The organism is Actinomadura sp. 6K520, assembly GCF_004349245.1.
In the GTDB taxonomy this organism is placed as follows: domain Bacteria; phylum Actinomycetota; class Actinomycetes; order Streptosporangiales; family Streptosporangiaceae; genus Spirillospora.
Map to the genome: position 1 here is coordinate 1 of NZ_SMLC01000003.1, position 56,617 is coordinate 56,617.

At 73.5% G+C, this 56,617-nt stretch carries 51 protein-coding genes and 1 pseudogene (1 of these 52 cut by a window edge); 26 read left to right on the forward strand and 26 right to left on the reverse strand.

The genetic code is table 11. The features are described from left to right. The first annotated feature begins 140 nt into the window (after positions 1-140). The 7 genes from E1289_RS01420 to E1289_RS01450 all read left to right on the forward strand — a co-directional run bounded on the left by E1289_RS01420 (position 141) and on the right by E1289_RS01450 (position 11,177). Entirely contained in the window at positions 141-2,189 is a 2,049-nt protein-coding gene (locus tag E1289_RS01420) for an AAA family ATPase (protein ID WP_243712540.1), read from the forward strand. 66 nt (positions 2,190-2,255) lie between these two features. Beyond that, positions 2,256-3,614, forward strand: a complete 1,359-nt coding sequence (locus E1289_RS01425; RefSeq protein ID WP_131974404.1) for an FAD-dependent monooxygenase — start codon at positions 2,256-2,258, stop codon at positions 3,612-3,614. Positions 3,615-3,678: 64 nt separating this feature from the next. Next, a complete protein-coding gene (locus E1289_RS01430; protein WP_131974406.1) occupies positions 3,679-4,050 on the forward strand; it encodes a DUF3054 domain-containing protein in 372 nt (123 codons plus the stop codon). Positions 4,051-4,180: 130 nt separating this feature from the next. Further along, a complete protein-coding gene (locus E1289_RS01435) occupies positions 4,181-5,830 on the forward strand; it encodes an AMP-binding protein (protein ID WP_131974408.1) in 1,650 nt (549 codons plus the stop codon). 57 nt (positions 5,831-5,887) lie between these two features. Next, complete coding sequence (locus E1289_RS01440; RefSeq protein ID WP_131974410.1) at positions 5,888-8,842, forward strand: AMP-binding protein; 2,955 nt, start codon at positions 5,888-5,890, stop codon at positions 8,840-8,842. Positions 8,843-8,949: 107 nt separating this feature from the next. Next, positions 8,950-10,356: a cytochrome P450 gene (locus tag E1289_RS01445; protein WP_131974412.1), complete on the forward strand. Its 1,407-nt coding sequence runs from the start codon at positions 8,950-8,952 to the stop codon at positions 10,354-10,356. Next, on the forward strand, positions 10,353-11,177 hold the full coding sequence (locus E1289_RS01450) for an SDR family oxidoreductase (RefSeq protein WP_131974414.1): 825 nt from the start codon (positions 10,353-10,355) through the stop codon (positions 11,175-11,177). The genes E1289_RS01445 and E1289_RS01450 overlap by 4 nt, the downstream gene beginning before the upstream one ends. A 4-nt stretch (positions 11,178-11,181) precedes the next feature. On the opposite strand, the gene E1289_RS01455 is transcribed toward E1289_RS01450, so the two are convergent. Next, entirely contained in the window at positions 11,182-12,033 is an 852-nt protein-coding gene (locus E1289_RS01455) for an oxygenase MpaB family protein (protein ID WP_131974416.1), read from the reverse strand. A 104-nt stretch (positions 12,034-12,137) separates the two neighbouring features. Between E1289_RS01455 and E1289_RS01460 the strand changes: the two genes are divergently transcribed. Beyond that, on the forward strand, positions 12,138-12,770 hold the full coding sequence (locus tag E1289_RS01460) for a TetR/AcrR family transcriptional regulator (RefSeq protein WP_131974418.1): 633 nt from the start codon (positions 12,138-12,140) through the stop codon (positions 12,768-12,770). 53 nt (positions 12,771-12,823) lie between these two features. After that, positions 12,824-14,347, forward strand: a complete 1,524-nt coding sequence (locus E1289_RS01465) for a carboxylesterase family protein (protein ID WP_131974420.1) — start codon at positions 12,824-12,826, stop codon at positions 14,345-14,347. A gap of 33 nt (positions 14,348-14,380) precedes the next feature. Here the strand turns inward: E1289_RS01465 and E1289_RS01470 are convergent, their stop codons facing one another. Together E1289_RS01470 and hisN are read right to left on the reverse strand one after the other, a co-directional pair. Continuing rightward, positions 14,381-14,572: a hypothetical protein gene (locus E1289_RS01470; protein WP_131974422.1), complete on the reverse strand. Its 192-nt coding sequence runs from the start codon at positions 14,570-14,572 to the stop codon at positions 14,381-14,383. Between the two features lie 158 nt (positions 14,573-14,730). After that, a complete protein-coding gene (gene hisN, locus E1289_RS01475; protein WP_131974424.1) occupies positions 14,731-15,534 on the reverse strand; it encodes a histidinol-phosphatase in 804 nt (267 codons plus the stop codon). Positions 15,535-15,670: 136 nt separating this feature from the next. Here hisN and E1289_RS01480 point away from each other — a divergent pair, with 136 nt between their 5' ends. Next, positions 15,671-16,522 (forward strand): hypothetical protein, encoded by an 852-nt coding sequence (locus E1289_RS01480; protein ID WP_131974426.1) that lies wholly within the window; start codon positions 15,671-15,673, stop codon positions 16,520-16,522. A 21-nt stretch (positions 16,523-16,543) separates the two neighbouring features. Here E1289_RS01480 and E1289_RS01485 read toward each other — a convergent pair whose 3' ends face one another. The 7 genes from E1289_RS01485 to E1289_RS01515 all read right to left on the reverse strand — a co-directional run bounded on the left by E1289_RS01485 (position 16,544) and on the right by E1289_RS01515 (position 24,339). After that, entirely contained in the window at positions 16,544-18,031 is a 1,488-nt protein-coding gene (locus E1289_RS01485; RefSeq protein WP_131974429.1) for an FAD-binding protein, read from the reverse strand. A gap of 17 nt (positions 18,032-18,048) precedes the next feature. Further along, complete coding sequence (locus E1289_RS38800; protein WP_207928714.1) at positions 18,049-19,590, reverse strand: serine/threonine-protein kinase; 1,542 nt, start codon at positions 19,588-19,590, stop codon at positions 18,049-18,051. A 40-nt stretch (positions 19,591-19,630) separates the two neighbouring features. After that, positions 19,631-20,614 carry a ribosome small subunit-dependent GTPase A gene (gene rsgA, locus E1289_RS01495; protein WP_243712541.1) on the reverse strand — a complete coding sequence of 328 codons (984 nt, stop codon included), beginning with the start codon at positions 20,612-20,614 and terminating at the stop codon, positions 19,631-19,633. Between the two features lie 58 nt (positions 20,615-20,672). After that, positions 20,673-21,944 (reverse strand): 3-phosphoshikimate 1-carboxyvinyltransferase, encoded by a 1,272-nt coding sequence (aroA, locus tag E1289_RS01500; RefSeq protein ID WP_131974433.1) that lies wholly within the window; start codon positions 21,942-21,944, stop codon positions 20,673-20,675. Between the two features lie 50 nt (positions 21,945-21,994). Then, the gene (locus E1289_RS01505) at positions 21,995-22,708 is read right to left on the reverse strand and encodes a zf-HC2 domain-containing protein (RefSeq protein ID WP_131974435.1); all 714 of its coding nucleotides are present in this window, start codon (positions 22,706-22,708) and stop codon (positions 21,995-21,997) included. Further along, positions 22,705-23,310, reverse strand: a complete 606-nt coding sequence (locus tag E1289_RS01510) for a sigma-70 family RNA polymerase sigma factor (RefSeq protein WP_131974437.1) — start codon at positions 23,308-23,310, stop codon at positions 22,705-22,707. The genes E1289_RS01505 and E1289_RS01510 overlap by 4 nt, the downstream gene beginning before the upstream one ends. Before the next feature lie 144 nt (positions 23,311-23,454). Then, a complete protein-coding gene (locus E1289_RS01515; RefSeq protein ID WP_131974439.1) occupies positions 23,455-24,339 on the reverse strand; it encodes a DoxX family membrane protein in 885 nt (294 codons plus the stop codon). Between the two features lie 52 nt (positions 24,340-24,391). Between E1289_RS01515 and E1289_RS01520 the strand changes: the two genes are divergently transcribed. Continuing rightward, entirely contained in the window at positions 24,392-25,231 is an 840-nt protein-coding gene (locus E1289_RS01520; protein WP_165970290.1) for an SOS response-associated peptidase, read from the forward strand. Positions 25,232-25,310: 79 nt separating this feature from the next. Next, positions 25,311-25,640 carry a TraR/DksA C4-type zinc finger protein gene (locus tag E1289_RS01525; protein WP_207928715.1) on the forward strand — a complete coding sequence of 110 codons (330 nt, stop codon included), beginning with the start codon at positions 25,311-25,313 and terminating at the stop codon, positions 25,638-25,640. Between the two features lie 12 nt (positions 25,641-25,652). On the opposite strand, the gene E1289_RS01530 is transcribed toward E1289_RS01525, so the two are convergent. Continuing rightward, on the reverse strand, positions 25,653-26,447 hold the full coding sequence (locus tag E1289_RS01530; RefSeq protein WP_347813558.1) for a methyltransferase domain-containing protein: 795 nt from the start codon (positions 26,445-26,447) through the stop codon (positions 25,653-25,655). Between the two features lie 173 nt (positions 26,448-26,620). On the opposite strand from E1289_RS01530, the gene E1289_RS01535 reads away from it, so the two are divergent. The 5 genes from E1289_RS01535 (at position 26,621) to E1289_RS39355 (ending at position 31,966) form a co-directional block, all read left to right on the forward strand. Further along, positions 26,621-27,388 (forward strand): sigma-70 family RNA polymerase sigma factor, encoded by a 768-nt coding sequence (locus E1289_RS01535; RefSeq protein ID WP_243712542.1) that lies wholly within the window; start codon positions 26,621-26,623, stop codon positions 27,386-27,388. Between the two features lie 89 nt (positions 27,389-27,477). Continuing rightward, entirely contained in the window at positions 27,478-27,774 is a 297-nt protein-coding gene (gene rsrA, locus E1289_RS01540) for a mycothiol system anti-sigma-R factor (RefSeq protein WP_131974445.1), read from the forward strand. Between the two features lie 18 nt (positions 27,775-27,792). Beyond that, the gene (locus E1289_RS01545; RefSeq protein ID WP_131974447.1) at positions 27,793-28,716 is read left to right on the forward strand and encodes an NAD-dependent epimerase/dehydratase family protein; all 924 of its coding nucleotides are present in this window, start codon (positions 27,793-27,795) and stop codon (positions 28,714-28,716) included. Between the two features lie 573 nt (positions 28,717-29,289). After that, entirely contained in the window at positions 29,290-30,636 is a 1,347-nt protein-coding gene (locus E1289_RS01550) for an HD-GYP domain-containing protein (RefSeq protein WP_131974449.1), read from the forward strand. A gap of 10 nt (positions 30,637-30,646) precedes the next feature. Next, positions 30,647-31,966: an HD domain-containing phosphohydrolase gene (locus E1289_RS39355; RefSeq protein ID WP_131974451.1), complete on the forward strand. Its 1,320-nt coding sequence runs from the start codon at positions 30,647-30,649 to the stop codon at positions 31,964-31,966. Between the two features lie 14 nt (positions 31,967-31,980). Here the strand turns inward: E1289_RS39355 and E1289_RS01560 are convergent. Further along, positions 31,981-33,702 (reverse strand): annotated as a pseudogene (locus E1289_RS01560) (cytochrome c oxidase assembly protein); the annotation flags it as partial. Positions 33,703-33,826: 124 nt separating this feature from the next. Between E1289_RS01560 and E1289_RS01565 the strand changes: the two are divergent. Next, entirely contained in the window at positions 33,827-35,254 is a 1,428-nt protein-coding gene (locus E1289_RS01565) for an SPFH domain-containing protein (protein ID WP_131974455.1), read from the forward strand. Positions 35,255-35,264: 10 nt separating this feature from the next. On the opposite strand, the gene E1289_RS01570 is transcribed toward E1289_RS01565, so the two are convergent. The 5 genes from E1289_RS01570 to E1289_RS01590 are packed head-to-tail and all read right to left on the reverse strand — an operon-like array spanning position 35,265 to position 39,237. Continuing rightward, positions 35,265-36,491: a cytochrome P450 gene (locus tag E1289_RS01570; RefSeq protein WP_131974457.1), complete on the reverse strand. Its 1,227-nt coding sequence runs from the start codon at positions 36,489-36,491 to the stop codon at positions 35,265-35,267. Beyond that, on the reverse strand, positions 36,488-37,084 hold the full coding sequence (locus tag E1289_RS01575; protein ID WP_131974459.1) for an ATP/GTP-binding protein: 597 nt from the start codon (positions 37,082-37,084) through the stop codon (positions 36,488-36,490). The genes E1289_RS01570 and E1289_RS01575 overlap by 4 nt, the downstream gene beginning before the upstream one ends. Beyond that, on the reverse strand, positions 37,062-37,466 hold the full coding sequence (locus E1289_RS01580; protein ID WP_131974461.1) for a DUF742 domain-containing protein: 405 nt from the start codon (positions 37,464-37,466) through the stop codon (positions 37,062-37,064). The genes E1289_RS01575 and E1289_RS01580 overlap by 23 nt, the downstream gene beginning before the upstream one ends. Continuing rightward, positions 37,463-37,897: a roadblock/LC7 domain-containing protein gene (locus tag E1289_RS01585; protein ID WP_243712543.1), complete on the reverse strand. Its 435-nt coding sequence runs from the start codon at positions 37,895-37,897 to the stop codon at positions 37,463-37,465. Before E1289_RS01585 ends, E1289_RS01580 begins: the two co-directional genes overlap by 4 nt. Next, the gene (locus tag E1289_RS01590) at positions 37,894-39,237 is read right to left on the reverse strand and encodes a sensor histidine kinase (RefSeq protein ID WP_207928716.1); all 1,344 of its coding nucleotides are present in this window, start codon (positions 39,235-39,237) and stop codon (positions 37,894-37,896) included. Before E1289_RS01590 ends, E1289_RS01585 begins: the two co-directional genes overlap by 4 nt. 335 nt (positions 39,238-39,572) lie before the next feature. On the opposite strand from E1289_RS01590, the gene E1289_RS01595 reads away from it, so the two are divergent. Beyond that, entirely contained in the window at positions 39,573-40,385 is an 813-nt protein-coding gene (locus E1289_RS01595; protein ID WP_131974463.1) for an AraC family transcriptional regulator, read from the forward strand. Between the two features lie 28 nt (positions 40,386-40,413). Here the strand turns inward: E1289_RS01595 and E1289_RS01600 are convergent, their stop codons facing one another. After that, positions 40,414-41,640, reverse strand: a complete 1,227-nt coding sequence (locus E1289_RS01600; protein WP_131974465.1) for a HAMP domain-containing sensor histidine kinase — start codon at positions 41,638-41,640, stop codon at positions 40,414-40,416. Further along, complete coding sequence (locus tag E1289_RS01605) at positions 41,637-42,293, reverse strand: response regulator transcription factor (RefSeq protein WP_131974467.1); 657 nt, start codon at positions 42,291-42,293, stop codon at positions 41,637-41,639. Before E1289_RS01605 ends, E1289_RS01600 begins: the two co-directional genes overlap by 4 nt. A gap of 164 nt (positions 42,294-42,457) precedes the next feature. Between E1289_RS01605 and E1289_RS01610 the strand changes: the two genes are divergently transcribed. From E1289_RS01610 to E1289_RS01625, 4 genes are read left to right on the forward strand one after another with little or no spacing between them, the layout of a single operon-like run. After that, positions 42,458-42,973 (forward strand): hypothetical protein, encoded by a 516-nt coding sequence (locus E1289_RS01610; RefSeq protein WP_131974469.1) that lies wholly within the window; start codon positions 42,458-42,460, stop codon positions 42,971-42,973. Positions 42,974-42,987: 14 nt separating this feature from the next. After that, positions 42,988-44,100: a peptidoglycan-binding domain-containing protein gene (locus tag E1289_RS01615; RefSeq protein WP_243712544.1), complete on the forward strand. Its 1,113-nt coding sequence runs from the start codon at positions 42,988-42,990 to the stop codon at positions 44,098-44,100. Then, on the forward strand, positions 44,097-44,795 hold the full coding sequence (locus E1289_RS01620; protein ID WP_131974473.1) for an ABC transporter ATP-binding protein: 699 nt from the start codon (positions 44,097-44,099) through the stop codon (positions 44,793-44,795). Before E1289_RS01615 ends, E1289_RS01620 begins: the two co-directional genes overlap by 4 nt. Further along, positions 44,792-46,021 (forward strand): ABC transporter permease, encoded by a 1,230-nt coding sequence (locus tag E1289_RS01625; protein WP_131974475.1) that lies wholly within the window; start codon positions 44,792-44,794, stop codon positions 46,019-46,021. The genes E1289_RS01620 and E1289_RS01625 overlap by 4 nt, the downstream gene beginning before the upstream one ends. Positions 46,022-46,068: 47 nt before the next feature. On the opposite strand, the gene E1289_RS01630 is transcribed toward E1289_RS01625, so the two are convergent. Genes E1289_RS01630 through E1289_RS01640 form a run of 3 tightly spaced genes read right to left on the reverse strand, consistent with a single transcriptional unit; the run spans position 46,069 to position 49,573 of the window. Further along, on the reverse strand, positions 46,069-47,868 hold the full coding sequence (locus tag E1289_RS01630; protein ID WP_207928717.1) for a choline/carnitine O-acyltransferase: 1,800 nt from the start codon (positions 47,866-47,868) through the stop codon (positions 46,069-46,071). Between the two features lie 23 nt (positions 47,869-47,891). After that, positions 47,892-48,701 carry a class I SAM-dependent methyltransferase gene (locus tag E1289_RS01635; RefSeq protein WP_131974477.1) on the reverse strand — a complete coding sequence of 270 codons (810 nt, stop codon included), beginning with the start codon at positions 48,699-48,701 and terminating at the stop codon, positions 47,892-47,894. A gap of 8 nt (positions 48,702-48,709) precedes the next feature. Next, on the reverse strand, positions 48,710-49,573 hold the full coding sequence (locus tag E1289_RS01640; protein ID WP_131974479.1) for an arpA protein: 864 nt from the start codon (positions 49,571-49,573) through the stop codon (positions 48,710-48,712). 307 nt (positions 49,574-49,880) lie between these two features. Between E1289_RS01640 and E1289_RS01645 the strand changes: the two genes are divergently transcribed. From E1289_RS01645 to E1289_RS01655, 3 genes are all read left to right on the forward strand, one after another. After that, on the forward strand, positions 49,881-51,704 hold the full coding sequence (locus E1289_RS01645; RefSeq protein WP_131974645.1) for a serine/threonine-protein kinase: 1,824 nt from the start codon (positions 49,881-49,883) through the stop codon (positions 51,702-51,704). A gap of 68 nt (positions 51,705-51,772) precedes the next feature. Then, positions 51,773-52,261, forward strand: a complete 489-nt coding sequence (locus E1289_RS01650; protein ID WP_131974481.1) for an MSMEG_6728 family protein — start codon at positions 51,773-51,775, stop codon at positions 52,259-52,261. Between the two features lie 74 nt (positions 52,262-52,335). Further along, positions 52,336-53,556, forward strand: coding sequence for a PP2C family protein-serine/threonine phosphatase (locus E1289_RS01655; RefSeq protein WP_131974483.1), 1,221 nt, complete (start codon positions 52,336-52,338; stop codon positions 53,554-53,556). Between the two features lie 21 nt (positions 53,557-53,577). Here E1289_RS01655 and E1289_RS01660 read toward each other — a convergent pair whose 3' ends face one another. From E1289_RS01660 to E1289_RS01675, 4 genes are all read right to left on the reverse strand, one after another. After that, positions 53,578-54,558 carry an alpha/beta hydrolase family protein gene (locus E1289_RS01660; protein WP_131974485.1) on the reverse strand — a complete coding sequence of 327 codons (981 nt, stop codon included), beginning with the start codon at positions 54,556-54,558 and terminating at the stop codon, positions 53,578-53,580. Positions 54,559-54,876: 318 nt separating this feature from the next. Beyond that, positions 54,877-56,223 (reverse strand): hypothetical protein, encoded by a 1,347-nt coding sequence (locus E1289_RS01665; protein ID WP_243712545.1) that lies wholly within the window; start codon positions 56,221-56,223, stop codon positions 54,877-54,879. Then, entirely contained in the window at positions 56,223-56,477 is a 255-nt protein-coding gene (locus E1289_RS01670) for a hypothetical protein (protein WP_131974487.1), read from the reverse strand. Before E1289_RS01670 ends, E1289_RS01665 begins: the two co-directional genes overlap by 1 nt. 102 nt (positions 56,478-56,579) lie before the next feature. After that, positions 56,580-56,617, reverse strand: partial view of a hypothetical protein gene (locus tag E1289_RS01675; protein WP_131974489.1) — the final stretch only. Its footprint extends 241 nt past the window's final position; the window shows 38 of its 279 coding nt (coding positions 242-279); its start codon lies off the right edge, out of view; it ends in the stop codon at positions 56,580-56,582.

Sequence of the window (56,617 nt, forward strand, 5' to 3'; positions counted from 1 at the left end):
GGGTACTGGCGGCTCACCGGGCTCGGGCAGCTGTCCGCCACCGGGCTGCGGCCCGGCGACGCCGAGACCGTGCTCGCCATGACCCGCGAGCAGATCGGCTGGGTCTGGACCTGGGTCGGTGGGGCTGCTACTAACGTCCCTTGGGGCTTGGGCTGGAGGAGGGTTTGGGCGACTCGGGGACGGTCGGGGATCGGCTCCGGCGGGCTCGGCGGCGGCGGTTCGTCGGGCGTGGCGGGGAGATCGAGCTGTTTCGCGGGGCGCTCTCGGACGGGGCGTTCGCCGTCCTCTTCCTGCACGGGCCCGGTGGGGTCGGCAAGAGCGCGCTGTTAGGGGAGATGGCGGAGGCCGCGCGGCAGAGCGGGGTCACTCCCGTGCTCGTGGACGCGCGGACGGTGCCGCCCGAGGCGTCGGCCTTTCTGCGGGCCGCGGAGGTGCCCGGGGCGGGGCGGTACGCGGTGCTGATCGACACCTACGAGATGCTCGCCCCGCTCGACGACTGGGTCCGGGAGCAGTTCGTTCCGGGGCTGCCCGCCGACACCGTCGTCGTGCTCGCGGGACGGGACGCGCCCTCGCCCCGGTGGGTCGCCGACGCGGGGTGGCACGAGCTGCTGCGCGTGGTGTCCCTGCGCAACCTCAGCCCCTCGGAGACCAGGGAATATCTCTCGGTCGAGGGCGTCCCGGGAGAGCTGCGCGAGCGGATGCTGGAGCTGGCGCACGGGCATCCGCTCACCCTCGCGCTGCTCGTGGACATGGTGCACCGGCGGGAGGAGGTGCCCGGGGCTCTGCGCGCCGCGCCCGACATCGTGCGGGCGCTGCTGACGCGGCTCGTCGACCAGGTGCCCGGTCCGCGGCACGCGGAGGCGCTCCAGGTCTCTGCGCACGCGCGGTTCACGACCGAGGAACTGCTCCGGGCCATGCTCGGTGACGACGCCGGGACGCTGTTCCACTGGCTGAGAACCCTGTCGTTCGTCGAGGAACGCGAGTTCGGGCTGTTCCCGCACGATGTGGTGCGGGACATCCTGGACGCCGACCTGCGCTGGCGCGACCCGGACGGGTACGCGGGACTGCACCGGCGGCTGCGGGCCCACTTCGTCGAGCGGGCGCGGCGGGCCGCCGAGGACGAGCGCGTCCGGCACCAGACCGTCGCGGACATCATGTTCCTCAGCCGGGACCACCCGATCGTCAAGGGGTACTGGCGGCTCACCGGGCTCGGGCAGCTGTCCGCCACCGGGCTGCGGCCCGGCGACGCCGAGACCGTGCTCGCCATGACCCGCGAGCAGCAGGGCGCGGAGCAGGCCGCCTACGCGGCGCAGTGGATCGAGCGGCAGCCCGCGGCGTTCGGGGTGTTCCGGGACGGGGCGGGCGAACCGTTCGGGTTCGCGGCGTACCTGGAGCTGAGCGAGACCGGCATCGGGGACGATCCGGGGGCGCGGGCGATGTGGGAGCACGTGCTGCGGCACGGGCCCCCGCGGCCCGGGGAGAGCGTCATGGCCTGGCGGTTCTTCGTGGACACCGAGCCGGGCGCGCGGCCCACCCGGTCGGAGACCATGATCCGGCTCTGGCACGGGCAGGAGATCATCACCGGGGCGCGCAAGGCGTGGGACCTCGTCGCCGTCCCGTCGGAGCGCGACTACTGGGACCCGCTGCTGTCCTTCTTCGACTTCCACCACGCCGCCGAAGCGGCGTTCCGGATCGGCGGGCGGCGCTACGACGTGTACGCCCACGACTGGCGGGACCGCGGCGTCGACGAGTGGCTCGCGCTGACGGCCGAACGCGAACTCGGCGCCCCCGTCACCGCGGCGAGCCCTCCCGAACTGGTGCTGTCCCAGCCGGAGTTCGCCGACGCCGTCCGCGCCGCCCTGCGCGACCTGCACCGCGCCGACCGGCTCGCAGGCAACCCCCTGCTGCGGTCCCGGCTCGTCCGCGGGGCGGACGACCCCGCCGGGGAACTGCGCGGGCTCGTCGCGGAGGCCGCCGCGACGCTGCGGGACGACCCCCGCGAGGAATCGCTGTACCGGGTCGTCGACCGGACGTTCCTGCGCCCGGCCCCGACACAGGAACGCGCCGCCGAGATGCTCGGGCTGCCGTTCAGCACCTACCGGCGGCACCGCAACCGGGCCGTCGAGCGGATCGCCGGATGGCTCTGGGAACGCGAACTCTACGGAAACGGCCACCAAGTGGACGGCTAGTGGCCTGGCGGGTGGACAGCGGCCCACCGCATCGTCGCCTCATCGACCGACAACGGGAGGCACGAGATGCGAGTCATCGGAGAGCACGCGGTGGTCCTGGGCGCGGGCATGGCGGGGCTGCTCGCCGCGCGGGTTCTGGCAGAGGCGTACGAGCGGGTCACGATCGTGGAGCGTGACGGCACGTTGACGAGGGAGGCGCGCAAAGGCGTCCCGCAGGGCAGGCACGCCCACGTCCTGCTGCCGCGGGGGCAGCGAATCCTGGAGGAGCTCTTTCCCGGCCTGGACCGGGAGTTGGTCGACGGCGGCGCCGTCGTCGCCGACCCCGGGGCCGACCACCGGTTCGTCATGGGCGGCCGCACGCTCCTGCGGCGGGCCGGTGCGGAGCGGGCGATCCAGGCGAGCCGCCCCTTCCTGGAGCGGGCCGTCCGCGAGCGGGTGGCGGCGCTGCCCGGGGTGCGGTTCACCTGCGGGCGCGACGTCGTCGGGCTGCTCGGCGGCGGGCCGGGCCGGATCACCGGCGTGCAGGTCATGCCGAGGAGTGTCGGCGGCGCCGCCGAGGAGATCCGCGCCGACCTCGTCGTCGACGCGATGGGACGCGGCGGCCGCACCCGGCACTGGCTGGAGCGGCTCGGGTACGGGCCCGTGCCCCGGGAGGAGATCAACATCGGCGTCGGCTACGCCTCGCGCCCGATCCGCCCGGCGCTGGCCGCGCGGATCGGCAGGGCCGTCGTCGTGGGACCGCGGCCGGGGCGGTCGGCGGGCATGGCGATGGTCGCCGTCGAAGGCGACCGGTACCTGCTGACCGTCGCCGGGCTGGACCGCCGCCCGCCGGCGGACGACGACGGTTTCCTCGCGTTCGCGCGGGAACTCGCGCCGCCGGACGTGTTCGAGGCGATCCGCGCGGCCGAACCGCTCGGCGGCGTCGCCACGCACAGGTACTCGTCGGACCTGCGCGTCCGCTACGAGCGGGTCCGGAACCTGCCCGAAGGGCTCGTCGTCACCGGGGACGCGCTGTGCAGCTTCAACCCGATCTACGCGCAGGGCATGACGGTGGCCGGGCTTGAGGCCGAGGTACTGCGCCGTTCCCTGCGGGAGGGGCCGCGCGGCCTGGCCCGGCGGTACTTCCGGGCGGTGGCGAGGACGCTCGACGACCCCTGGCGGATGGCGGTCGCGGCCGACCTGTCCCTGCCGGAGGTCGCGGGGCGCCGCGGCCCCGCCGTCAAGATCATGAATGCCTACGTGGACCGCGTGCAGGCGGCCGCGGCCCGCGACGCGGCGGTCGGCGAGCAGTTCTTCCGCGTCATCGGCCTCCTCGACCCACCGGCGGCACTGCTGCGGCCCGCGGTGCTGGCCCGCGCCCTGCTGCCCGGGAGTCGTGACCGGGTCGCGGGCCCCGCCGTAAGGGAGGAGCACGCCACCGCATGAGACTCCCGCCGCGCGTAACGGGGGTTCCAGGGGGTCGCCCCCCTGGGCTAGCTACCCTGGGGGTATGCGGACCGGTGTGGCGGGGCTTCTGGATGTTTGCTGCGTCCTCGTGTTCGTCGCCATCGGGCGTGCCACGCATGAGGAGGCCGCGTCCCTTACCGGTTATTTCGGGACCGTCTGGCCCTTTCTCGCCGCCCTTGGTGGTGGATGGCTGCTCGGGCGGGTCTGGCGGCGGCCTGAGGCGCTGGTGCCGGCGGGGGTCGTCGTGTGGGTGACGACCCTCGTGGGCGGGATGGGGCTGCGGGCCCTGTCCGGGGACGGGACCGCTCTCCCGTTCGTCATCGTGGCCACGGGTTTCCTGGCGCTCACGCTGCTCGGGTGGCGTGCGGGTGTTCGTGTGGCGGGCGTGCGGAAGGGCCTGTCCCGGCAGGGCTGAACGCCTTGTGGGACGTCTCCAAATGACCGCCTGGTCTCTTTGCTGATCGACTCGGTTGACTGCGACGCGCCATCCTGATGAAGTTACCGGCGAGTCACGTGGGTGACCGAGGGCATGCGAAAGGGACACGATGGCATCTGCGCTGCGCGACTGGCTGGAGAAGCCGAACAGCGGACGTGGCGTTCATCTGGCGGCCGACGACGGCGGCTGGGAGTTCCGCGACTACGGCGAGCTGGCCTCCGGCGCGCGGCGCACCGCCGCCGCGCTGATCGAGGAGGGCGTACGGCCGGGGGACGTCGTCTGCCTGATCCTGCCCACGGACTTCACGTGCATCGAGACCTACTACGCGGTGTGGGCGGCGGGGGCGACCGTGTGCCTCATCACGCCGCCGCTGTTCCAGGACGGGGACGACTACGTCGCGCACGTCGCGGCCATTCTGCGGCAGGCGTCGCCCGCGCTGGTCGTCGCGTCCAAGGACCTCACCGAGTACGCGGGACGCGCCATGGCCGAGGCGGGCATGAGCGGCGAGCCGTGGCGGCCCCGGCAGTCCGTGGACGAGGCGGACGTGCAGCCGGCCGGAGAGCTGGCCCTGCTGCAGTTCACGTCCGGGTCCAGCGGTGCGCCGCGCGGTGTGATGGTCACCTGGGCGAACCTGGAGGCCAACTCCGACCTGATCGTCCGGGAGTCCGGGTACGAGGACGGGGACGTGGTCGCCACGTGGCTGCCGCTCTACCACGACATGGGGCTCATCGGCACCTTCATCACGCCCATCGCGCGGCAGGGGATTCTGCGGCTGATGCGGCCCGACCACTTCATCCGCGACCCCGCGCGGTGGATCCGCCTTTTCGGCGAGGCCGCGCACACGGCCGCGCCGCCGTTCGCGTACTCGTACTGCGCGCGGCGGATCAAGCCCGAGCAGCTGGCGGGCCTCGACCTGTCGGGGTGGAAGATGGCGCTGATCGGCGCCGAGCCCATCGACCCGCACACCCTGGAGGGGTTCGCGCAGCTCGTCGAGCCGTTCGGGTTCTCGCGGACGATGTTCAAACCCGCCTACGGCATGGCGGAGACGACGCTGCTGGTCACCATGGACAGCGAGCAGCGGCCCCCGCTCGCCGTCCGGCCCGACCCCGAGTCGCTGTCGTTCGGGGAGCCCGTCCGGATCCTCGACCAGCACCGGCTGGGGCCGGATTCGCTCGGCGCGAAGGCCGGGTGGGTCGTCGGGTGCGGCACGCCGGAGAGCGATGTGCCGGTCACGATCGTCGATGACGCCGGGGCCGAGCTGGCGGACGGGCTGCTCGGGGAGATCGTCGTCGGCGGCGCGTCGGCCTGCCCGGGGTACTACGCGGGTGCGGAGGCCAAGTCGACGCGGTTCATCGACGGGAGGGTCTTCACCGGGGACGCCGGGTTCTTCCACGAGGGGCAGCTCTTCGTCCTCGGGCGGATGGGCGACAGCATCAAGGTGCGCGGGCGCTCCGTCTACGTCGAGGACCTCGAAGCGAAGATCGCCGACGTGAGCCGGCTCGGGAAGGGCCGCATCGCCGCCGTCGCCGTGCCGGACGCCGGACGCAAGGGCCTCGCCCTGTTCGCCGAGACGCAGGACGAGTCGTGGACGGCCGCCGTCCGCGAGATGCTGCGCCGCCGGCTCGGCGACGACGTCGAGCTGACGATCGTCATCGGCACCGGGCTGATCCAGCGGACCTCCAGCGGCAAGCCGCGCCGCCGCTACATGTGGGAGCGGCTGAAGTCCGGGAAGATGGAGGGTGCGCGCATCGTCCCGTGATTGCGGAAGCCGGTGGCGGCGCGACACGATGGCGCTGACGCCTGTGAAAGGTGCCCGATGCCGGCTGTTGCCAGAACGCTCCTGCGCCTGGGCTCCCGCCTGGGCTCCACCGCCCAGAACGCCCTGGAGGTCGCCCGCTTCGGCGGGTTCGACACCGACGAGGACGCGGCGCCCTGCGAGGTCGTGACCGAGCAGCGGGTGTACCGGCTGCGGCACTACTTCCCAGGGGCCGCGGGCGGGCCGGTGCTGCTGCTCGTCCCGCCGCTGATGATCACCGCGGAGGTGTACGACATCTCCTCGCGGGTCAGCGCGGTCCGGGTGCTGCACGACCTGGGCGTCGACCCGTGGGTGGTCGACTTCGGCGCGCCCGAGCGGGAGCCGGGCGGGCTGGAGCGGACGGTCAGCGACCACGTCCTCGCCGTCAGCGACGCCGTCGACCGCATCCGGAAGGCCACCGGGCGGGACGTGCACCTCGCGGGGTACTCGCAGGGCGGCATGTTCGTCTACCAGGCCGCCGCGTACCGGCGCAGCGAGGGCATCGAGTCGGTGGTGACGTTCGGCAGCCCGGCCGACACCAGCGTCGGGCTCCCGTTCGGCCTGCCCAGCCGGCTCGCGGCCGAGGGGGCCGAGCGCATCCCCGACGCGCTGCTCGGCGGGTTCGCCGTGCCGGGCTGGGTGACGCGGCTCGGTTTCCAGGCGCTCAGCCCCGTGAAGTCGGTGCGGTCGCGGATCGACTTCATCCTGCAGCTGCACGACCGGGAGCGCCTCGCGCCGCGCGAGCGGCAGCGCCGCTTCCTGGAGCGGGAGGGCTGGGTGTCGTGGCCCGGCCCGGCGCTGGCGGAGTTCATCCGCCAGTTCATCCAGCACAACCGGATGCTCACCGGCGGGTTCGTCATCGGCGACCGGCCCGTCACGCTGGCCGACATCACCTGCCCGGTGCTCACCTTCGTCGGGGAGGTCGACGAGATCGCCGGGCCGCCCATGGTCCGCGGGATCAGGCGGGCCGCGCCGCGCGCCCAGGTGTACGAGGCGTCCCTGCCCGCCGGGCACTTCGGGCTCGTCGTCGGCAGCCTCGCCATCGCGCGGACGTGGCCCGCGGTGGCCGCGTGGGCGAAATGGCGCGCGGGCGACGGGGACCTGCCGGACATCGTCGCGCCCGTCACCGGGGACGAGGAGGCGGCCACGGCCGAGCTGCCCGGCGGGCCCGCCGGCTACGGGCTCCAGCTCGCGCTGGGCGTGGGCGCGGGGGCCGCCCGCTCCGCGTTCCGCACGGCGGCGCGGGCCGTGCACGGCACCCGGGAGCTCACCGGGCAGGCGGCGCAGAACCTGCCGCGGCTGGCCCGGCTGGAACGCATCCAGCCCGACACCCGCGTGTCCATGGGGCTGCTCCTGGACGAGCAGGCACGGCGCAGGCCGGACGAGGTGTTCTTCCTCTACCACGGGCGCGGCCACACCCACGACGCCGCCAAGCGGCGCATCGACGCCGTCGTCCGCGGGCTGATCCACATCGGGGTGCGGCGCGGCGACGCGGTCGGCGTGCTCATGGGCACCAGGCCGACCGCGCTGGCGCTGGTGGCGGCGCTGAGCCGGCTCGGCGCCGTCGCGGTGCTGCTGCGTCCCGACGGCGACCCGGACGCGGAGGCGCGGCTCGGCCGGGTGACCCGCGTCATCGCCGACCCGGAGCACGCGGCGCGGGCCGCGAAGCTGGCGGGCGTGGACGGCTACGTCCTCGGCGGGGTCGGACAGGAGGAGCGTGGCCCGCTGACGGACATGGAGACCATCGACCCCGAGCGCGTCGAGCTTCCCGGGTGGTACCGGCCGAACCCGGGGCGGGCCGGCGACCTGGCGTTCGTCGTGTTCACCGGGGAGGGGGAGCTCCTGCGGGCCAGCCGGATCACCAACCGGCGCTGGGCCCTGTCGGCGTTCGGGACGGCGTCGTCGGCCGCGCTGTCGTCGTCCGACACCGTGTACAGCATCACCCCGCTCCAGCACCCGTCCGCGCTGCTGATGAGCCTCGGCGGCGCCGTCGCCGGCGGGGCCCGGCTCGCGCTCGCGGGCGGCTACGACCCCCGGACCTTCTGGGACGAGGCGCGCCGCTACGGCGTGACCGTCGCGTCCTACACGTGGCTGCTGCTGCGCGACCTGGCCGATGCGCCGCCGGACCCGGCCGAACGGCACCACGCCGTCCGGCTGTTCATCGGCTCCGGTATGCCGCGCGGCCTCTGGCGGCGCGTGGAGGACCGGTTCGCGCCCGCCCGCGTGCTGGAGTTCTACGCCTCCGCCGAGGGCGAGTCGGTGCTGGTCAACCTCAGCGGGAAGAAGCCCGGGTCGCTGGGCCGCCCGCTGCCGGGCAGCGCCGGAGTGCGGCTCGCCCGGTACGACCTGGAGAGCGGGCGCCTGGAGGAGGGGCCGGACGGGTTCGCCGTCGAATGCGAGCCCGGCGAGATCGGCATGCTGCTCGAACGGGCGCGGCCCCCCGCCGCCGGTGCCGAGACCCGGTGCGTGCGCGGCGTCTTCCACCCCGACGACGCCTGGACCATCACGGGCGACCTGTTCCGCCGGGACGCCGACGGCGACTTCTGGATGGCCGGGCGGGAGACGGAGCTGATCCGCACGGCCGAGCGGATCGTCCCGCCGGGCCCGATCCGCGACGCGCTCGGCGACCTGCCCTACATCGACACCGTGGCCGTCTACGGGCTCCCGGTGGGGGAGACGGAGATCGTGGCCGCGGCGGTGAGTCTCCGCGACGTGGGCGAGCTGAAGCCCCTGGACCTGTCGGAGGCCATGCTCCGGGTGGAGCCGGAACTGCGGCCGGCGATCGTGCGGGTCGTGGACGAGGTCCCCCGCACCGCGGGCGGGCGGCTGCGGACGGCGTCGCTGCGGGACGAGGGCGTCCCGCCCGCCGGGGACGGCCGCACCTACCACCGCACCAGGGCGGGGGCGTACCGGCCGCTGACGGACGCCGCGCGGCGGCGGCTCCTCGCCGCCTCCGCGGGCCGCGCGGCGCGCTGACCGGGGAGTCACAATTCACCGCCCGCAAGCCTGGACTTACGGGCGTCCCCTGCGTTACAACAAAGCAACAGATTTCGGTCTTTTGTTGCGCACGTTCCGGAGGGGTCATGACGAGCGTCCTCGCGCCGCCGCCGCAGGGCAGCGGCCTGAAACCGGTCCCCGGCGTGCCCGGCGTCCCGTACATCGGCAGCACCCTCGCGGTGATGCGCGACCCCATCGGGATGGCCCGCAAACGCTACGAGCAGTACGGCCCCGTCGCCTGGGGGTGGCTGCTCGGGCAGCGGACCGTCACCGTCCAGGGCCCCGAGGCCGCCCAGGTCGTCCTGGTCAACCGGGACAAGGCGTTCGCGAACGGGCCGGCGTGGAGCTACTTCATCGGGCCGTTCTTCAACCGCGGCATCATGCTCCTGGACTTCGAGGAGCACCTGCACCACCGCCGCATCATGCAGGAGGCGTTCACCCGTCCCCGGCTCCAGTCCTACATGGCGGCGATGGCGCCCGGCATCGTCAAGGGCGTCGAGGCGTGGGAGCCCGGCGACGGCTTCAAGGTCTACGACCACGTCAAGCAGCTCACGCTCGACCTGGCCGTGGACGTCTTCATGGGCGTCGAACTGGACGACGCCGAGCGCGACCGGGTCAACGGCGCGTTCATCGACGCCGTCCGGGCGGGCACGGCCTACGTCCGGTTCCCCGTCCCCGGCCTGCGCTGGCACCGCGGCCTGAAGGCGCGCAAGGTGCTGGAGGAGTTCTTCTACCGGCACCTGCCCGCCAAGCGCCGCGGCGGTGCTCTTCGAGGGGGGACGACCCCCCACGCCCCCCGGGACGCCTCCGGCGGTAGTGACCTGTTCGCCGCCCTCTGCCAGGCCGAGACCGACGACGGCGAGCGGTTCACCGACGAGGACGTCGTCAACCACATGATCTTCGCGTTGATGGCGGCGCACGACACGACCACCATCACGATGACCTCGATGGCGTACTACCTCGCCAAGCACCCCGAATGGCAGGAGCGGCTGCGCCAGGAGTCCCTCGACCTCGGCAAGGCGCAGCCCGGCTACGACGACCTCGACCACTTCTCCGGCATCGACATGGTGATGAAGGAGTCGCTGCGGATGGTCGCGCCCGTCCCGGCGCTGCCGCGCAAGGTCGTCAAGGACACCTCGATCCTCGGCTTCCACATCCCCGCGGGCTCCCTCGTGGTCGTGCCGATGCTCAGCAACCACCACATGGCCGAATGGTGGCCCGACCCGGACCGGTTCGACCCCGGGCGGTTCTCCGCGGAGCGCCGCGAGGACAAGGTCCACAAGTACGCGTGGTCGCCGTTCGGCGGGGGCGCGCACAAGTGCATCGGCATGTACTTCGCCGGGATGCAGGTCAAGACGATCCTGCACCAGGTGCTGCAGAGGTACCGCTGGAGCGTCCCCGCGGGGTACGAGTGGCCGCTGGACACCACGTCGCTGCCGTCGCCGAAGGACGGCCTGCCCGTCCGCCTCGAACGTCTGGAGCAGAGCCCGTGAGCGGGCCGGTGGCGGGGAAGGTCGTCGCGATCACCGGGGCCGCGCGGGGGATCGGGCTCGCCACCGCGCGGGCCCTGAAGGCGGCGGGCGCCGTCGTCGTCATCGGCGACATCGACGAGACCGCCGTCAAGGAGGCCGCCGCGTCGCTCGGCGTCACGGGCCTCACCGTGGACGTGACCTCCCGCGAGTCGTTCACCGCGTTCCTCGACCGGGCCGAGGAGTCCGCCGGACGGCTCGACGTCCTGGTCAACAACGCCGGGATCATGCCGATCGGGCCCGTCACCGAGGAGAGCGACGCCGACGCCCGCCGCTGCATCGACGTCAACGTGCACGGCGTGATGCTCGGCACCAAGCTCGCCCTCGACCGGATGCTGCCGCGCGGGGCCGGGCACGTCGTCAACATCGCGTCGGTGGCCGGGATCATGTTCACCCCCGGCCTGGCCCTCTACAACGCCAGCAAGGCCGCGATCGTGGCGTTCACCGAGGCGACCAGGCTGGAGGTCGGGGGCCGGGGCGTGCGCGTCGGCGCCGTCCTGCCGACGTTCACCAACACCGAGCTGGTCTCCGGGACGCGCAGCCCGAAGGGGCAGCGCAACTGCGAGCCCGCGGAGATCGCCGCCGCGGTCGTGGCGATGATCGGCAGGCCCCGGCCGCAGGTCGTCGTCCCGAAGCGGCTCGGCAGGCAGCTCCGGATGGGCGCGCTGTTCCCCGACGGGGTCCGGCAGGCCCTCGCGCGGCGCCTCGGCCTCGACACGATCTTCCTGGAGTACGACCCGGATGCGCGCAAGGACTACGACGCCCGCATCCGCTCCGGCTCCTAGCCGGTCAGGCCCGCCGCGCACCGCGGAAGGCGCGGCGGGCCTGCGGGACGTAGCGGACGGCCTCGGGCAGCAGCGGCCACACGCGGTTCCCCGCCCGGACCGCCGCCGCGAACCGCCGGTGGCGGCGCTCGTCGGCGGCGCTCCACGGCAGGTCGAGCAGCTCGCGCATGCGCGGGTGCAGCCCGCCGACCGTGATGAACCGGGCGACCGCGTTCAGCGGCGGCGACACCGCGCGCCACACCGGGGCGGGAACCTTCGGCGGCGCGGGCAGCCCCTTCTTGACGTAGCCGACGCCGTACCGCGCGGTCTTGTGGGGGACGATCACCTCGTCCAGCATCCGCTTCCAGTACGCCTGGAACGCCTCCCAGTCCTCCGGCATCGCCCGGTCGCTGACCCCGTACATCCGGAACCAGACCTTGGACTCGTCGTAGATGCGGCGCTTCTCGTCCTCGCTGAGCGGCCTGATGAACGTCTCGATGCCGTACAGCATGTTGTCGAGGAACGTGGCGTGCGCCCAGTAGTAGGTCTCGGGATCGAGGGCGTGGTAGCGGGAGCCGTCCGGCATCGTGCCCTTGATGTCGCGGTGGTAGTCGCGCACCTTGCGGCCCGTCTCGGCGGACCGCTCCCCGCCGTACACGGTGTTCAGGATCGGGCCGGCGGACCGCTTCACCCGCGCGAACGTCTCGGAGAAGAACACCGAGTGGTCGAGGACGCCCTGGCCGAGCTCGGGAAGCATGTTCTGCAGCACGGCCGCCCGGGGGCCCACGAGGGCCATCCGGGTGTCGCCGAAGTAGCGCCAGGTCAGCGAGCCGGGCCCGAGCGGGCCGGGGGTCGGGGTCTCGGCCTGGTCCGTCATGTGCACCGCCGGGAGTCGCAGCGAGAAGTACAGAACAACGATTATTGTAACTGTGTTGCGTCAGCCCGCACGACGCGGGCGCCCGAGCCGGTTAGGGTGCCGATATGACCTTGCACGCGACCGGCGCCGAGGGGCTCCGGGCCCGGCTGGCGACACCGGAGGCCGACCCCGACGACCTCGACACCCGCATCCTGGACGCCGCGCTCGCGGAGTTCGAGACCTACGGGCTGCGCAGGGTCAGCGTCGAGGACGTCGCCAAGCGGGCCGGGGTCGCGCGCACCACCATCTACCGGCGGTTCAGCAACAAGGAGCAGCTGCTCCAGGCGGTGATCCTGCGGGAGTGCCGCCGGTTCCTCATCGCGATAGCGCAGGCCACCGAGGACCTCTCGTCCCCCGAGGAGGCCGTCGTGGAGGGCTTCGTGGTCGGCCTGCAGAGCGCCCGCACGCACCCGCTGATGACGCGCGTCATGGAGAGCGAGCCCGAGGCGGTCATCCCGCAGCTCAGCATGAACGGCGGCGCGGTGATGCTCGCGGCCCGCGACATCCTCGCCGACCGGCTCCGCCGCGCCCGCCCGGACGACCCGCAGGACCACGACACCGTCGCCGAGGTGCTGCTGCGGCTCGCGGTCTCGCTGCTCCTCGTCCCCGGCGGGGGCCTCGCGCTGGAGGACGAGGACGCCATCCGCGCCTTCGCCCGCGACTACCTCACCCGGATGCTGCGGCCGGCGAAGGGCTGACCGCCCGATCCCGTACCCTGGTTCGAACTTTGTTCTAGGAATGGAGGCGGGGCATGGAGGCGATCGCTCAGACGTCCTACGGGAAGGTCCGCGGCACCACGCGGGACGGCGTCACCGCCTTCCTCGGCATCCCCTACGCCGCACCGCCGTTCGGCGCGAACCGCTTTCAGGCGCCGCGCCCGCCCGAGCCGTGGGACGACGTCCGCGACGCCGTCGAGTACGGGCCGACCGCGCCCAAGCCCGGCTACCCCCGGCCCTTCGACACGCTCCTGCCCGATCCCGACATTCCGGGGGAGGACTGTCTGAACCTGAATGTCTGGACGCCCTTCTTCGCGGGGGGTACAGGGGGGACGTCCCCCCTGAATGACCCGACTCCTGAGCCTGGGGGTTCGGGTCTTCCCGTGATGGTGTGGATCCACGGCGGCGCCTTCCGCAACGGCTCCGGGGCCGTGCCGCTCTACAGCGGCCGCAACTTCGCCCGCGACGGCGCCGTCTGCGTGACGATCAACTACCGGCTCGGCGTCGAGGGCTTCGCGCATCTGCCCGGCGCGCCGCCCAACCGCGGGCTGCTCGACCAGATCGCCGCGCTGGAGTGGGTCCGCGACAACATCGCCGGCTTCGGCGGCGACCCGGACCGCGTCACGGTGTTCGGCGAGTCCGCCGGCGCGATGAGCGTCGCCACCCTGCTGTCGCTCGACCTCGGGCTCTTCCGCCGCGCGATCGCGCAGAGCGGCGCGGGCACCATCGCCCAGGACCCGGCGGACGCGCTGCTCGTCACCAAGGAGATGGCCGCCCGGCTCGGTGTCGAGCCGACCGCCGAGGCGTTCGCCGCGCTCGACCCTTCCGCGATCCTGCCCGTGCAGGCGGCCGTCGCCGCCGAGGTCGCGGCGCTGCCCGACCCCGCCCGCTGGGGCGCCACGACCGCCGCGGGCGGCATGTCGCTGACCCCGATCCTGGACGGTGAGCTGCTGGCCCGGCGCCCCGAGGACGCCCTCGCCGCCGGTGCCGGACGGGACGTCGACCTGCTCATCGGCTACACGTCGGAGGAGTTCCGGTTCTTCCTGATGCCGACCGGCCTGGCCCGCGACCTCACCGACGAACTCGTCGGCGCCGTCACCGCCGGCATGGGCGTCCCGCCGGAACTGCCCGCCGCCTACCGCGGCCACCACCCGGACCAGACGCCCGGCGAGCTGATGGCGACGATCATCACCGACCATCTGTTCCGCATCCCCGCCCACCGGGCCGCCGCGGGGCACGCCGCGTCCGGCGGCACCGGGGGGACGTGGATGTACGAGTTCGCGTGGCGGTCGCCCATGCACGACCTGGGCGCCTGCCACGCGCTGGAGCTGGGCTTCGTCTTCGACAACCTGGCCGAGGGCAGCGAGGGCCTGGCCGGGCCGAACCCGCCGCAGGCCCTCGCCGACCGCATGCACCGCGCCTGGACGGACTTCGCCGTGCACGGCGACCCGGGCTGGCGGCGGTTCGATCCGTCCGCCCGCTCGGTCAAGGTCTTCGACGGCCCCGCCGACGAAGTCGTCGCGGACCCGCACGCCGACGACCGCCGGCTCTGGGGCTAGCGGCGGGGCCGGCGAGGGGCCGGGCCGTCCGGGTCAGCTGCCGAGACGCTTGCGTCCCTGCGCGCGCACGCGCCTGCGCTGCGACGGGTCGAGCATCAGGTAACCGACGAGCGGTGCCCCGACGACGCCGAGGATGATCAGCGCGGTCAGCCACCAGGGGAAGATGAACAGGGTGAGGAAACCGACGACGACGCCGCCGATCACGAACTTTGTCTGGGTCGACATCTGGTACCTCCGTTTACGGACCGCCCGATCTGTACAACGGCCGCCGGGCGACCGCTGTTCCACGATATGTCGCGAGTCCCCCCGATGGCCAGAATGATCTGTCCCCGCAGGCAGGAGCTTCCATCGTTTCGGCCGCGCCGGGGGCAGGCGCGCCGGGTTCAGATGCGCAGGGAGAGCTGACCGCCGCCCAGCGTTCGCAGGACCTCGGCGTGCAACCGGCCGTTGGTGCACACGACGCTGCCGCCGTCCGGGCCGGGCACCCCGGACAGGTCGGTGAACATGCCGCCGGCCTCCTCCACGATGACCTGGAGCGCGGCGAGGTCCCACAGCGACACCTCGGGCTCGGCCGACACGTCGACCACCCCTTCGGCGACCATCATGTGGGACCAGAAGTCCCCGAACGCCCGCGTCCGCCACACCGACCGGGTCAGGTGGAGGAACCGGTCGAGCCGGCCCTGCTCCTCCCACCCGCTGAGGCTGGAGAAGGACAGCGAGGCGTTCGACAGGTCCGCGACCGACGAGACGTTCATCCTGGTCGCGCGGGTCAGGCTGCGTCCCGTCCAGGCGCCGCCGCCGCGCGCCCCCCACCAGCGCCTGTTCAGGGCGGGCGCCGACACCACCCCGACGACGATCTCGTCGTTCTCCATCAGCGCGATCAGCGTCGCCCAGACCGGGACCCCCCGCACGAAGTTCTTCGTGGCGTCGATCGGGTCGATGATCCAGCAGCGGTTGCCGTACCCCGTCTTGCCGTACTCCTCGCCGAGGACCGCGTCCCGCGGGCGGGCCCGCTTCAGCGTGCCGCGGATCTGCTCCTCGACGCTGCGGTCGGCGTCGCTGACCGGCGTCAGGTCCGGCTTGGTCTCGATGTCGAGATCGAGGGCGCGGAAACGCCTGGACGTGATGTCGTCGGCCCCGTCCGCCAGCACGTGCGCGAGACGCAGGTCATCGGAATAGCCCGCCACGGCGTGCAACGCTACCCTGATCAACCGTTCCGCAGACACACGTACCCGCGCAGTTACGGGCTTTTCGGTTGGCCGGTCGGGGCGCGCCGGGGCGGAGCGGGCCGTTCCGGGGGCGCGATGGTGGCAGCATGGGGCCATGCCGCACGACCTTCCCGAGTGGGTGGCCGAGCTGACCGACCCGCGCAGGGCCGGGACGCTCGACGAGCTCGCCGACCGCCTCGTCCCGCTGGCCGAGCACGCCATCGACGTTTCCCGCCGGCTGCAGGCGCAGCTCAACGAGCTGAACGAACCGTTCAAGCGGGAGGCGCTCTACGGGCGGGTGGAACGCCTGAAGGCCCGCGCGGGCGAGGCGCTCGACGAGATCACGGCGGAGATCGCCGCGTCGGGGACGCAGCGCATCGAGCGGGTCTGGGCGGACTGGGCCGGCCGGGCGGGGCCCGGCGACCACGGCGCGCGGGAGCGCGAGCTGCAGCGCCGGCTGGACCGCGACATCGTCCCCCTGCTGTCCAGGCGGCAGCGGGACGTCGCCGAGCGGGTCGCCGAGCGCACGTCCGGGGCGCTGGAGGAGGCGACGCAGACGCTGCTGACGCGGGTGGAGGAGCTCGCCAAGGCCGTCACCGACCTCATCCACGACGTGCTGCCGCTCGCCCGGGAGGGGCTGACGCTCGCCAGCCGCATCTCGGCCCTGTCCGGCCAGGCGAGGAAGTCGGGACGCGGGCCGATCCCGGACGAGCTGAAGGACGCCGGAGCCGAGACGTCCCACGCGTTCGACGAGGCCGTCGCGCGGCTGGAACTGGAATGGGCGGCGCTCGGCGCCAGGTCCGCGAGCGTCCGGGCGGCGCTGCGGGGTGCGGAGGAGAGCGCGTTCAGCATGGTCACCGAGGCGATGACCCGGTGCGTCGAGGAACTCGCGCCCGAGCACGTCAGGGCCCTCAACGAGGCCGAGGCGCGGGCGCGCAGCCTGTTCGAGGAGCCCTCGAAGGGGTAGCCGCCGGGTCGGCCGGAGGGGTCAGAGCGCCTGCGGGAAGCGGAACAGCCGTCCCGGGTCGTGGGCGGCTTTGACCTTGCGCAGGCGACCGAGGTTGGGGCCGTAGTAGGCGCCGGCCCAGTTCTTGAGGTCGGAGTCGACGTAGTTCACGTAGGCGGTGCCGCGCATGTAGGGCTCCATCGACGCGTGCGTGGCGCGGAGCCATGCGGTGTCGGGTGCCAGGTACTGGACGCAGAACAGGCCCTTGCGGTGGGGGAAGGCCGTGTCGCCCGGCCCCACACGGGCTATCGCGCCGCCCATGGCGTCCATGAGCGCCGAGCGGTTCGCGACGTCGTTCCCCCGCTCGAAGCGGGCGAGCAGGGCGTTGACGGCGTCGTCGGGCAGGGGCTTGTAGGCGATGTGGGACTTTCCGGCGTAGTCGGTCCTGGGGAAGTTCCCGCCCGGCCGCTGACCGGGCAGGGTGCCCCGCGCGTGGCACTGCTCGACGGTCTGGCCCGCACAGCCGCCCATGAACTTCATCGCGTCCAGGTGGGGACGGGACTGGACGGCCGACGAGACCGGGTCGGCGCCCACCGCGGCCGCCAGGCCGTTCATGTGCGCGGTGGCGTCCGCGAGCGCGACCCCGACGACCTCGACGGTGGGCGTCCCGCCGCCGGGGTCGGTGTTGAGGTGCAGGCTCGTCCAGACCTCGTCGGGTGCGGCCGGGGCCCAGCGCTGCCACCCGCGGACCACCGAAGCGGCCCGCGCCCAGGGCCAGCGCAGGGAGAACGGCGTGACGTCGCCGGCCTCGTGCGTCCGGTACGTGAACGAGACGGCGACGCCGAAGTTGCCGCCGCCCCCGCCCCGGCACGCCCAGAACAGGTCGGCGTGCTCCTCCGGGCCGCAGGTCAGGACCCGTCCGTCCGCCGTGACGAGCTGCGCCGACTCCAGGACGTCGCAGGACAGCCCGTACGCGCGGGACGTCACGCCGAGACCGCCGCCCAGCGTCAGGCCGGCCACACCGACCGTGGGGCAGGTGCCCGACGGGACGCTCACGCCCGCACCGGCGAGTTCGCCGTACAGGTCGATCAGCCGTGTCCCCGCGCCGACGACCGCGTGGCCGCCGTCGCGCTTCACCGTGCCCATCGGCGAGACGTCGATGACGATCCCGGTGCCCGTCGACCAGCCCGCGTAGCTGTGGCCTCCGCAGCGCACCGCGCACGGCATTCCCTGCGACGTCGCGAACGCGATGCATTCGGCGACGTCCTGGGGAGTCTCGCAGTACGCGATGCCCGCCGGTTCGACGTCGTCGAAGCGCGGGATGTACAGCCGCCGGGCCCGGTCGTAGGAGGCGTCGGACGGGCGGATCAGCCGGCCGTCCAGACCGCGGGCGAGGGCGTTCCAGTCGGCCGGGCCGGTCGGGCGGGGACGGGACGGCCGGCCGCCGGGCGCGGGCGGCTCCCCGCCGGAGCAGCCGGCGGCGGCCAGGCCGCCGACGAGCGTCGCCCTGAGCACCGCCCGCCGGTTCATGCGCCCGGCCTCGCGTGTCAGGACGGGCTCCGCAGCGTCTTGAGGATGGTCTCGTAGTACGGCACACCCTCGTTCCAGTGCTTCTGGTCGCCGATCAGGACGGCCTGGTAGACGGCGCCGCCGAGCTCGAAGACCCGCACCCGCACGCGGCCGGGGACGCCGTCCCGGGTGAAGGTGAACTGGAGCTCGGCCGCCCGGCCGCCCTGGTACCGGACGTCCCGGTCGAAGTTCTCCTGCTTGTAGCCGGGGTAGTCCGGGTCGTTCCGCATCTGCCGCGCCGCGTCCGCGAGGCCGTCCGCGATATCCCCCCGGGGCGTGGAGGCGATGCGCTGTATGCTCACCCCCCGCTTGACCCCCTGGGTCTGGTCCGTGAACGTCACGTCGTCGCCGGAGCCGTCCTCCTTCCAGCCCTCGGGGACCGCCGCGACGAACGCCGACCCCCGGTACGGGCGGTATCCGTCGGGCACGCCGGCGCTCGACGACGCGGAGGAGGACGCGCCCCCGCCGGCCCTGTTGCCGCGGTCGGCGGGCTCCTCGCCCTGGGTGGTGAACACCACGATCGTGACGATGGCGGCGACCATCGCGGCGGTGAAGATCCCGGCCGGGAGGATCAGCTGCCACGGCGGGCGCTTGCGCGCGGCCGGGGGCGCGGGCGTCTCGACGGTCGGCGCGGCGGGCGGGGGCGGAAGCGTCACGTCGCGCTGCCCCGGTCCGGGCGGGGCGAACGCGGGCGGGTCGGCGCGGCCGGCACCGGCTCCGTGCGCGACCTGGCGCAGCATGCGCCCGGCCTCGCCGGGACCCATGCGCTGTTCCGGGTCCTTGCGGAGGAGGCCCTGGAGCACCGGGGTGAGCGGCCCGGCGCGCTCGATCGGGTCCGGGTCGTCGGAGAGGACGGCGGCCATCACGCCCCAGACGTCGGGCCGCTTGTACGGGGGACGGCCCTCGACGGCCGCGTACAGGGTGGCCCCCAGGGACCACAGGTCCGACGCCGGGGTGGCCCGCTGGTGGCGCGCCTGCTCGGGCGCCAGGTACGCGGGCGACCCGACGATGGCCCCGGCCTGCGTGAGCGTCTCGTCGCCCGCCACGGTCGCGATGCCGAAGTCGGTGAGGACGGCGCGGCCCGGCGGCAGCAGCACGTTCCCCGGCTTCACGTCGCGGTGCACGACCCCGGCGGCGTGCGCGGCGCTGAGCGCGTCCAGGAGGTCGAGGCCGATCGCGGCCGCCCGGTCCGGCAGCAGCGGCCCCTCCCGCGCGATGACCCTGTCGAGGGACTCCGCCCGGACGAGGCTCATCACGATCCAGGGCCGCCCGTCCTCCTCCACGACGTCGTGGACGGTCACGATGCCGGGATGGTCGAGCCGCGCCGCGGACCTCGCCTCGCGGAACGTCCGTGCGTACGTCCGCTCGACCTGCGCCTCGTCCAGGCCCTGCGGCAGGGACACCTCCTTGACCGCGACCTCCCGGCCGAGCGTGCGGTCGCGGGCCCGCCACACGGCCCCCATCCCGCCGCGGCCGAGCACCTCGACGAGTTCGTAGCGCCCCGCCACCACTTGGACCATGGAGCAAGACGATACCGACGCATCGCCCGGAGTTTCCGGCCTATTCGGGCTCTCCCTCGCGGCTGGCGAGCAGCCGCCGCAGCGAGTCCAGCCGGGCCCGGCTGGCGTGCCCGTCGGCCACCCAGCCGTCCAGCCCGCAGAGCTCCTGCAGGTGGTCGCAGTGCGGCGGGCAGCGCTCGGCGGCGCCCGCCGCGAGGTCCTCGAACGCGTTGATCACGTGCGCGGGGTCGACGTGCGCGAGCCCGAAGCTCCGCACGCCGGGGGTGTCGATGATCCAGCCGTCGCCGCCGGGCAGCGCCAGCGCGATCGCCGACGACGAGGTGTGCCGGCCGCGGCCGGTGACCGCGTTGACGTGGCTGACCGCCCGCTCGGCGTCCGGGACGAGCGTGTTCACCAGCGTCGACTTGCCGACGCCCGAGTGCCCGACGAGCACGCTCATGCGGCCGGACAGGTGGCCGCGCAGCTCGTCGAGGCCGCCGCGCAGCCCGCCGTCCCCGGTGCGGCGCGTCACGATGTAGGGGACGCCGAGCGGCGCGTACTCGCTGACCAGGGCCTCGGCGTCGGCGAGGTCGGCCTTGGTGAGGCAGAGCAGCGGGTCCATCCCGGCGTCGTAGGCGGCGACGAGCTGCCGGTCGATCATGCGGGGGCGGGGCTCGGGGTCGGCGAGGGCCGTCACGATCACGAGCTGGTCGGCGTTCGCGACGATGATCCGCTCGAACGGGTCGGTGTCGTCGGCGGTCCGGCGCAGCGAGGAGCGCCGCGGCTCGACGCGGACGATGCGGGCCAGGGTGTCGGGCTCGCCGGACACGTCGCCGACGAGGGCCACCCGGTCGCCCACGACGACGCCCTTGCGGCCCAGCTCCCGGGCGCGCATCGCGGTGACGCCGCGCTCGTCGCCGGTGCCCGGGTCCACCAGGCAGCGGTACCGGCCCCGGTCCACCGCGATCACGAATCCGGTGGAGGCGTCCTCGTGCGCGGGACGGCGGCGGGTGCGCGGACGCGACCCGCGGCGTCCGGGCCGCACCCGGACGTCGTCCTCGTCGTAGTCGTGCGTTCGTCTGGCCAGTGGTCCGTCCCTGCCGTCAGGCGGGCGCCAGCATCGACGCCCACGACTCCGTGAAGTTCGGAAGAGTTTTGCCCACGGTGCCCGGATTCTCCACCTCTATACCGGGAACGGCCAGGCCGAGAACGGCCGCCGCCATCACCATCCGGTGGTCGTCGTAGGTGCGGAAGACGCCGCCGCGCAGCGGCCGCGGCCGGATCTCCAGCCCGTCCGGCAGCTCCCGGACGTCGCCGCCGAGCCCGTTCAGCTCGCTGACCAGGGCAGCGAGCCGGTCGGTCTCGTGGCCGCGCAGGTGCGCGATGCCCGTCAGCCGGGACGGGGAGCCGGCGAGCGCGGCGACGGCCGTGAGCACCGGCGTCAGCTCCCCGACCTCGTGCAGGTCGGCGTCCAGCCCGGAGTACCCGCCCGAGCCGCGCACGGTCAGCCCGTCCGGCCCGCGGGACACCTCGGCGCCCATCGCGGCGAGCAGCCCGCGCAGCGCGTCGCCCGGCTGCGTCGTCTCGGCCGGCCAGTCCCGCACGGTGACGCGCCCGCCGGTGACCAGCGCCGCCCCCAGGAACTGCGCCGCGTTCGACAGATCCGGCTCGATCGCCCACTCGCCGCCGCGGAGCGGGCCGGGCGCGACCCGCCACAGGTTCGGCCCGGTCTCCACCACCGCGCCCGCCGCGCGCAGCATGTGCACTGTCATCGCCAGATGCGGCGCCGACGGCACGGGCGGCCCCTCGTGCCTGACCTCGACGCCCTTCGCGAAGCGCGGCGCGGCCAGCAGCAGCCCCGACACGAGCTGCGACGACCCGGACGCGTCGATCACCACGTGCCCGCCGCCGACCGAGCCCGTCCCGTGCACGGTGAACGGCAGCGCGCCCCGCCCGCCGTCGTCGATGCGGGCGCCGAGGGCCCGCAGCGCGGTGATGATCGGGCCCATCGGCCGCTCCCGCGCCCGCGGGTCGCCGTCGACGGCCACCTCGCCGGACGCGAGGGCCGCGACGGGCGGCAGGAACCGCATCACCGTCCCGGCGAGCCCCACGTCCACGCGCGCGGGACCGTGCAGCTCACCCGGGCGGACCTCCCAGCCCGCGGAGTCCTCGGCGACCCCGGTGCCGAGCGCGCGGAGGGCATCGGCCATCAGCACCGTGTCGCGGCTGCGCAGCGGGCGCGTGATGCGCGCGGGCGCGTCGGCCAGCGCCGCGAGGACCAGTGCCCGGTTCGTCATCGACTTCGAGCCGGGCAGCGACACGGTCGCGTCCACGGGGGCAGCGGCGACCGGGGCGAGCCAATGCGGAGTGGGCATGACCCAAGGTTATCGGGCCGGGAGAGGGCCCAGCGGATCGCTCGGCGGGGTCACAGGGGGATGGTCAGCAGCGTGCCGCCGCCGTCGAGCCGTACCTCGAACCGGGTGATCTCCTGCCGGGTGAGGCCCGTCCCGCCCTGCATCACGAGCGGGTTGGGCTGCCCCGGGACGCCGTAGCCCTTCTCCGGGACGCGCCAGCCGGCGACGACGCTGCGCTCACCGGTCTCGGACACCGCCTCCAGATGGCACCTCAGCGGCCCCTTGATGCCGCGCAGTTCCAGGCTGACCTGCGTCCCCCAGCCCTTGTCGACGAGCCCGACCGTGCCGGACGCGCCCGTGCTCGCGTCCGTCGCCTGGAACCGCTCGCCGGTGACGGCGACGGGCGGCGGCTGCCGCCGGGCCTCGCCGTCATCGCCGAGCACCGTCCCGACGCCTATCCCGACGGCCAGCATCGCGGCCGCCGCCGCCCCGCCGACGGTGTAGGCCCCGCGCCGGAACCGGCGGTCCTCCCGCCGCCGGCGCCGCATCATGTCGATCACCGGCGCGGGCGGCCGGTGCCCGTCGGCCGGCTCCGCCATCGGGGCGGGCCCGGCGGGGTCGCCGCCGAGCGCGGACAGGACGCCCGCCGTCCCCGACATCTCGGCCAGCTCCGCCTGGCACCTGCCGCACCCGTGAAGATGGGCCTCGAAGGCCCGCCGGTCGCCCTCCTCGAGCAGGCCGAGCGCGTACGCGCCGACGTCGGTGTGCTCGACCGGCGAACTCATGAGGTCACCCCCCTCTCCTCCAAGGCGACGCGCAGGGCGCGCAACGCGTAGTAGACGCGGGACTTGACCGTTCCCACCGGGATGCCGAGGTACTCGGCCGCCTGGTTCACCGTACGGTCGCGCAGCACCGTCTCCGTCAGCGCCTGACGGTGTGCGGGGGAGAGCGCCTCCAGCGCCTCCGCCACCACGACCTTGCGCAGCAGTCCGTCCATCTCGTCCGCCATCGGCAGGTTCTCCAGGGGGCCGTCGCCGACCTCGGGCGGCCGGACCTCGCGCTGCCGCCGATTGTCGATCACGATACGCCTGGAGACCGTGGCCAGCCACGGCATCAGCGAGGACGTGCGGTCGTCGAGGCGGTCCGCGCTGCGCCACGCCCGGATCATCGTCTCCTGCACGACGTCCTCGGCCCACTGGCGGTCACCGCCGGTGAGCCGGAGGACGAACGCGAGGAGCGGCCGATGGTACTCGCGGTAGAGCTCGGCGACGATCTCGTCGTCGCGTGCGGCCCGGCCGGCCGCGGAGGCCGGCCGGGCCGCGCCGGGGCGGCGGAGCAGGCTCCGCAACCCGCCGGTCTGGCGACCGGTCGATCCGGGAACTGCCATGGCCGGGGCGTCTCCGTGGGGGCGATCGACGAGCGGGGCTCGTCGAGTGGACGGTGGTGGGGACGTCAGTCAACTGGCAGTACGGGACCGCCCCGGCTCTCGGTTCAACGGATTTGAGGCTCTTTTAAGGTTCTCTTCGGGAAGTCAGTGCTTGACGGCCTGCTTGACCTTGCCCGCCTGCGCCGCCGTCCCGGCCTTGACCGTCTTGCCGGCCTTCATGGCCTTCGCCGCCTGGGTGGCCGTCCCGGCCTTGACGGTCTGCCCGGCCCGCGCGGCCCGTCCCGGCTTGGCCGCCCGGCCCGCCTTGAACGCGGCCCCCGCCTTCGCGCCACCGGCCATGAGGCCCCGCATCGCGCCGCCGCCCCGCTTGCGGCCCTTGGAGCCGCCCGGCTTGGCGATCTTCACCGTGACCGACTTCGCCGGCCTGGCCGCCTTGGCGCCCTTGGCCGCCTTCGCGGCCTGCTTCGCGGCCTTGCGTCCGCTCTCGGCGCGGGCGGTGCGCACCTGGCGGGCCGCCTCCCGGCGTGCGTCGCGCAGCGTCGCCGCGGCCTCCCGGCGCAGCGCCTTGGCCTCGGCGCCGCTCTTGATCTGCGTCTCCCGCGCGGCGCGCCGCAGCTCCGCCGTCCGCGGCGGGCGGCGCGGCTCGGTCGCCACCATCAGCAGCGCGCCGAACAGGCCGGCGTTCTTCAGCAGGTGGGACCGCTCGCTGGCGCGGCGTTCGGGATCGTCCTCGGTCCAGAAGCGGTGCTCGGTCGCCAGCGCGGGCACCAGCTGCGCGGCGAGCAGCAGCGTGGTCAGCCGCCGGAACCTGCCGGTCAGCAGCAGGGCACCGGTGCCGAGGCTGAGCGCGCCCTCCATGCGGACGAGCGTCTCGGGGTCCTTCGGCAGCCATTCGATCCGGTCGGCCACCGGCTTGACCGCGGGACCCACCCGCTCGGCGCGCTCGCGCGGGTCGCGGACGGCTTCCAGGCCGGTCATGATGTAGGGCGCCGCCACGAACGGGCGGGCCAGGGTCGTGAAGGGTCGCATGACCCGCTACATGCCCATCACGCCGCGCCTCAAGCACGGCAGGATGGGACCCATGTGCGGACGCTATGCCACCACCCGAGCGCGGCAGGAGCTGCTGGACGAGTTCCAGGTGCAGCTCGACGCCGTCGACGGGGACATCCAGCCCGACTACAACGTCGCCCCGACGAAGCAGGTTCCGGTCGTCCTGAACCGGCGCCCGAAGGACGCCCTCGAGGAGGCCGCGGCCGTCCGGCAGCTGCGGACGGTGAGATGGGGGCTCGTCCCGTCGTGGGCCAAGGACCTGTCCATCGGCTCCCGCATGATCAACGCGCGGTTCGAGACGGTGCACGAGAAGCCGTCGTACCGCCGCGCGTTCGCGCGGCGCCGCTGCCTGCTCCCGGCCGACGGCTACTTCGAGTGGTACACCCTGCAGGACCAGGGCGAGTCGCCTGATCCGGCCGAGGGCGAGAAGAAGGCCAAGAAGAAGCCGCAGAAACAGCCCTACTTCATCCGTCCCAACGACGGTGCGGTCATGGCGATGGCAGGGCTTTACGAGCTGTGGAAGTCGCCCGAGGGCGGTTCCGGGGGGTCCGGTGGGTCGTCCTCCCAGGTCGGGCCGGGCGAGTGGGTCTGGACGTGCACGGTGATCACCACCGACGCACCGGACGACCTCGGCCGCATCCACGACCGGATGCCGATGATCGTCGAGCCGGACCGCTGGGACGCCTGGCTCGACCCGGCGCTGACCGAGACCGAGCAGGTCCGGAGCCTGCTGGTGCCCGCGATGGCCGGGACAATGGACGCCTACCCGGTGTCAAAGGCGGTCAACAACGTGCGAAACAACGGACCGGAGCTCATAGAACCCGCGCTTTCTGGGGATAGTCCAGGAAGCAATTCCGACGGTTTGTTCTGACCGCGGCCGCGACCGCGGCGGCGGCCGGAGCCGGAGCGCATTGCCCGGGATCCCCCTGCCGGGAGGAGTTCGCAGCGTCGTGGACACCGCCGTAGCCCGTTCCCGCCTTGAGGCCATGCTCGAGGACTTGGATCGGTCCATCGCCATTCTCCGCGGAGAAAGCCCCGAGCGCGACAATTCCGTCGCGGACGCCGGGGCCGGCCTCACCGCCCTCGACCGCGTGGAGGCCGCCCTGCATTCACTGGAGCAGCACCGCGACGGCGTGGTGGCCGCCCTGGATCGCATCAGCGCCGGAACCTACGGCCGCTGCCTCGCCTGCGGCGAGCCCGTCCCGGAGGGGCGGCTGGAGGCCCGCCCGGACGCCGCCCGCTGCGTGACCTGCCAGGCCGCGCACGACCGGAGGCGTTAGGGCCGGCCGGCGTCACCCCCTCCTGGCGCTCGCCAGCAGGTGGATGCCCAGGGACTCGTCCGGAACCGTGGCGTTCAGCTCGGTGCGGACCAGGCGGGGGAGGGCGCGGGGCGATTCGGCCAGGACATGCTCGACGGTCGACGGGGACAGCACCGTGCGAGGCCGGATCCACTCCACTTCGAGGCCGGCGTCGCCCAGCAGTTCGCGGAGCTGGTGGGGCGAGAACGAGCGGGTGATGCTCCCGTCCGGCCAGGGGATGAGGACGACCTCGGCGCTCGGGACGTCCGACAGGTGCGCCCAGTAGTTCCGCTCCGCCAGCAGCGCCATCCCGAGGGTCAGGGAGTCGACGCAGAGCAGGACGCGGCCGCCCGGCCGCAGCACGCGGGCGATCTCGGCGACCGTGGCCTCGGTCGCGAGGTGGCGGGACAGCACCCGGTTCTCGGCGATCACGGCGTCGACGGAACCGCCGGCGAGGAAGGTGAGGCTGCCGGTGTCGCCGATGATCGGGATCGTGCCGCCCTTCGCGGGCGGTGCCCCGTCCGGTGCCGGGCGTCCGTCGGTCCTGGCCGGATCGAGGACCTCCAGGACGGTGTGCCGGGCCTCGGCGGCCTGGGCGGCGGAGCGTCCGCCCGAGATGTCCAGCACGCGGGACGGCCGCCGCGGCAGCCACCGGGTCAGCTGGGCGGCGGCGACCGCCCAGTAGAAGGTCCAGTAGCGCGCCAGCGCGTCGCCCGCCCCCTCCCCGGAGATGTCGCGCAGACTGGCGATGGTGGGCTCGGACGTTCGCGCCGACAGCACCGGGTGCACGTTTGCTCCTGTTCTTGCCGTGTACGTCACTTCTTTCCCCATTACGGGAGGCGTCACCCTCCGTGCAGGACGGGCGGGGCGGCCGTGTCCGCCGCGTCACCCCCCGTCCGGGAATCGGCGGCGGTCCTTCGGTGTTGCACCGTCTCACAGGCCAAACGCGGAGGTGCACACCTATGACCACAGCCGTTGCCGGTCAGCAGCGGAGCCCCCGAACCGCGGCCCCGCGCGGCGACGCGCAGACACCCGCCCGCGTCGGACGGCCGCGCGGACCGCTATCGTCTGGGGGATACGACGTCATCGGTCTAGCCGAGGCCGGCGGCGCCACAGCCGAGGGGGTGGGTCAGGTACAGGGCACCACGGAGACCGTGGAGCAGCGCCGCGACCGGTTCCAGCGCGACGTGCTCCCGTTCTTGGACCAGCTGTATTCTGCCGCGCTGCGCATGACGCGCAACCCGGCGGACGCCGAAGATCTCGTCCAGGAGACCTTCGCCAAGGCGTTCGCGTCCTTCCACCAGTTCAAGGAAGGCACCAACCTCAAGGCGTGGCTCTACCGCATCCTGACCAACACGTTCATCAACTCCTACCGCAAGAAGCAGCGCCAGCCGCAGCAGGCCGCCACCGAGGACATCGAGGACTGGCAGATCGCGCGCGCCGCGTCGCACACGTCCAGCGGCCTCAAGTCGGCCGAGACCGAGGCGCTGGAGCACCTGCCGGACAGCGATGTGAAGCGGGCGCTGCAGGATCTCCCGGAGGAGTTCCGCATCGCCGTCTACCTCGCCGACGTCGAGGGCTTCGCGTACAAGGAGATCGCCGAGATCATGGGCACGCCCATCGGCACGGTGATGTCCCGCCTGCACCGCGGCCGGCGCCAGCTGCGGGGAATGCTGGAGGACTACGCTGAGGACCGCGGTCTCACCCGGACGGGCGGAGGGGTCGAGTGAGCGGGAAACGCGCCTGCCGCGTACTGCGTAGCGAGATGCCGGACACCGTGCCGTGCCGCGGCGCGGTGAACGAGAAGGGTGAGTGAGCCATGAGCTGTGGCGACCACCACGAGACCCCCTGTGACGAGGTCCTGGCGCGGGTCTACACCTATCTCGATGGCGAGCTGGACCAGGGCGGCTGCGGCGAGGTGCAGCAGCACCTGCACGAGTGCGGCCCGTGCCTGCGCGAGTACGGCCTCGAAGAGGCCGTCAAGAAGCTGGTGAACAAGTCCTGCGGCTGCGAGCAGGCCCCGAGTGACCTGCGCGCGAAGGTGCTCGGCCGCATCGAGGAGATCTGCGGGGACATCAAGGCGTCCGGTGACGCCGAGAAGACCGGCAGCGCCTGAGCGTCGTATCGTTCTCGGGTGCTCGCACTCGTCACCGGCGCGGCCGGTTTCATCGGATCCCACCTGGTCGACCGGCTCGTCGCCGACGGCCACGAGGTCATCGGCGTGGACGACCTGTCCTCGGGCGGCACCGTCCGCCCGGGGCTGGAGCTGTGGGAGATGGACGTCGGCGACCCGGCGCTCGTCGAGCGCGCGGCGGTCCGCCGCCCCGAGGTGATCTGCCATCTCGCCGCGCAGGTGAGCGTCCGCGCCAGCGTCGCCGATCCGCTGGCCGACGCGCGCACGAACGTCGTGGGCACGGCGAACGTGCTGGAGGCGGCGCGGGCGGCGGGCGGCCGCAAGGTCGTGTTCACGTCGAGCTGCGCGGTGTACGGGGTGCCGGACGCGCTGCCCGTCCCGCCGGACGCCGAGCTGCGGCCCGCGTCCCCGTACGCGGCCTCGAAGGTGTCCGGCGAGGTGTACGCGGGCACGTACAAGGCGCTGTACGGCATCGACTACACGACGCTGACGCTGGCGAACGTCTACGGGCCGCGGCAGACCCCCGAGGGTGAGGCCGGCGTCATCTCGATCTTCACGGACGCGCTGCTGGCGGGCCGTCCCACGTGGGTGTACGGCGACGGCTCCCAGACCCGCGACTACGTCTACGTGCTGGACGTGGTGGACGCGTTCGCCCGCGCGGCGGGCGGGGACGGCGGCGGGCGGCGCCTCAACGTGGGCACCGGCGTGCAGACGAGCGACCGGGAGCTGCACACGCTGGTGGCCGAGGCCGCGGGCGCGCCGGACGACCCGGAGTTCGCGCCGCCGCGGCTGGGCGACCTGCCCGCGATGTCCGTCGATCCGGGGGCGACCCGGCGGGCCCTCGGCTGGGAGCCGAAGGTGGGCCTTCGCGAGGGGCTGGCGGAGACGGTGGCATGGGCGAGGGAACGCATGGCCCCGGCTTGACGGAAAGCCGATGCTTGGTCCTTTCTGGGCATTTCCTGGGGATAATTGGGAACGCCCGGTAACGCACGTGCATTGTGACGTGCATCCACGCTGTGCAATTACGGTCGGTGTATTCTCCCGGGGTAATTGATCACTTAAGGTGACGGCTGCTTCACAGTTGGCTCTCGTTTCCCCGCATGCCTGTGTGACCTGGGCAGTTCGCGTTAGGCTTGGGCCGGAATCAGCGACGGGAGCACGTGCCCGCCCGTGAATTCGGGAGTATGTGCTCGCCCGGGTGAGCCGGGGCCGACGAGGTCCCGGTGGCCGGCCGCGAGGCCGGCCGGCCCGGTTCGCGGGGGGAGGCAAGGAGCCATGCTCGAGCGTGTGAGGCCGGCGGGACACCGCCGGCGCGAGAGCCCCTCGGCGGTGTCGCTGACGATGCCCGAGGGCGTCTCCTGGGTGTAGTGCCGGCAGGCACGCGCACGCCCGGCGGCGGCCCGCCAGTCGAACCGAACACTCTCCGTCCCCGGCGGGCCCGCGCGGGCCCGCGCCGCCGCGGACGGGCCCGGGTGTTCACTCCCCGAGGGGGCGGCAATGCGTGGACTCCCACTCCCCGCCTGGGCGTACGTATGCGGCGTGGTCGCCCTCGCGGGCGGACTCATCGCGACGTCGTCCTTCGCGGAGATCGACTGGGGCACGCTCGCCGTGCTGGCACTGCTGTTCCTCGTCTGCGACTCGGCGCCCGCGCGGCTCAACCTCGCCCGCGCCCGGGTGTCGCTGAGCTTCGCCGCGAGCCTGGCGTCGGTGGTCCTGCTCGGACCGGTCGGCGCGGCGCTGGTCGGCTTCTGCGCCGTGATCACCGGCCAGCGGATCTTCGCCCCCGTCAAGCGGGTCTTCAACGGCGCGCAGTTCGCGCTGAGCGGCTTCGCCGCCGGGACGGTCTTCCAGCTCCTCGGCGGTGACCGCTTCCACCCCGAGCAGATCCGCTGGGTCGAGAACGTCATCGGGCCGTTCCTCGGCGCCCTGGTCGCCTTCGTGCTCGTCAACCTGACGCTGATGGCCGGGGTGCTGCTGCTCAGCCGGCAGGCCGCGCCGCGCGAGCTGCTGCACGAGAGCGGCCAGCTCGCCGTCGGCTGCCTCGGCTACGGCATGGTCGGCCTGCTGATCGCCGGGCTGTGGCCGCGCATCGGGCCGTTCGCCGCCGTGCTGGTGCTGCTGCCGCTGCTCATCGCCCGCTGGGCGATGGACCAGGCGTACGTCCAGCAGCAGGCGCACGCCGCCACGCTCGCCGCGCTGTGCCAGGCGGTCGAGACCAAGGACTTCTACACCCGCGGGCACTCCGAGCGGGTGTCCCGCGGCTCGGTGATGATCGCGCAGGAGATCGGGATGCGGCCCGACCGGGTCGAGGCGATCCGGTACGCCGGGATGCTCCACGACGTCGGCAAGCTCGGCGTCCCCACCAAGGTCCTGCAGAAGAACGGCCCGATGACCGAGGAGGAGTTCGCCGCGATCCAGCTGCACCCGATGCGCGGGCTGGAGATCGTCCGCGAGATCGGGTTCCTGGACGAGGCGCTCGCCGGCATCATGCACCACCACGAGAAGATGAACGGCCGCGGCTACCCGATGGGCCTGGCCGGCGACGAGATCCCCGAGTTCGCCCGGGTCATCGCGGTCGCCGACGCGTTCGACTCGATGACCTCCACCCGCTCCTACCGGGAGGCCCGCAGCGTGGACGAGGCCGTCGCGGAGCTGCGCCGCTGCATGGGCGACCACTTCGACCCGGCGATCGTGGAGGCGTTCCTGCGGGCGCTCGAACGCACCCCGTGGGAGCCCCCCGGCCCGGTCGTCCTGCCCGACGACGACGTGGTGGAGACCACCCAGCAGGACCACGACGACCCGAGCACCCCCCTGCGGGTCGCCGGCGACGAGGTGCGGCGGTGACGGGACGCCCATGAGCAGCCAGAGTGCCCGGGAAAGGGCCCCGTGGCAGAGCATCGACGCCGGCCAGCTGCTGCTGATCGCGACCGCCGGGCTGTTCGTCGTCGTCGCGGTCACGCAGGTCGCGGCGGTCGGCCTCCGGCAGCCCGACGTCGCGATCATCTTCGGGGTGCTGATCGCGCTGGGCGAGCTGTTCCGGATGGTGATGCCGGGCAACCGGGAGGTCGCGCCGATCGCCGCCGCCGGCGCGATCGGCTACGCCCTGCTGGTCGGCGTCGGCCCCGAGGGCGCCGCGCCGGACGCGCCGCTCGGCGTCGTCGCCGCCGAGCACTCGGCGCTGCAGGTCGTCGCCGTCACCGCCGCCGGGATGCTCGTCGGGTCGCTGCCGCACATCGCGGTGGGCCGCTCCCCGCGGCTGGACGCGATGGCGCGGCGGCTGTTCACCGTCGCGGTCATCGCGCTGTGCTTCCGGCCGCTGCTGTCGCTCGACGTCGTCTGGCAGCTGCTGCTGGCGGTGATGGGCGTCGTCGTGATCGCGTCCTGCTTCACCGACGTGCTGATCGCCGCGATGATCCGGGCGGAGGCCGTCCGGGCGCGGTTCGGGATCGCGCTGCGGGACGAGATCGAGGCCAAGATGGCGCTGTGCGCGGCCACCAGCGCGACCGCGATGCTGATCGCGGTCGCCACGACCGCGATGGGCGAGGCCGCGCTGCTGATCTTCACGGTGCCGATCCTGGTGACGCAGTTCGCGTTCCGCCGGTACGCCGGGACCCGTGCCACCTACCTGCAGACCGTCCGGGCGCTGTCGCGCGTCACCGAGGTCGGCGGCTACGTGGAGCCGGGGCATTCGCGCCGGGTGTCGCGGTTCGCGGTCGCGATGGGACGCGAGCTCGGCATGTCCGAGGAGGAGCTCCTCGAACTGGAGTACGCCGCGCTGATGCACGACATCGGCCAGCTCTCGCTCGGCGACCCGATCCCGGGCGGTGCGACCGTGCTGGCGTCCCCGCCGGAGCAGCGCCGCATCGCCGAGCTCGGCGCCGAGGTGATCAAGCAGACGGGCGTCCTGGACCGGGTGGCGCACATCGTGCGGGTGTCCTCGCACCCCTACCGGGCGGGGGGCGACCCCGGCGGCACGGCACCGCCGGTCGCGCCGCCGCTCGCGAGCCGCATCATCAAGGTGGCCAACGCCTACGACGACCTGGTGGGCGAGTCCACCGACCGGGACAGGGGCGCGGCCGTGCTGGAGCGGCTGAGGCACGACTCCGCCGCCGAGTACGACCCGACCGTCGTGGAGGCGCTCAGCCGGGTCGTGGACCGCCGCCCCCGCCCGTGACGCGCCTGCGCCACCGCGACGGCGGTGGTGAGGGCGGCGGTGGCCGTCCACAGCAGCAGCGCGCCGAGCCGCTGGTCGTCCAGCGGTGCCGCGCCCCAGCCGCGGCCGAGCTCCTCGTACCAGCTGCCGCGGAGGGTGCCGTCCCGCATCAGGGCGACCCCGGCGACGACGTGCAGTGGCAGTACGGCGAACGGGAGCGGCGTCCCGGCCGTCCCGCGGAAGTACGCCAGCCCGATGACCAGGAAGGCGAGCAGGGCGAGCGTGTGCAGCGCGTGGTTGCTGAGCGACGGCGGGAACAGCGGCGACACGGAGAATCCGTAGAGGCTGAGCAGGAGCAGCGCCGTCGCGACGACCGGATGGGACAGCAGCCGTATCCCGCGGCAGTCGCCCGCCGCGGCGACGAGCCGCGCGTTCTCGCCCCGCATGGCCCGCACCGCCAGCCGCAGCGGAGCGCCGTACAGGAGCAGCAGCGGGGCGACCACCCCGATGAGGATGTGCTGGACGGCGTGCGCGCTGAACAGGACCATGCTGTACCGGGAGATCCCGCTGCCGGTGGCGAGGAACGCGGCGAGGAGCCCCGCGTACCAGGCGGCACCGCGGTACCACGGCCAGTCCCGCACGCGCAGCAGGCCGGCGCCGTACAGTACGGCCCCGGTCACGATCAGGACGAGGAACAGCGGGTCGAGCCACCAGTCCAGCAGGTAGGGGCCGGGGCCCGCCGGTCCCGGCATCGGGTAGCCGAGGCGCAGCGCGGTGAGGTCGAGCGTGTCCGGGGCGTTCTCCGGCGGGGGAGTGCGGGACAGCCCGGTGGCGAGCGCCATCGCCGCCGCCATGACGAGGACCTCGGCCGCCCCGAGCCGCAGGAAGGGCCGCGCGCCCGTCCCGTCCCGCAGGGCGGGGATGGTGGCGCGCCGGTGCCACCGGCCCAGCACGCCGAGGAGGACGAGCGCGGCGATCTTGGCGACGACCACCCACCCGTACCGCGAGCCGAGGTTGACGCCGCCGAGGCGCACCCAGGCGTTGACGGCGCCGCTGGCCCCGACGACGGCGAACGACACCAGCGCCAGCGTGCTGTAGCGCCCGACGACCGCGGGCAGCCGGTCGCGGAGCGCGGGCCCGATGGTGACCAGGGCGACGAGCCCGCCGATCCACAGCGCGGCGCCCAGCACGTGCGCGGCCAGGCTGTAGACGGCGAGCGCGTGGTGGGAGGCGTTCGCCGCGTGCCCGGTGAACAGCGGCGGGAGCAGCGCGGCGAGCGCGCCCGCCAGCAGGTATCCGGCGCCGCCCTCGGCGCGGGGGACGCTCGCCGCGACCGCCAGCGCGACCGCGGCGGCGAGGACGATCAGCAGCGCCCGGCCCTGCGGCAGCTCGATGAGCAGCGTCCGCATCATGTTCCCGGTGAGGCCGCCGATGCCGGTGCCGAACAGGTCCAGCGCGGTGAACACGATCAGCGCCAGCGTGCACAGCGCCCACACGAGCGCCGTCAGCGAGACGGCCCGCAGGCAGCGGCGGCCGGCGGGCGACGGCGGCGGGGCGAACACGGCCGCGACGAGCAGCCACCCGACCGTGAGGACGGCGGCGGCGTTGCCGCCGAGCTTGGCGACCGTCAGCCCCGTCTTCGTCAGCGCCCCGGCCTGCGACAGGCCGGGCGCGGCGGTCTCGCTGAGCGCCCCGCCCAGCCGCACGACCAGCGCGAGGACGACCAGCGCCAGCGCGACGGCACCGATGGCGAGCATCGGCCTGTCGGTCGGGGCAGCCTCCGGCTCCTGTGTCGCCACACCCGGAGGTACGCATCCGGCCCATCGGCCGGTTCAAAGCGCACTAAGGTACCGCCAACCGGACCGCGGGCTGAGGAGCGAGATGAGCGCGCCTGGACAGGGCAATACGTATCTGGAGAAGGTGGTCGCCGAGCAGGCGGTCCTGGAGGACGACCTGCGGGCGCGGCGTTCCCCGGCGATGGCGCCCGGGACCGCGGCCGCCGGTCCGCAGGCGCCCGGCCCGCTCGCCAAGCGCGAGCGCGCCCTCGGCGGCGCGGCGCCGTCCGGGGACCGTTCCGCGCCGGGCCCGGTCGACGTGCGGATCAGCGGGTTCTGGCGGTGGCGGAACGTGCTCGTCCCGCCGAACGCGTTCGTGGTGCACACGCGGCGGGGGCGGGCCGAGCCGCTGCACATCGGGCTCGGGGTGTCGTTCCGGTTCAACCCGTCCACCGACTCGTTCCTCGTGGTGCCGGGCGCGACGCAGACGATCCTGATCAACGCGTACTGCATCTGCCGGGAACTGCAGGGCGTGCTCGTCCAGGGCTACGTGCAGTGGATCATCCAGGACTTCGGGATCGCCTACCGCAAGCTCGACTTCGGCGACGCCGACGACCCGATGCGGCTGGTGAACATCCAGCTCAGGGAGCAGGCGGAGGCCGCCATCAAGGACAAGGTGTCCACGATGGGCGTGCGGGACGTCCTCAGTGACAAGCAGCCCATCATCGAGGAGCTGACGGCCCGGCTGCGCGCGGTCGCCGAGGGTCAGCACGAGGACGGGCAGGGCGACGAGGGGCTCGGGCTGCGGATCGTCACCGTCCAGATCAAGGAGGCCGTGGTCAGCTCGTCGCGGCTCTGGGAGAACCTGCAGAAGCCCTACCGGGCCGAGCAGGGGCAGATCGCCCGGCTCGCGGATCTGGAGGCCGAGGAGGCGGTCGCGCACCGCGAGATGGCCGCCGCGCGGATCAAGGAGACGCAGCGGCTGGAGCACGAGCGGGAGCTGGCGGAGCTGCGCGCCCGCAACGAGTCGCAGCTGTTCGACACCGAGGCGGCCGAGAAGCTGCGCCGGACCAGGCGCGAGCACGACGACACCCGCGAGGTCGCCGAGCTGGAGACCGAGACGACCCGGCACACCCTGCGGATGGAGCGTGAGCGGCACGAGGAGGAGGCCGAGACGGGCCGGCTGCGCATCGAGCGCGACAACGAGCTGGCCCGGCTCCGCATGGAGGGAGAGCTGGCGCTCGCGGAGTCCCGTGCGCGGTCCCGGCACGAGCAGGCGCTGCTGGAGCTGGAGCGGGAGGGCGCCCGCGCCGCGATCGAGAACGACCGGACGCCCGCGGCCGTGCAGGCCCGGCTCATCGCCGCGCTGCCGGAGATCATGGCGAGGCTCCCCAAGCCGGACGAGCTGCGCACGGTCACCGTCAACGGCGCCGACCAGACCAGCGTGGCCGGGCTGATCACCCAGCTGGCCGCCGTCGTCGGCGCCCTCCGCGCCGCCACGGGCGGCCCCGAAGGCTCGGGCGGCTCCGGCTGAGCCGGCCGGGCTAGGCCTCGCCCGCCGGCGGGAAGACGACGGGGAGGGCGGTCAGGGCACGGTGGAAGGGGCCCGGCCGCCACTCCAGCTCGTCCGCGGGGACGGCCAGGTCCAGGTCGGGGAGGCGGTCGAGGAGCGTTTCCATGGCCACGGACGCGATGAGCCGGGCGTGGCTCTTGGCGGGGCAGGTGTGCGGACCGCCGGAGAACGACAGGTGCGCGCGGTTGCCCTTCCGTTCGCCGACCTGCCGGGACGGGTCGGTGTTCGCGGCCGCGTAGCTGATGAGGACGGGCTGGTGGGCGGGCAGCCGGTACCCGTGGAAGTCGATGTCCTGGCGGGGGAACGTCGTCCCGTAGCTGGCCATCGGCGGGTCGGTCCACAGGATCTCGTCGAGGGCGTCCTCGACGGGCAGGCTGCCGCCGGCCAGGTCGCCGCCGAACCGGTCGTCCGACAGCAGGAGCAGGATGCCGTTGGCGATGAGGTTCTGCTCGGGCTCGGTTCCGGCGCCGACCAGCAGCGTGAGCTGGTGGGCCATCTCGAAGTCGTCCAGCCGGGCGGGGTGGCGCATCATCCAGGACGTGACGTCCGCGCCGGGCTTCTGGCGCTTGTGCGCGACGAGTTCGAGGGTGGCCTCCGCGAGCAGCGCGTTGCCCTCCTCGGCGCCGACGGTGTCGAAGATGGCGCTCATGCCGCGCACGAGCTTGTCGCCGATGGCGTGCGGGCAGCCGAACATCTCGTTGAACAGCAGCAGCGGGAGGGGGCGGGCGTACTGGCCGATGATGTCGGCCTTGCCGTCGTCCGCGAACCGGTCGATGAGGGTGTTCGCGACGTCCGCGACGTGCTCGCGCAGGGCCGCGGGGTCGACGCGGTCCAGGCTGTCGACGATCACCGACCGGAGCCGGGCGTGCACGGCGCCGTTGGTGAACAGCGCGTTCGGCCGGCTCATCATCATCGGCAGCACCGGGCACTCCGGCCCGACCTGCTCCTCCCACACCTCGCTGCAGCGCGGGAACCGGTCGGGGTCGCGCATGATCTCCAGCGCCGCGTCGTACCCGAGCACGAGCGTCGCCGGGACGCCCGGGGCGATCTCGACGGGCGCGAGGTCGCCGTGGGCGCGCATCCGCGCGTAGAGGGCCTGCGGGTCCCGCGCGAACTCCGGCCCGTACATGGGGAAGCGCTCCGGCTCGGCGGGCGCCTCGGTCGCGGGCCGGTCGCCGCGGAGGGGCTGGTCGGTCACGGCGTCTCCGTGTCGAGGGTGAGGAGGTGGTCGACGAGCGAGATCAGCGCCTGGGTGGACGACCGCCGGTCGCGGGCGTCGCAGGAGACCAGCGGCGTGCCGGGCGCGAGGTCGAGGGCCTCGCGGACCTCGGCGTCCGGGAAGCGCGGCGACGCGTCGAAGTGGTTGACCGCCACCGCGTACGGCAGGCCCTGCCGCTCCACCAGGTCCATGATCTCGAACGACTGCTTGAGGCGGGCGGTGTCGACGAGGACCAGCGCGCCGAGGGCGCCGCGCGCCAGGTCGTCCCAGAGCCGGGTGAAACGCTGCTGCCCGGGGGCGCCGAACAGGTAGAGGACGAGGTCGTCGCTCAGCGTGAGGCGGCCGAAGTCCATGGCGACCGTGGTGGTCGTCTTGTCCTCGATGCCGGCGAGGTCGTCGACCAGCGCGCCGGCCCGCGTCATCCGCTCCTCGGTGCGCAGCGGGCGGATCTCCGACAGCGTCCCGACGAAGGTGGTCTTGCCGACCGCGAAGTGCCCGACGACGAGGATCTTGAGGGCCGTCCGCACGGTGTCGCGCAGGTAGGGCGTCTCAGAGGCGAGCGCGGAGTCCATCGAGCACCTCCTGAAGGAGCCGGGTCTGGGACCGCCGGCTCTCCGCCGAGCCGGCCCTGGTGGTGAGGTGCCCGTCGTCGACGAGGTCGGACAGCAGGACCTTGGTGACCCCGACGGGCAGGCCGAGGTGCCCGGCGATCTCGACGACCGACAGCGCGCCGCCGCGGCACAGCTCGATGATCCGCAGCTTCTCGGGGGACAGGCCGGTGCTCGAAAGCGGTTGCCGGGGGGTCTGGGGGGGCGTCCCCCCGGAAGGACGGGGCAGGTCGCCGTTGAAGATGACGAGGGTGACGAGGTCGAAGACGTTGCGGGTCGGGTGGGCCCGGCCGCCGGTGACGACGTGCGGCCGGACCAGCGCCCGCCGGTTCCCGCGCCGGGTCATGCGGGACTGCCCGCGCCCGGACGCGGCGGGCTCGTCATCTCCTTGCCCAGCCGCTGCACGAGTTCCTGCAGCCGGAACGACACGGTCTCCATGTCCACGTGCTGCGTGGCCGACACCGCCAGGTACGCGCCGGGTCCGGCGGCGACGAGGAACACGTACCCGTCGTCGAACTCGTTGACCGTCTGCCGCCACGTGGTGTCCGGGGAGCCGCAGAACTCGGCGGTGCTGCGGGCGAGCGACTGCAGGCCCGACATGCCCGCGGCCTGCCGCTCGGCATCGTCCCGGCTGATCCGCTCGGAGTGCGCCATGAGCAGCCCGTCGGCCGACAGCAGGATCGCGTAGCGCGTCTCCGGCATGCGCAGCGCGTCGTCCAGCATCCAGCCGAGCCGGTTCGTCCCGTCGTCCATCGCGCCGTTCCACCCCTCGTTCATGGCCGCAGGTCCTTGCTCTCGATCGCGGGCCCCTCGGTCCCCGTGCCCTCGGTATCCGTGTTCTCGGCCGGGACGGCGGCCCGGCCGGACCGCGTCCCGCGCTGCCAGGCGCCGAGGCCGGCCGCCGTCTCCCGGGCCGGTCTGGCCGCGGGCCACTCCCCGGTGTCCGGCGTGCCGGGGTCCCCGTCCGTGCCGCCGGAGCCGGCGGGCCGTTCGGCGACCGCGACGCGGCTCCGCTTGGGCAGGCCGCCCGCCGTGGCCGGGCCGTCCTCGGTCCCGGTGCCGCTCCGCGCCGCCGGGCGGGGCGCGGGCACGGACTCCGGCGGGCGCTCGTCCGGGACGCTGGTGATCAGCGTGCTCGGGACGAACACGACGGCCCGCACGCCGCCGTAGGGGGAGCGGGTGTCGACCGACACCCGGAACCCGTAGCGGGCGGCGAGCACCCCCGCCACCGCGAACCCGACCTGCGGGGGGTCGCCGAGCCGGTGGATGTCCACCGACGCCTCGCCCGACAGCAGGTCGGACGCGCGCTGGAGCTCGTCGGCGTCCATCGCGACGCCGGCGTCGTCGATCGTGATGGCGACGCCGTTGTGCGCGGACCGGAAGTTGACCTCGACGGAGGTGTCGGGCCGCGAGTGCCGCGCGGCGTTGTCGAGCAGCTCGGCCAGCGTCAGCACGACCGGCTCCACGGCCCGGCTCGTCACCGCGCTGTTCACCGTGCCCTCCAGGTTGACGCGGAGGTAGTCGCGGATGCGGGACGTCGCGCCGCGGACCACGTCGGTCATGGAGGACGCCGAGCGCTGCTGCCCCGGCCACGATCCGCACAGCACGGCGGTGGCCTGGGCGCGCCGTCCGAGCTGGGCGTTCATGTGGTCGATGCGGAGCAGGCCCTCCAGCACGTCCGGGTCGTCGTGGCGTTCCTGCATGGTGGAGATGGCGAGCTGCTGCTCGTTGGCGAGGCTCTGCACGGCGCGCATCATCGCCCGCAGCGTCGACTTCGCGGACCGGTCCGCGCGTTCCTTCACGCGTGCGGCGGATCCGGCGAACAGGTCCAGCACGGTCTGCAGCGACCGCCCGAACTCGGGCGCCTCGCGGTCCAGGTCGTGCAGCGGGCCCGCGACCCGCACGCCCGGGTTGCTCAGCGACTCCATGAGCTCGGGCAGCCGGACGTCGGCCAGGTGCCGCAGCTCCTTCTCCCGCAGGTCCAGGCCACGGGCCAGCGCGGCGTTCTGCTCGCGCAGCGCGGCGGTCGCCTGCCGCTGGCGTACCAGCAGGACCGCGGCGGCGATGCCGGCGCCCGCCACGAGGACGAACGCGGTCGCCAGGAGGAATTGCTCCATCAGATCCTCGGTGCACACGAATCGGGCGAGGTGGGCCGGAGCGGACCGCCTCTTGGCCGGGTGGGGTGGGTGCCGGACGGCGCCGGAATACGCCGCGGTCCGGGCACCGTAGGACGATCGCGCAGGGGTGCGCTTGTGCTCACGCGCAGAGATCTTGCCGCCGGGCGCATCGCCCGATCACACCCCGTCTGATTCGCGTCACTTTCCGCTGGATTCACCTGATTCGGCGGCGGGATGCGTACTACGCTGCCAGGCGCTGATCACCTGTTCCGGGGGGTGATCATCGGGTGCCGGGCGGTCACCGGCGAGCGGATCGAGCGGCGGAAGGGCCTGCGGTGGACGACTTCCTCGGCGGGCCGGTCCGGCAGAGCAGCTCCGTGTACCGGCTCGTCCTGTACCGGTCGGACCGGGCCGACCACGTCCGCCCCGCCGGGACCGAGGACGCCTACCGCTTCCTGCTCCCGCTGCAGGGCGAGATGCTCGTGTTCCGCGCCGGGGGCCGGGCGCGGCTCCGCCCGGGGACCGGCGGCCTGCTGTCACCGGCGGCGCCGGTGCGGGTCGTCCAGCACCGCCCCGCCCGCGCGTTCGTCCTGACGATCCCGGCGCACGAGGTGGACGGGCGCCTGCACCCCGAGTCACCGCTCGCCGCCGACCTCGACCTGTCCGCGGGGCTCGGCCGCGTCGTCGCCGACATGGTCCGGGCCGTCGGCGACGAGCCCCTCCCCGAACCGCAGTTCGACGCCGCCTGCGACCGGATCACCGAGCTGCTGTGCCTCGTCGTCGCGGGCGGGGAGCGGCCGCCCGCGCACGGCCACCTCGCCGAGGTGGAGGCGGTCGTGCGCCGCTACGTCCGCGAGCACGCCACCGATCCCGGCCTCACCGGCGCCGCGATGGCGCAGGACCTCGGCTGGTCGCTGCGCCAGATCCAGCTCGCCCTCCAGCGCGCCGGGACGACCCCGCGCGACCTGATCCGCGAGGAGCGGCTCCGCGTCGTCCGGGACCGGCTGCGCAACCCCCTGGACCGCGACGTCAGCATCACCGACCTCGCCCACGCGACCGGCTTCTCCTCCGCGAGCGCCCTCAGCCACGCGTTCCGCCGCCGCTTCGGCGTCACCCCCCGCGACGTCCGCAGGCACGGCGCCCGCTGAGCGGCCGCCGGACCGCCCGCGGGACCGCCTACCGCATCCTCCCGACCGCCTCTCGATCCGCCCGCGGGCTGCGCGGTTCCGCGTCCGCCGGGGTCCGGGGGAGGGTGATGGTCATGTGGAGACCGCCGGCGGGGCGCGGGGCCGCCGCGATCGTGCCGCCGTGCGCCTGGATGATCGCCTGGACGATGGACAGGCCGAGGCCGGCGCCCTTCGCGGTCACCACGCGGTCGGTGTCCAGGCGGCGGAAGGGCTCGAAGAGGGCGGGGACCTCGTACGGCGGGATGGCCGGGCCGGAGTTCGTGACGTCGAGGACCACGTCGTCGTTCCGGGGCCGGCAGGAGATCCTGACCCAGCCGGAGGCGGTGTTGTGGCGCAGGCCGTTCTCCAGGAGGTTCTGCACGACCCGTTCCAGGAGGAGGGCGTCGCCCGTGGTGACGGCCTCGGCCGTCTCGGTCTCCATGGTGATGCCGGCCTCCTTCGCCTCCGGGGCGGTCTGGGACGCCACGTGGGTGACGATGTCGGCCACGTCGACGGGCGCGCGGGTGGTGATCTCGTTCTCGGAGCGGGCGAGCAGCAGCAGCCCGGTGATGAGGCGCTCGTGCCGGGCGTTGATCTGCAGGAGGGTCTCGCCGAGCCGCCGGACGTCCGGGGACGCCGACTCGCGGTGCATCGCCATCTCGACCAGGGCGCGGCCCAGGGTGAGCGGGGTGCGCAGCTCGTGGGAGGCGTTGGCGACGAAGCGGCGCTGGCCGTCGAAGGAGCGGTCGAGGCGTTCGAGCATCGTGTCGAAGGTGTCGGCGAGCTCCTTGACCTCGTCGCGGGGGCCGCGCAGCGCGATCCGTTCGTGGAGGCCGCGGTCGGCGGCGGGGGAGCCGGCGATGCGGCGGGCGGTGTCGGTGACGCGGTGCAGCGGGGTGAGGATCCGGCCGGCGATGAGCCAGCCGAAGCCCACGGCGGCCGCCCCGACGGCCAGCAGCGCGATCGAGCCCTGGGTGAGCAGGGAGGTGATGGCCGCGTCGTGCAGCTCGCCGCGCTCCTCCTCGAAGAGCCGCCTGGTCTCGGCCATGATCTGGTCGCCGTCCCGAGGGGTCTGCCCGGTCGTGCCCGGCCCGGTGTGGGTGGCGAGGAACCTGGTGTTGCCGCGGGAGAGCTGCTGCTCGAACAGGACGTAGGTGACGCCGAGGAGCAGCACGCCCGCGACGAGGAACAGGACGCCGTAGGTGAGGGTCAGCCGGGCGCGGAGCGACAGCCTCATGGGATCCGGTACCCCGCTCCCTTGACGGTCTCGACGACGGGCGGGTCGGCGAGCTTGCGGCGCAGTTTCAGGACGGTGAGCCGGACGGCGCCGGTGAACGGGTCGGCGTGCTCGTCCCATACCTTCTCCAGCAGGTGCTCGGCCGAGACGACGGCGCCGTCGGCGCGGAGCAGTTCATTGAGGACGGCGAACTCCTTCCTGGCGAGGGGGACGTAGCGGCCGTCCCGGAACACCTCGCGGCGCGCCGGATCGAGGGTGATGCCGGCGCGGTGCAGCGTGGGCGGCGCGGCCGGGCGGCAGCGGCGGCCGAGGGCGAGGACGCGGGCGGCCAGTTCGGGGAACGCGAACGGCTTGGTGAGGTAGTCGTCGGCGCCGAGCCCGAGACCGTCGACACGGTCGGTGATCTCGGCGGCGGCGGTCAGCATCAGCACGCGCGCCGCGGTCTCGGCCCGCACGACCTCCCGGCAGACGTCGTCGCCGTGGACGAGGGGGAGATCGCGGTCCAGGACGACCACGTCGTAGTCGTTGACGCCGACGCGTTCCAGGGCGGCGGCGCCGTCGTAGGCGAGATCGACGGCGTGCGCGTCGCCGCGCAGCCATTCGGCGATCGCGTCGGCGAGCAGCCGTTCGTCCTCCGCCACCAGCACCCGCATGATGCTCCCTTCACCGGCTCCGGACCGAGTGTGGCCTCCGCGGTGTTTCGTTTCCGTTAGGGATTCGGGCTCGGCGCGCGGAAACGCGGGGGAAACGCCGGACCGGGTTGCATCGCTCTCCGTCCGGCCGGAACCGCTCCGGCCGGGAGAGACGAGGAGACGACATGCGACTGCGGATACTTGCGGTGCTGCCGCTCGCCCTGGCGCTGACCTTGACCGGGTGCGGTTCGGACGGCGGAGACGACTCGGGGGTGGCCTCGGCGGGCGGCGAGCGGCAGAACGGCGCGGCGGGCGGCGGGGGCAAGCCGGACCCGGACGAGATGGGCGTGAAGTTCGCCCAGTGCATGCGGGAGAACGGCGTCCAGATGGACGACCCGAAGCCCGGCGAGGGCATCCGGCTCAGGATGAAGAACGTCCCGAAGGAGACCGTCGACAAGGCGATGGAGGCGTGCCGGCAGTACGACCCCATGGCGAACGCCACCGGCGCGCCCGATCCGGAGCAGCAGGAGCGGGGCCGCCAGTTCGCCGAGTGCATGCGCCGGAACGGCGTGGAGAAGTTCCCGGACCCGGAGCCGGGCCAGCGCGGCATCAAGATCGACAGGAACACGGTCGGTGACGACCCCGACCTGGAGTCGGCGCAGCGCGCATGCCAGGACGTCCTGCAGGGCGGCCGGAAGTGACGGGCGGTGTCACCGTGGAACCGGCGCCGGTGCGGGAGCCGGAGCGTCCGCGGCGCCGCGGACGGCGCGTGCCGCGCCTGAAGGCCGCGCTGGCCGCCGGCGCCGTGGCCGCGGCCGGCGGTGTCGCGGCCGTCGCGGCCGCCGGCGGTGGCGGGGACTCCGGTGCCGCGGCGGCGGGCCTGCCGCCGAGCACCGCGAAGGTGACGAGGCAGACGCTCAAGGACACCCTGACCGAGGACGGGCGGCTCGGCCACGGCCCGGCGCACACCGCGATCAGCCAGGCGAGAGGGACGCTGACCAGGCTCCCGGAGAGCGGCGACGAGATCACCCGGGGCCGCGAGCTGTACGAGGTGGACGGCGACCCGGTCGTGCTGATGTACGGGTCGAAACCGTCCTACCGGCCGCTGACGATCGGGACGGCGGGTTCCGACGTGCGGCGCTTCGAGGCGAATCTCGGCAAGCTCGGCTACGGCGGCTTCACCGTGGACACCGAGTACACCGCGGCCACGGCGGACGCCGTCCGGGAGTGGCAGGACGACATCGGCGCCCCGGAGACCGGGATCGTGGAACTCGGCCGGGTCGCGTTCGCCTCCGGCCCGGTCCGGGTGGACAGCGTCCACGCGAACCCGGGCGAGCCGGTGGCCCCCGGCAAGAAGGTGCTCGACCACACGGGCACCGCCAAGGCCGTGACCGTGGAGCTGGACACCGCCGACCAGCGGATGGCCGAGGAGGGCGCCGAGGTCGAGGTGACGCTGCCCGGGGACCGGAGCGTCACCGCGGAGATCGACGACGTCACGACGGTGATCGATCCGGGCGAGCAGGGCCAGCAGCCGGAGACGAAGGTGGAGGTCACCATCTGGCTCGACTCCGGGGAGGCGAAGAAGGCCGCCGCCGAGTACGCGCTGGCATCGGTCGACGTGGCGTTCACCGCCGGGAAGCGCGAGGACGTCCTGACCGTTCCGGTCGCCGCGCTCGTGGCGCTGCGGGAGGGCGGCTTCGGCGTGGAGGTCGTGCGGGGCGCGGCCTCGTCCCACGTCCCCGTCGAGACCGGCCTGTTCGCGGACGGGAAGGTCGAGGTCTCCGGGCCCGGGATCGCGGAGGGCACGCTCGTGGGGGTGCCGAAATGATCACACTGCGGGAGGTGACCAAGGTGTACCCCGGCGGCGTCCGCGCCCTCGACGGCGTGTCGCTGCACATCGGCGCGGGGGAGCTGGCCGCGATCGTCGGGCCGTCCGGCTCCGGGAAGTCGACCATGCTGCACGTCCTCGGCACGCTGGACCGTCCCACGTCGGGGAGCGTCCGCATCGACGGGCACGACGTGGGGCGGCTGTCCGACGGGCGGCTGTCGGCGCTGCGGGCGAGCCGCATCGGCTTCGTCTTCCAGCACTTCCACCTGGCCGCGGGCACCCCGGCCCTCGACAACGTCGCGGACGGCCTCCTGTACACGGGGCTGCGTCCGGCGGCGCGGCGGCAACGCGCCGCGGCGGCACTGGAGCGGGTCGGTCTCGGGCACCGGCTGGACCACGAGCCGCACGAGCTGTCCGGGGGCGAGCGGCAGCGCGTCGCGATCGCGCGGGCGGTGGCGGGCGACCCCGCGCTGCTCCTCGCGGACGAGCCGACCGGCGCGCTCGACTCGGCGTCCGGGGACGGGGTGATGGCGCTGCTCCGGGAGCTGCACGCCGCGGGCACCACCGTCGTGGTCATCACGCACGACCGGGAGATCGCCGCGGGGCTGCCCCGAAGGGTCCGGATGCGCGACGGCCGCATCGTCGGCGACTCGGCGGCCGATGCCGCGGGCGCGCTGGCGGAGGCGGGCCGATGACCGCCCCCGTGCCGGGGCCCGTGCCGCGGCCCGCGCTGCGGCCCGCGCGGATGTGGCCGGGCGACGTGCTCAGGGTGGGCGCCGTGGGCCTGCGCACCCGCCCGATGCGGGCGTTCCTGTCGGCGCTCGGCATCGCGATCGGGATCGCGGCGATGGTCGCGGTCGTCGGGGTGTCGTCGTCCTCCCGCGCCGACCTCGACCGGACGCTCGCCGCGCTCGGCACGAACGTGCTGACGGTCTCGCCCGGCAGCACGCTGACCGGCGAGGAGGCGCAGCTGCCGCTCGAATCGGAGGCGATGGTGGCGCGGATCGCGCCGGTCCGGGAGGTGTCGGCGACCGGCCTGCTGGACGAGGCGAAGGTCTACCGGACGGACCGGGTGCCGGAGACCGAGACGAAGGGCATCGCCACCTACGCCGCGCGCACCGACCTGCGAGCCGCCACGGGGGCCGAGCTCGCCGACGGCGCCTGGCTGAACGCCGCGACGGGCGCGTACCCGGCGGTCGTGCTCGGCGCCACCGCCGCGGAGCGGCTCGGGATCGGCCGCGCGGACCCGGACGTGCAGATCCTCGTCGGGGGCCGCCGGTTCACCGTCATCGGCATCCTGGCCCCGGCGCCGCTGGCTCCCGAACTGGACACGGCCGCGCTGGTCGGCTGGCCCGCCGCCGAGTCCACGCTGGGCTTCGACGGGCATCCGACGACGATCTACACCCGTTCGCGGGAGGCGAGCGTCGAGGACGTCCGGAGCGTGCTGGGCGCGACCGCGAACCCGCAGGCGCCGAACGAGGTGGAGGTGTCGCGCCCGTCGGACGCGCTGGCGGCGAAGCAGGCCGCGGGCGAGGCGTTCACCGGGCTGCTGCTCGGCCTCGGCGCGGTCGCGCTGCTCGTCGGCGGCGTCGGGGTGGCGAACACGATGGTCATCTCGGTGCTGGAGCGTCGCTCGGAGATCGGCCTGCGCCGTTCCCTGGGCGCGACCCGCGGCCAGATCCGCACGCAGTTCCTCGCCGAGTCGCTGCTGCTGTCGGCGCTCGGCGGCGTCGCGGGCGCGCTCATCGGCGTCCTCGTCACCGCCGGGTACGCCCTCTACCAGGGCTGGCCGGCCGTCGTCCCGATGTGGGCGGTGGCGGGCGGCGTCGCGGCCACCCTGGTCATCGGCGCGGTCGCGGGGCTGTATCCCGCCGTCCGGGCGTCGCGCCTCAGCCCCACCGAGGCCCTGGCCGCCGCCTGACCGGGTGTCACCGGCCCGCGAGCCGGGCCGGTGACACCCGGTGGCGGTCAGGCGAGCAGTTCGCGGAGTTCCCGGACGGCCTCGCGGAGGCGGTCGGCGAACACGTGCATCGCGTCCGCGACCGGCTGCGGCGTGCTGAGGTAGACGTTGAAGCGGTCCGGGAGCAGGACGTAGGCGACGCCGATGCACTGCTCGCTGGTCGACCCGAAACCGAAGTACCGGATGTTGACCGACGGCGCCGAACTGGTGCTCAGGTAGTCGTCCCGCATCGTCACCCAGCCCGGCGACTCGAACAGGCGGAGCGGCTCGGTGACGCCCAGTTCGGCGCCGCGCCGCCGCTGGATCAGCTGCAGTTCCCAGAGGTGCTGCTCGGGGGCCTGCCCGCTCTGGCACTCCTTGGCGCGCCGGACGTGGGCCTCGGCGGCGGCGCGGAACGCGGCGCGGCGGGTCTCGGTGCCGGCCTCCGGGTCCTCCATGAGGTCGACGAAGCGCAGGACCTCCGGGGTGACGACGCGCATCGCCTCGGTGCGCCCGTGCCGGTACTGGCGGGTCGCGATCGACTCGTAGGTGGCGCCGGTGATGCCCTTCGCGCGCCGGTGCGCGAGCTGGTAGGCCATCTGGACGAACGCGTCCGGCGACATCTTCAGAGGCTTGATGTGGGCGGAGCCGAAGTCCTCGAACGACACGGTGGCCGTCGCGGTCGCCGCGCCGTAGGCGGCGAAGGCCGCCGCGGCCTCCTCGATGTCCTCCCGCAGGGCGTCGTCGAGGACGAACTCGATCGGCTCGACGACCGGGAGCCCCTGCGACACGGCGCCCGAGCGCCGGGAGACCAGTTCGGCCGGTGCCTCCAGCAGCGCGTCCACGAAGGCGAGGATCGTCGTGCCGTCCAGGCCGCAGTGCTCGACGTTGATGCCCGCGGTGCCGTCACCGAAGACGACGAAGGACACGGCCTTGTCGAACCAGCGGTTGCCGCTGTCGCCGTGGAGCAGGTGGTCGCAGGCGTCGAGGGTGTTCTTGGGGACGAAGTTCTCCAGGCAGACGCAGAACAGCGCCGTCTCCACCTCGTCGAGGGCCTCCGCGTTGCGGGGGTCGAGGGCGGTGAGGGCCCGGCGGCTCTCGGCCCACTCGGCGCGGGCCTTGGTGGTGAGGTGCCCGGCGGACGGTTCCGGTGCCGCCTCCGCCTTCATGATCGTCTGCAGGCCGGCCATCAGCTCGTCCAGCGTGTGCGGGTGGCCCTCCGGGCCGAGGACGTCCATCCTGATCATGTTGCCGCGGAAGAACACCACGATGTGCCGGGCCCGCGACGGCCCCGGCCACTCCGCGGTGTAGGGGGCGCGGACGGAGTCCTGCTCGGCGCCGGGGATGCGGGTGGTGGAGAACAGGAACCTGTGCTGCTCCATCGTCAGCGGCCGGCCGCGCTGTACGGCCGGCGGGACCTCCTCGGCGTCCAGCCGGAGCTTGTAGTCGAGCGCGGCGGCGATGAGCCCGGCGGCGCGCTCGACCTGTCCCTCCGCCGACTCCTTGAACAGGAAGAAGAAGTTGGCGTTCAGGGCGATGCGGTCACGCCGGCCGAGGTAGCGGTACGGCCAGAAGGTGTCGAGCCAGCTGTGCACGCCCTCCGCCGCGTCGTAGCGTTCGAGCGCCGCCTGCAGCGCGCGGCCGGGACCGTCCGGGCGGGCGAACTCCGCCAGCGCGGACTCGGTCCGCGCCCGCTCCTCGGCGGTCAGCAGCGGTCCGCACCACTCCATGAACTTCGCGCACGTCGCGTCGAGCGTCGGCAGCGGCACCCGCGGCAGGTGCTCCTCGTTGCCGAAGGTGCGGGTCGAGATCTCTTCGCTGGCGTTCACTTCGATCCTCGTGTTGTCAGTGCTCAGGTGCACGGCTTGGAGATGTAGAGCTGCGCGTAGAACCAGCCGCCGGTCTCCAGCCCGGCCGGGTCGACGCCGGCGGCGGCGAGGCGGTCCAGGACGAGCGACCGCTCCCGCGGCGTGGCGAAGCGCCGCTGCCGGAACAGCCCGTCGTGCCGGACGGTCTCGTACCCGGCGGCGGCGAGGGTGTCGGCGATCGGGTCGAACGGGAACATCCGCAGGACGAAATGCGCCATCCACGGCCGGTGGCCGTCCTGCGCCTCGACGATGCGGGAAATGGTGCGCTCGGTGACGTAGCCGAGGCAGCCGGTGGAAATGACCAGATCGGTCCCCGCGAGCTGCGCGCGCTGCTCGTCGGTCGGGTCGCCGTTCTCCAGATCGGCGTGGACGGCGCCGTCGAGGAACCCGGCCTCCAGCGCGTAGGAAAGGGCCTCTTCCGAGGCGTCGAGACCGAGGAAGCGCAGGTCGTCAGCGGGTTCATGGGAACGGATCAGCTCCCGGTCGCGGGCCAGCAGCGTCGCGCGGGTGTGCCGGTGGGCGTCGCGGCCGCCGTAGCGATCGTACAGCTCGCCCATGGTGGCGCCGTATTTCACCAGGGCCGCGTTGATGCCGTAGGAGCAGCCGATGTCCAGAACGGTCGGTCGCGGCACCCCGGACGCCTGCCGGTATTCCGCGATGAACCGGCGGAAATGCGGTTTCGCCAGTTCCGGGATGTCGTAGTCGAGTTCGCGCAGCGTACTGAAATAGGCGCGGGGGTCGGGCGAGGTGTAGATGTGGTCGAGCGAGATCTTTCCGGTGGTGTCAACGCGCACGCGGTCTCCTAGTCCAGCAGCCGGTCCACCCGGACGGCGCGCCCCTCCGCCGCCAGGTGTGCGGGCAGGACGCGGCCGAAGAGCTGCTTCGTGCGCGCGACGCTGCCGATGACCCCCGGACGCTCGCTGTAGGCGAGGATCGCCGTGTGCCGAGCGGTGTTCCCGCCGACGGTGCTCACCCTGTGCAGCGAGTACCGTCCCTTGAAAAGCTGCAGGTCGCCGGGGCGCAGCGCCAGCCGGCGGATGAGATCGCCGCCGTCGCCGGTGAGTACCCTGCGCACGTCGCCGAAGTTCTCCGCCTCCGCCGACCTGATGTTCGGGCAGTACTCGAAGACGCCGCCCTCCTCCGATTCCCGGGTGAGGAGGCTGACGGTGAACTCGTTGGTGTCGAAATGCCAGGGATGCTCCATCCCGGGCTTGACGACGTTGAGGCAGAGCGCCGACAGCGGGTCGGCGAGCTCGTGCACGCGCGGCAGCCCGAAGCAGGCCGCCACGAACTGCTGGAACAGCTCGTTGGAATAGAGCCGGTGGACGATGAAGTCCGCGGGGATGTGGTCCCGGGCGACGAACGCGTTGCCCCGCTCGATCGTGATACGGCCCGGGTGGTCTTCCGGCAATGGGGTGCCGACGTCGACGTTGTAGGCGTTCACCGTTTCGACGTCGTAGTGGGCGCGCGGCGCGATCGTCGCGCATTCCGCGCTCAGCGCGTCCTGCAGCGCGGGCCGGATGAAGTCGGGAAGCACGCAGCAGCCCGATTCGGCCAGCGCGTCCCGGGTCCGGGAAACCGCGGCGTCCCATCCGGGGCCGCCGGGATCGGTCAGCGGATAGCGGCCGGTGTCGACGACCTCCGCGAAATCCTCCGCCGCGCCCATGAAGATCCTTCCGCCTCGGCCGACCCCAGATGGGTTTAGCACAGTCCTTCGGGCCATTCATGGCCGCGCCTTTCCAGGGTGGTTTGTCAGAAACCGACAAGCCGGGCCGGTGACCTGTGCCTTCGAACGGTCCCGGACGCGCGCGCCCGCCGCCGGCGGTGTGTCCCATCTCACCCGTCCTCCAGTGGCCCTGTCCGAAGGTGGCACCGAGGGCGTGTTTCCGCGAACATTTCGGCGCGCGGGGACGTCACCGGTCGGTGGGGTTCGAGCAGGAGCCGCGCGCTCCAGAAGCACGGGGGTGACCGGGATGGAATGGCGGCTGGCGGAGTTCACCGAGGACCGCGAGCTCGGCCGCGGCGCGCAGGGCCGGGTCGTCCTCGCCCGGCACACCGCGACCGGGGCCCCGGTCGCGATCAAGTACCTCGGGCGGGGGGACGCCGCGGCGGTCGCGGGGCTGCGCGCCGAGGCGCAGATGCTCGGCCGCCTGACCAGCCCGTACGTGGCGCGCCTGTACCGGTTCGCGGAGAGCGAGCACGGCGCGGCGATCGTGATGGAGGCGGTCGACGGGGTGGCGCTGAAGGAGGTGCTGCGCGAGCACGGGTCCCTGGCGCCGGAGGCGGCGCTGCTCGTGCTGAAGGGCTCGCTGCTCGGGCTCGCCGCCGCCCACGCCGTCGGGGTCGTCCACCGCGACTACAAGCCGGCGAACGTCGTCGTGCGGCCCGACGGGCTGAGCAAGCTCGTGGACTTCGGCGTCGCCGTCCTGGCCGGGCACGGCTCGTCCGCCGGGACGCCCCTCTACATGGCCCCCGAGCAGTGGCGCGGCGAGCCCGCCACGCCCGCCACCGACGTGTACGCGGCGACGTGCGTGTTCGTCGAGTGCGTGACCGGGCACCGGCCGTTCGCCGCGGCGGACCGGGCCGCCCTGATGAACCGGCACCTCACGGCCCCCGTCGACGTGGCCGGCGTGCCCGAGCCGCTGCGCCCGCTCGTCCTGCGCGGGATGGCGAAGGACTCGGGGGAGCGGCCCCCGGGCGCGGCCGAGTTTGTCACGTGGCTGGAGTCCGCCGCGGCCGCCGCGTACGGGAGCGACTGGGAGCGGCGCGGCGTCCGCGCGCTGGCCGCCGCCGCGGTCGCGCTGGCCGCGCTGTTCCCGCTCGGCGCGCTCACGGTCGCCCCTGCGTCCGCCGGGGCCGGGGCGGCCGGTGCGGCCGGGGCGTCCACCGCGGGCGCGGCGGGCGCGGCCGGGACGGGCGGCGGGGCCTCCGCCGGCGCCGTGGGGGCGTCCGTCGGCAAGGGCTTCCTCGCCACGGCGGCCGGCAAGGGGACGATGGCGGTCGCCGGCACCGCCGTGGTCGCCGCGACGGCGGGCGGTGCGATCTACGCCGGGCGGGACGGCGCCGAGCCCCCGCCCGCCCCGGTCGTGACGATGGCCGCGGACAGCCGGACGCTCACCGGCGGCCCGGCGAGGATCGAGATCCAGAACGCGCGGTACGCGAAGGTCACCGGCCTGGGCGACCCGGACCTGGAGCGGCGGATCAACGCCGAGCTGCGCGGCCCGCTGGACCGGCTGATCGAGATGGCGCGGGAGGGCGCCCGCCAGACGCCCTGCGCGGGCAGGCCCATGCAGATCGGGACCGAGACGACGCTGGGGCTGCGCGGACCCCGCCTGGTGTCCGTCCGGTACTTCCAGCTCTCCGACTGGTGCCAGCAGGCGGACGGGTCGCCCGGCGGCGAGGTCGTCACCGTCGACCTGCGCACCGGCCGCAGGCTCACCGCCGCCGACGTGTTCCGTCCCGGCACGCTGACGGCCGAGGGGGTGCGCCGGCTCCAGGCGAGCGTCGAGCAGCGGGCGCCGGCCGAGCCCCGATGGGAGAACTGCAGCCCCGACGGGCGGTTCAAGGTCGCCGACTTCCTCCCGAGGAAGGCGCCCACCGCACCGGGCAGGGACACCGACCCGCCCTACCTGACCCCGTTCCTCACCCAGGCCGAATTCCGCATCGCCCATCTCGTGGGCGGAAGCGACGGCTGCGCCAACCTGAACTTCGGCGCCCCGTACGCGAGCGTCCGCGACCTGCTGAAACCCGAGATCGCCGCGGCGCTGCCCGGCGGCCCGTCCCCCGCCCGGAGCTGATCGCACCGGACGCCCGCCTTTGCGGTCTCTCGACGCTCGCCCGCGCGGTCCCGGGTAGGGGACGGGGCGTGCAGACCTTCCTGCCGTACGCGGACTTCGCCGCCACCGCCCGCGTCCTCGACCCGCGCAGGCTCGGCAAGCAGCGGGTCGAGGCGATCCAGGTGCTGCGCGCCCTGACCGTGCCCGGGTACGGCTGGCGGCACCACCCGGCGGCGCGGATGTGGACGGGCTACGAGGAGGCCCTCGTCCGCTACGGCCTGGAGGTCTGCCGCCACTGGTGCGACCTCGGCCACGGCGACACGTGCGCGGGGACGCTGCTGGCCGACCTCGAAGGGGCCACGGGCGTGCGGCGGCCGCGGGACCAGGGGCGGCTCGCCGTCGCCGGCGAGCTGCCGCCCTGGCTGGGCGACGCCGGGTTCCACCTGAGCCACCGGTCGGCCCTCGTCCGCAAGGACCCCGGCTTCTACGGCGCTCTCTTCCCCGGCACCCCGGATGACCTGCCCTATGTGTGGCCCGTCTCGGACCGCCGGCCACATGGGAAACGTCCAGACGGGTAGTGGAAGGCCGGAGCACTACCGAGCGGACGGGACCACTACCGAGCGGACGGACCACGGCCTAGGGCGGCGAACCGATGCTGAGAGAGCTGGTGGCGGCCAGCCACCTGATGTCCATGGAGCAGCTGCCGGACGCCGTCGCCCGGCACGCCGCCGACTCCGGCCTGGGCGACGTGGTGATCTACGTCGCGGACGTGCGGCAGACGGTCCTGCGGCTGCTGACGGGACGCGGGCACGACGCGGGGCAGGACCCGGGCGACGAGATCCCCGAGTACAAGGTCGAGGGCACGCTGCCGGGGCGCGTGTTCCGGACCATGCGGCCGGTGAAGGGCCAGGTGTTCGACGACGGGACCTGCCATCGGTGGCTCCCGATCCTGGACGGGGCCGAGCGGGTGGGGGTCCTCCGCGTCACCGCCGGCGAGGACGACGAGCAGGCGATGGACGACGCCGCGTACCTGTCCGGCCTCGTGGCCCTGCTGATCGTCAGCAAGGGCCCCTACAGCGACTCCTATTCGCGGCTGATTCGGACCCGGCCCATGACGGTGTCGGCGGAGATCCAGTGGCGGCTGCTGCCGCCGATGACCTTCGCCAACGACCAGGTGGTGATCGGCGCGGCGCTGGAGCCCGCCTACCAGCTGGGCGGCGACACCTTCGACTACGCGCTGGCGGGCGAGACCGTCCACCTCGGCGTCTTCGACGCCATGGGCCACGACACCACCGCGGGGCTGACGTCCAGCCTCGCGATCGCGGCGTGGCGCAGCAGCAGGCTTAGGGGCGCCGGGATTCCCGAGACGGGCCAGGCGATCGAGGAGGAACTCGTCAGGTACGACGGATCGGGGCGTTTCGTGACGGCCGTGCTGGCGGAACTCGACATCCAGTCCGGCGTTCTGTCGTGGGCCTCGTACGGGCATCCCGAACCGGCCGTCATCCGCGGCGGACGGTGGGTGACCACCCTGAACTGCCGGCCCGGGACCCCGCTCGGCACCGACCTCGGCGTCGAGCCCGAGCTGTGCAGCGAGCAGCTCCAGCCGGGCGACCGTGTCCTGCTCTACACCGACGGGATCGTGGAGGCCCGCGACCCGCAGAAGCGGGAGTTCGGCCTCCACCGCTTCGTCGACTTCATCATCCGCCACGAGCAGGACGGGATGTCCGTCCCCGAGACGCTGCGGCGGCTCATCCACAACATCCTCGACCATCACGCGGGACACCTCGACGACGACGCCACCGTCCTGCTCGTGGAGTGGAACGGCCCGCCGGGAAGCGACGAGGACGCGATGGACGCGCTGCGGCAGACCTGAGCGCCCTCCCCGCCGCGGCCGCTACGTGCGGCCGAGGGCGTCCAGCAGCATCGGGTACGCCTCGTGCAGCCCACGCTCCCAGTACGGCCAGTCGTGCTGCCCGTCGAAGAAGCGGGTGGTGACGGGGATGCGGAGGCCGCGCAGCCGCCCGGCGAACGACCGGGCGTGGTCGTGGGCCGCGGCCTCGACCGGGTCGGTGAACGGCATCCCGCCTAGCGGCCCGGCCTTGCCGTTGCCGCTGGCCACCCACAGCCGGACGCCGCGCAGCCGCCCGGCGAGGTCGGCGGGGTTGTGCGCGCGCCAGATCGCGGCCTGGGCGTCGGGGTGGCCCCACACGCGGCGCCAGTCGGTGCCGGGGCATGCGAGCGCCGGACCCCAGCCGGTCGAGCTCTTCCCCGGCTCGTGGCCGAGGAGTGTGTCGAGGTATCCGCTGAACGCGGCGGCGGCCTCGAACATGCCGGGGAAGCGGGCCGCGTACAGCATGGCGCCGAGACCGCCCATGGAATTACCGGCGATCACCCGCCTTTGCCCGGCGTTGTAGTCCCGTTCGAGAATGCGTCGGAGTTCGGTCATGTGGAACGTCTCCCATTGCGGGGTTCCGCCGTCCCCGTAGTTCCACCAGTCGGAGTAGTTTCCGCAGCGTCCGCCGTTCGGCATGACGACGATGACGCCGGTGCGGGCGGTGAGTTCGGCGACGTCGGTATCGCGCGTCCAGGCGGTGTATCCGTCGACTCCGCCGTGCAGGAGCCAGAGGGTGGGCCAGGTTTGGCCGGTGTCCTTCGTCCATCCCCGCGGGAGGAGGAGCCGGACTTTCTCGGTGCGGCCCATGGCGGGGGAGTCGATGGTCAGGTCCACGGTGCGGGGCGCGACCGACGTCTCGGCGACGACCCGGGGTCCGGTGCCCGCCAGCGCGGTGGAACGATCCACGACCGGGGCGGGGACGAGCGGTGCGAGCAGGGCGAGGGCCGCCGTGCAGGCGGCGGCGGTGACGCGGTGAAGCAATGCGGAGCCTTCCGGGAAAGGCCGGACAGGGTACGCCGGCCTTCGAAAAGGGGGGTGCCGTCGTGCGGCGGATGTGCGACCCCGGAATCGCCCTCGACTCCGGTCGCCTTCGGGCGGGGATGGGCCCGGTGATGATCGTGCTCGGCAGGGGACGGGATGGGGTGGATCTCGCTACTTACTCGGAGTAGGTTCCCGTCGTCCGCGATCCCGAAGCTTCTTTTGTAAAGCGTATAAAATGCATTACCGGCCGCTGGGAAAGGATGCGCCGGGCGCCCGCATGGGGCGCCCGGCGCACCGCTGGAACCCGGGCGTGGGTACTCAGGAGTGCGGCATCGGGTCGGGGGAGGGGCCGTTGACGTACCGGACGGCCCACCGCACCAGCTGCCGGCCCAGGCTGTACAGGATCAGCGCTACCCCGGCCAGCGGCAGGATCAGCAGGATGATCTGCAGCCCGGACGTGAGCAGTTGCAGCGCGCCCGCCCCGTTCGCGGCGTCGTGCGCGAGCTGGCGGATCATCGCCCAGTCCTTGGCGATCAGGGCGGGGACCTGGCTGATGATGAGGCCGATCTGGAACGCCAGCGCCGGGATCACGGTCAGCACCCAGACCGTGACGAAGATCTGCGGCCAGCGCTTGAGGTCCCGCAGCCGCGCGTCCGCCGGGCGCCGCAGCAGCGTCCGCCGCAGGATCGGCCCGATGTACTTGAACAGGTCGGGGATGCCGATGAGGTCCGACATGATGTAGTACCCGTCGAACCTTAGGGTCGGCAGCAGCTGCTGGATCATCTGGAGGTTGACGTACAACACGGTGACGAGCAGCGGCGCGTACCCCGTCTGCAGGTACAGCAGAGCCAGCCCGACCACGAAAATGGCGTTGAAGTACACGCCGGCGAGGTCGGCGCGGAGCCGGCCGCCGCGCCCGAGCCGGTACGACTCGGTGATGTCGGTGTAGAACGCCGGCCACACCAGGTAGATCCCGCAGCCCATGACCCCGGGCCGGACACCACCGTACCGGCACGCCGCGGCGTGTCCCACCTCGTGGAACGCGCACGACGCGATCCCGAGCCCCAGGACCAGCAGGATCGTGACCGGGTTGAGAATCGTGAACGACAGCGCGCCGACCATCGACTGCGAGAACAGCAGCCAGCTCTCGCTCACCAGGAACGCGACGAGCGCGAGCGCCAGCACCGCGGGCCGGAACAGCCACGAGAACAACCCGGCGATGAACCAGGTGAACGACTCGGGGAACACGGCGACCTTGAACTTCAGCGCCAGGAACGGGTCGGCCTTGACCACCGGCGGCGGCGAGCCGTCACTGTAGGTGGTGACACCGAGCGGGGCGAGCTTGCGGTCGACGAGGTAGACGATCTGCTCGGCGGTGAGCCGCGCGCCGGCCTCCTCGCTGACGGCCTCGGCCACCTGGTCGAGGGCCCGGCCGACGTCCTCACCCGCGAGGTGGCGGTGGTCGTGCAGGGCCTTGGCGACGATGAAGAGCAGCGGTGGCAGCCGGGCGAGCTGCCGGTTGGGCAGCAGGACGAGCTGAGGCGGCTCGCGGTAGCCGGAGTTCTTGAACTCGCCGACGAGTTCCGCGCCTTCGGCGAGCGCGGGCAGGACGAGCGCGGCCGGTGGCTCTGTGCCGTCCACGGACGGCGTGGCTGGTGTGCCCATCAGTCCTGGTGGACCACGGTGCCCGGGACACAGGTCAGGGTGGAGGACGCCGGTTGGGCGAGCAGGCCGGTGCCGAGCAGGCCGGTGGTTCCGGACGAGTAGGTCGCCTGGCACGCGTAGACGATCGTGGTGGTGCCGGAGCCGTCGCCTCCGCGCGGCAGGGCGGTGGACAGCAGCAGCCGTTCGGGGAGGATCTCGGGAGTGAGCCGGTCCAGTTCCGCGTAGGAGAGCGTTCGGGTGCGCGTAGGGGTCATCGTTCTGAGCCTTTGCGTTGTCGGGAGAAAAGGGGGAAGGGCTGGCGGGCGAACGCCAGCCCTTCCCTTGCGGGCGTGAGCCCGCGGTCATGCTCGGTCGGATCAGTGACCCGAGACCACCGTGCTGCCGGCGCAGGTGA

Coding starts and splice junctions, on each gene's coding strand:
- E1289_RS01425 (WP_131974404.1), top strand. CDS start 2,256: ATGCGAGTCATCGGAGAGCACGCGGTGGTCCTGGGCGCGGGCATGGCG.
- E1289_RS01430 (WP_131974406.1), top strand. CDS start 3,679: ATGCGGACCGGTGTGGCGGGGCTTCTGGATGTTTGCTGCGTCCTCGTG.
- E1289_RS01435 (WP_131974408.1), top strand. CDS start 4,181: ATGGCATCTGCGCTGCGCGACTGGCTGGAGAAGCCGAACAGCGGACGT.
- E1289_RS01440 (WP_131974410.1), top strand. CDS start 5,888: ATGCCGGCTGTTGCCAGAACGCTCCTGCGCCTGGGCTCCCGCCTGGGC.
- E1289_RS01445 (WP_131974412.1), top strand. CDS start 8,950: ATGACGAGCGTCCTCGCGCCGCCGCCGCAGGGCAGCGGCCTGAAACCG.
- E1289_RS01455 (WP_131974416.1), bottom strand. CDS start 12,033: ATGACGGACCAGGCCGAGACCCCGACCCCCGGCCCGCTCGGGCCCGGC.
- E1289_RS01460 (WP_131974418.1), top strand. CDS start 12,138: ATGACCTTGCACGCGACCGGCGCCGAGGGGCTCCGGGCCCGGCTGGCG.
- E1289_RS01465 (WP_131974420.1), top strand. CDS start 12,824: ATGGAGGCGATCGCTCAGACGTCCTACGGGAAGGTCCGCGGCACCACG.
- E1289_RS01470 (WP_131974422.1), bottom strand. CDS start 14,572: ATGTCGACCCAGACAAAGTTCGTGATCGGCGGCGTCGTCGTCGGTTTC.
- E1289_RS01480 (WP_131974426.1), top strand. CDS start 15,671: ATGCCGCACGACCTTCCCGAGTGGGTGGCCGAGCTGACCGACCCGCGC.
- E1289_RS01485 (WP_131974429.1), bottom strand. CDS start 18,031: ATGAACCGGCGGGCGGTGCTCAGGGCGACGCTCGTCGGCGGCCTGGCC.
- E1289_RS38800 (WP_207928714.1), bottom strand. CDS start 19,590: ATGGTCCAAGTGGTGGCGGGGCGCTACGAACTCGTCGAGGTGCTCGGC.
- aroA (WP_131974433.1), bottom strand. CDS start 21,944: ATGCCCACTCCGCATTGGCTCGCCCCGGTCGCCGCTGCCCCCGTGGAC.
- E1289_RS01505 (WP_131974435.1), bottom strand. CDS start 22,708: ATGAGTTCGCCGGTCGAGCACACCGACGTCGGCGCGTACGCGCTCGGC.
- E1289_RS01510 (WP_131974437.1), bottom strand. CDS start 23,310: ATGGCAGTTCCCGGATCGACCGGTCGCCAGACCGGCGGGTTGCGGAGC.
- E1289_RS01515 (WP_131974439.1), bottom strand. CDS start 24,339: ATGCGACCCTTCACGACCCTGGCCCGCCCGTTCGTGGCGGCGCCCTAC.
- E1289_RS01520 (WP_165970290.1), top strand. CDS start 24,392: ATGTGCGGACGCTATGCCACCACCCGAGCGCGGCAGGAGCTGCTGGAC.
- E1289_RS01535 (WP_243712542.1), top strand. CDS start 26,621: ATGACCACAGCCGTTGCCGGTCAGCAGCGGAGCCCCCGAACCGCGGCC.
- rsrA (WP_131974445.1), top strand. CDS start 27,478: ATGAGCTGTGGCGACCACCACGAGACCCCCTGTGACGAGGTCCTGGCG.
- E1289_RS01550 (WP_131974449.1), top strand. CDS start 29,290: ATGCGTGGACTCCCACTCCCCGCCTGGGCGTACGTATGCGGCGTGGTC.
- E1289_RS39355 (WP_131974451.1), top strand. CDS start 30,647: ATGAGCAGCCAGAGTGCCCGGGAAAGGGCCCCGTGGCAGAGCATCGAC.
- E1289_RS01565 (WP_131974455.1), top strand. CDS start 33,827: ATGAGCGCGCCTGGACAGGGCAATACGTATCTGGAGAAGGTGGTCGCC.
- E1289_RS01575 (WP_131974459.1), bottom strand. CDS start 37,084: ATGGACTCCGCGCTCGCCTCTGAGACGCCCTACCTGCGCGACACCGTG.
- E1289_RS01580 (WP_131974461.1), bottom strand. CDS start 37,466: ATGACCCGGCGCGGGAACCGGCGGGCGCTGGTCCGGCCGCACGTCGTC.
- E1289_RS01585 (WP_243712543.1), bottom strand. CDS start 37,897: ATGAACGAGGGGTGGAACGGCGCGATGGACGACGGGACGAACCGGCTC.
- E1289_RS01590 (WP_207928716.1), bottom strand. CDS start 39,237: ATGGAGCAATTCCTCCTGGCGACCGCGTTCGTCCTCGTGGCGGGCGCC.
- E1289_RS01600 (WP_131974465.1), bottom strand. CDS start 41,640: ATGAGGCTGTCGCTCCGCGCCCGGCTGACCCTCACCTACGGCGTCCTG.
- E1289_RS01605 (WP_131974467.1), bottom strand. CDS start 42,293: ATGCGGGTGCTGGTGGCGGAGGACGAACGGCTGCTCGCCGACGCGATC.
- E1289_RS01610 (WP_131974469.1), top strand. CDS start 42,458: ATGCGACTGCGGATACTTGCGGTGCTGCCGCTCGCCCTGGCGCTGACC.
- E1289_RS01620 (WP_131974473.1), top strand. CDS start 44,097: ATGATCACACTGCGGGAGGTGACCAAGGTGTACCCCGGCGGCGTCCGC.
- E1289_RS01625 (WP_131974475.1), top strand. CDS start 44,792: ATGACCGCCCCCGTGCCGGGGCCCGTGCCGCGGCCCGCGCTGCGGCCC.
- E1289_RS01640 (WP_131974479.1), bottom strand. CDS start 49,573: ATGGGCGCGGCGGAGGATTTCGCGGAGGTCGTCGACACCGGCCGCTAT.
- E1289_RS01645 (WP_131974645.1), top strand. CDS start 49,881: ATGGAATGGCGGCTGGCGGAGTTCACCGAGGACCGCGAGCTCGGCCGC.
- E1289_RS01655 (WP_131974483.1), top strand. CDS start 52,336: ATGCTGAGAGAGCTGGTGGCGGCCAGCCACCTGATGTCCATGGAGCAG.
- E1289_RS01665 (WP_243712545.1), bottom strand. CDS start 56,223: ATGGGCACACCAGCCACGCCGTCCGTGGACGGCACAGAGCCACCGGCC.
- E1289_RS01670 (WP_131974487.1), bottom strand. CDS start 56,477: ATGACCCCTACGCGCACCCGAACGCTCTCCTACGCGGAACTGGACCGG.